Source organism: Halohasta sp. A2 (genome assembly GCF_056175805.1).
Genome location: NZ_JAQFWV010000024.1, coordinates 1 through 44,195, shown reverse-complemented (window position 1 = coordinate 44,195; position 44,195 = coordinate 1). Strand labels below are relative to the sequence as shown.

Genomic DNA, 44,195 nt, shown 5'->3' with positions numbered 1-44,195 from the left:
ATAAATTAGAGTCTTTTACAGTCTCAAATTTATTCTGTTATTTCTTCGGTAGTGACTCTGTTTTGTGATCGAATATTGAGAAAAACGACGACGAGCTATGTGAAATCACACTTCACTTGGATGGTGCCGCTCGTGAAAAGAGCTATATTAACTGAAACTGATTTCCAACCAAGAATATGTTCTCTGGGTTAACTTACGATGAAGATATTAGGAAGGTAGATCCTGAGCGCAACTACCGTCGCGGCCGATTCAAAAAGGGCTGGAACGACGCTGTTGACGGGAAAGAGTATGACGAGGAGACTCTTCAAAAACTCACATGGGAGAATCTCGGTTGGAGAGTCGGTATGTTGGTCGGTGAAGCTAATGAACACCGTCAGGAAGAAGTATATTCTCAACTCGTCAAAGTTCAACTCGGAGAGTAAGTTTGAGCTCTGGTGAAGTGAGTTATCGGTAACCGAGTTGGTGAAAAACGGTCGTGAACATTAAGATACGATACCTACTCAACCCGGCCGATAAGTATCGCTATCGATTGGCTTGCCAGAATGTTAACCTACAAACTACATACCGGGTTTTGTTGGTTAACAGCATGTCAGAAAATCACGCCGACGAAGAGATCATGTCGTCCTAATCAAATATCGACTAATCATCAGAATCATCAATAGCGTCCTTCCATGCGTCAACTCCACCAGCCAAATCCTCAAGATCCCGCTCAAGCCGCTCAATGTGTCTGGTGAGTTCTTCAGCAGATAGGGTCTGTAGTCGACGGAAGGCTGGGTCGACTTCGGGTGTGAGACCGCCTTCACCAGAGGTACCGTGGTGACGTTCTCGACGGACCAGTTCTTCTCGGGCTGCACGGAGTTCCGCGGTCAAGTTTTTGAGTTCACTCATTGGTAGGATTGACCCAGCATGTGTATCCCATCTGATGTCGACAAGGATCATACTGGGCCAATTGCACGCACAAAAATAGTGGCGTGGAGCGAGCCTATAGAATCGTTTCCTATCTGAATTATACTGTAGATCATATTAAAAATTTCGTTGATGCTGTAGGTCATATCTAAAGAAATAGTAGTTAATCTAAAAGAGAAAATGGGCTAGACAAGTAACACTGTTCAAAATATACTCAATTAGTATAAGTTAAAAAAGTATATATTAATTGAGCCGGTACAGAAGCCATGAGCAGTAAGGAGTCGATCAATCTAAGAGTTGAGTCAGGGCTTCGAGACAGAGTTTCGAAACTCGCAGAATCTGTAGAAGGAGATAGCCGTCCATCTGACATGAGCAAAACTGCTCAAAAATTAATTCACGTTGGCTTAGGACTCCGAAAATCGGGTATCGAACCTGAACTTGAAGGACCTTTAGGAATAATTCCTCGACCCTTTGCAACCATTGAGTTCGGGGGTGAAAAACTAACTTTCGGAACTCAACTCTCTGAAGATACACTTAGAGAACTAACTCAAGAATTCAGTGAAAAAAAACACACCTCAGCCCGTGAAGCTCTCCGACTTGGAGTCATTGCGCTAGAATTGAACGAATTAGATGTAACAGGTCCTCTTGGTGGACCACGCCCATTCGCAAATGTAACGTTGGAGGATCATTTTGATGACGAGCGTGGTCAGATAGCCCTTAGAGAACTCCAGAGTAGCGTGTGAATATTTGAATTAGTGGACCAAAATAGGTTCATTTTAATCTATCTCAATACTGTAAATCCCTGCTAATAGACAAAGATAGCGTCATGTGACAATCGAAATTAAGAATTTCTATGTAATCCAGTATATACTGTTACGACATATACCAAAGTTTTATTATTGGGGTATGCGTTAATTGATATGACTACGTTGGAGAAAGTAGTCAGCGAAAATAATTCGGTAACCGTCAAAAATAACTAAACATGACTAAAGGAGAAATCACACTAACGGTTTCGTATGATGAAGAAGCACTACAAGATGCAATTGAAATTGAATGGACTGGGACAAAAGGTGACAAGTCTACTGGAGAGGTTCATGCCCAGCATGAACAAATCTTAGATAATGTACTGATCGGTGTAGAATCCACTGACGCAACCGTTCATCCCGTTATCATGTCTGCGGTAGTAGATGCGGTTTCTGGTTCAATTAGCGGAACCAGCGACTAGTTATACTCTTCTACCCCTCGTCTGATGCTTTATCCCTCCAATTCAGATGACTTCAGACATTATTAACTTTATAAATGAGTGTAAAAATCCAATGACAGCTAATTCGCAGCAGATTTTCTGCCTACATAGAGACAGAATGGTAGAGAACAGGATCGCTACCGCTGTAATCGAGTTATACGATATTCCGATCAAATCCAGATATGCAAGACTGCGAACGCGACTTGGTCAGTGACGGAGCACTCCAAAATATAGCCGGCGATTTGATACACAATATTTATTCATCATCGGCTTTATCAGCAGTCGATTATTGCTATGATTTATGGCATCAATTGAACTTACACCGAGTCAGAAGGCGATACTTACTGCTCTCACAAATCTTCACCGCCAAACCGAAGACGCCGTTAAAGGCGAACAAATCGCCGAGGAGGTCGATCGAAATCCCGGAACCATCCGTAACCAGATGCAGAGCCTGAAGGCCCTCCAGTTGGTCGAGGGTGTCCCTGGCCCGAAGGGCGGGTATAAACCGACCGCCAACGCCTACGAGGCTTTGGATGTCGACCAGATGGACGAAGCCGCTGCAGTGCCGCTGTTACACAACGACAAAACAGTCAAGAATGCCAACGTTGAGAGCATCGACCTTTCGAGCGTTCACCACCCGGAACTCTGCCGCGCCGAAATCTGCCTGCAGGGATCTGTGCGAGACTTCCACGAAGGTGACGAGGTCATTGTCGGCCCGACACCACTGTCAAAACTCCGTATCACTGGTACGCTTGATGCCAAAGATGACACCAATAACATTCTTATCTTGCAGATCGACGATATGCTCGCGCCCGCCGAAGATCCAGCTCATTAGTTCTAAAGGCAGACTATAGCACTACTTCTGGGGTTTAATCGCGTTCACACCGTCTCAAATACAAATTACGGTAACGTTACAGTAAGCGTACGCAGTCATGCGGTTTACTCACTTTCTTGCTCGTCTAAGCGGTGGTGCAGAAGTCGTGCGAGCTCAGCGTTGGTCAGCTTCTCTTGTCCAATTGCGAGATCCGCCGCGTAATCGATTGCACGTGCCATTGAATCCACTTCGTGTTCGATCATCACTGTGGATAGCTTCGTTGCTGTCTCGGTACTGATCGTCACTGTTGTGTAGCCATCTGGTGGCATATTCGACAGACAGCGTGTGGTTACTGTAAGCTTACCGTAATTACACCAAGGAACGGTTGTTAGCAGAATAAACCCCAGAAGTAGTGATAGAGGACTTTGCGACACGATCAATAGATTGGCAACGCCCGTCGAAACATTGACCCTACAGAGGGCGTGTCATGGAAAGCACCCCCACTCCGTGTATCCAAGTCTTGTTAAGGCTCTCGTGCAAGAGATCGCGACGTTTCGGCCCTGACGAGCGCATCTTCCTGCTCCTCTGTGATCTGGATATCCGCGCTCTCATCAGTCATCGCTCATCACTCCCTCTATGTCTTTGTCGTCGCGAACACGGAGTGGAACGTACGCAGCGTCGTCGTTGTTAACCTCGTTGACGAACTCCGTCTTGCGGGGTTGTCGAACGTCGCAACCCGGCGATAATCACAGTACTGGCAGTTCGCCCCGCGAGCCGACAGCAGCGTCGTATGGAACCGCCCGTTGGTAATCGCCTCGTCAATTTGGCCAAGCCACCCAAGGACGATCTCATTCAGGAAGCGGCGGAAATCAGCCTGTGAATCGAATGCAAATTATCCACACCACGTACCGCGTGTTTTTGTCTAACGACGAGCTGGAAAATCTTTTGACTGTGATGGTTACAACCGGGCAGAATCACTTGTTGAGTATTTCAACAAAACCAGCCTGTATGAGGAAATACTCGATGGACAATATCCTATATCGGTAGCTAAAACTAGACTTTGTTCGGTGAAAAGATCAAATCCTAAATTATATTTGTCGTAGTATCAGAGAGTTGGATGTGGTTGAAATATAATGTGTGCAAGTCAATCCAACTCTGAAACTGCCAACCCAGAATCAGCGGTTGAGGTGGCCCGACATCAACTCAAACGGGCAACTCAGTACGTTGATGTAGAGGAGGGTGTCGTTGAACGGCTACAGTATCCCAAAAAGGTGCTCAGAACGTCGATTCCACTTAAACGCGACGATGGTACCGTGGACGTGTTTCAGGGATACCGAGCACAGCATGATAATGTCCGTGGACCATATAAGGGGGGAATCCGCTATCACACAGACGTTTCCGAAGCCGAGTGTGTCGGACTGGCAATGTGGATGACTTGGAAGTGTGCCGTGATGGATATTCCCTTCGGCGGAGCGAAGGGGGGTGTCGTCGTCGATCCAAAAACACTGAGTGAAGACGAAAAGGAGCGTCTCACGCGCCGGTTCGCGGAAGAGATCCGCGATTTTGTCGGCTCAACTAAAGATATCCCCGCCCCAGACATGGGAACTGATGCTCAGACGATGGCGTGGTTCATGGATGCATACAGTATGCAGGAGGGGGAGGCAAAACCGGGTATTGTCACCGGCAAACCGCCGCTCGTCGGTGGTTCCTATGGACGTTCGGAAGCACCCGGGCGAAGTGTGGCAATCATTACGCGCGAAGCGGTGAGTCACTACGGGATGGATATGGAGAATCTGTCAGTCGCTATCCAGGGGTTTGGCAGCGTCGGCGCAAACGTAGGCCGCTTACTCGATGACTGGGGTGCGGACATCGTAGCGATTTCTGATGAAACGGGAGGCATATACGACGAAACCGGTCTGAATGTCCATGAGATACCCTCCTACGAGGAGAACCCCGAAGGAGTTTCCGAAGCCGAGGCTCCAGTATGTCTATCGAATGCAGAGATTCTCGAACTCGATGTCGACGTTCTGATCCCGGCTGCCGTGGGAAATGTGTTAACGGCGTCCAACGCCGACAAGGTATCTGCAGACCTCATCGTCGAAGGTGCAAACGGTCCGACGACAACGGTAGCGGACGAAATCTTTGCGGAACGCAACATTCCAGTTATCCCGGATATCATCGCTAACGCGGGTGGCGTAACTGTGAGCTACTTCGAGTGGCTCCAGGATATCAACCGTCGGGAATGGTCGATCGAGAAAGTCCGGGAAGAACTCGAGACGAAAATGCTCTCAGCCTGGGATCAAGTCCGTGCGGAGTACGAGACCCGTGATGTTACGTGGCGTGATGCTACCTACATTGTTGGGCTTACTCGCGTTGCGCAATCAAAGGATACTCGGGGATTATGGCCCTGAATTTCTATAACGGTCGCGCCTAGCGGGTGGAATGCGGTGTTTTTCACACATGGTGCCTGCAATCAGAAACTTGCGATGGCGGTTTTTTGCTCCACACGAGCCACACCTCATACCTCTGGAGAAGAAGCCTCGATTAGCTACAGCAGCAGATCATCTACCAAATATACACTTAGTTAGACATCGGAAACAGCGTCGACCAGCGTCTCAATCTCGAAATCGCTGATCGGATGGGGTTCGCGTTTGACGGTGGTAATAACAAATTTTGAGCTTGTTCGACTAACCTCGTCGATTGCCTCGTAATCGCTGACCAGACTCTCAACCATATCTCGACTGTCTAGGTGGGCAATCACGACGAAATCAGTGTCACCCATAGTGAAATACACCTGATTTATACCTTCGATATTTGCTAGCTTTTCACCGACTGTCTCATGATATCCCTCACCGAACTCAGCGTAGATATCACTGATGAGTGTAATTGAGAGCCCGATTTCTGATAGATCCATCTCGCCGAGGTCGTTTTTAATTACACCCTTCTCACGTAGTTGTTCCAGTCGGTAATGCACCGTCGATTTTGGTATGTCGGTATACTCGCAAATCTTTTCGGGGCTATTGATGCCTTCGCTGGCCATCGTGTGCAAAATGCGAATATCTTTTTCGTCCATATGTGGCTCTTTTGGGAAACTAATCAAACTATATCTTCGTGTGTACTAAACCTTGTCTGATTATTGGACATGGGTGGTCAGCGTGAATTGCCTCGGGATCAAGTCCCTAGCTATTCGTCTTGGCCGCTAATAAAATGATTCCACGTCCGTTAGCGCGTGGAGGAGGTCGACCGTTGTCGGTGTGTTTCGTCGAGTTATAGAACTACACTGTTCTCTTGAGGCAGCCAGATAACTCGGTCCCAGATCTGCGTCCTTGCAACGCTGCTCGATATAACCCGACAATCTTGCTGGATTTGGTTCTACTAATGGATTATTTATCGGACTGTATTCTAATTATGGGTAGTTTTATAAAATAGCATCCATAAGAAGCGGTTGGAACTATGTCTGAGAAACACGCGCCGCAATACTCCAATGCAGAGGTCGAGTCACAATACGAGCGGTACCTAATGCCGATCTGGAAGGACCTGCATGTCCCGATCAAGGAGGCCCAGGGATGTACAGTTGAGGATTTCGATGGTAACGAGTATCTGGATATGTTCTCAGGGATCGCCGTCCAGAACGCAGGACATGGCAACGAAGCGATCGTTGAGGCTGCAAAAGAACAACTGGATACGTTCACACACGGGTGTACGTACCTCCATCCGCACGAACCGGCTGCCCGACTCGCCAAGAAACTGGCGGAAGTGACGCCCGGAGATCTCAAGAAGACGTTCTTTGCCAACTCGGGAACGGAGGCTGTTGAGGGGGCGGTCAAACTGGCGCGAAAATATACAGGATCGACCGAAGTTCTGGCACTCGAGATGTCTTTTCACGGCCGGACGCAGGGTTCGCTGGCTCTGACCGGGAACAAAGGGTACAAATCTGGAATGTCCTCCCCGAAAGGGGAAGTTGCTCATGCTTCACCGCCGTACGCCTACCGCTGCCAGATGTGCGACGGAGGGCCGTGTTCGAATGCATGTGCAGACGACATTGAAAACATCATCAAAACACACACCTCGGGAGACCTCGCAGCAGTTGTCGTCGAACCGATCATGGGGGAAGGTGGAATTATCGTGCCACCCCAAGACTGGCTCGCTCGCGTCCAAGAGATCACTCATGATTACGGAGGACTTCTCATCGTCGACGAAGTGCAGACTGGCTACGGGCGAACCGGCGAGATGTGGGCTAGCGACCACTTCGATGTTGTCCCAGATATCATGCCACAGGCCAAAGGGATCGCGAACGGTCTCCCGCTCGGTGCGTTCACCGCACGAGAGGATGTCGCAAACGCTTTTGAGTCCGGAGATCACCTCTCAACGTTCGGTGGGAATCCGGTCGCCTGTGCCGCCGCGTTGGAAACGATTGAACAGTTGGAAGATGGCCTGATCCAGAACACCCGGAGACAGGGGTCATGGCTCAACGAGCGCCTCACCGAACTGGAGGCGGAGTACGACGTTGTCGGGGAGACCCGTGGCCTCGGACTGATGCACGGCGTCGAGTTAGTTGATACGACCGATACCGGCCCGAAGGATGTCGCAGCGGCACCAGATCCAAAACTGGCTAAACAGATCGGCCAGACGCTTCGCGAGCAAGGGATCATCATGGGTGTCGGTGGCTTCTACAAGAACGTAATACGATTCCAGCCGCCACTGACGATCAAGCGCGATCAACTCCAGCGTGCGGTCGAAGGGCTCGAAACCGCGATTCAGGGGATGACAGCATGATTGGCTCATCCGACGAGTTCATCCAACGTACACGCACAGTTCGTCAGCAGGCTGGAATATCGGATATGGGGACCGATCTCAAGACGGCCCGGACGCTGACCGCCGTGGAGACACTGCATCGCAAGGACCCTAGTAGCGCAGTGGATCTGATGGAGAATGCACCGGCATTCGACGACAGTGAATCGACCCAGCAGGTGGCTGCCTACTTGCCGATGATCCTACTGGAACAGCAGTTCACAAAGTAATGTTCAAGAGCATCAATCCAGCAACCGGCGAATGTATTGCAAACTACGAGGAAGACGACGACGTGGCCGTTGAGGCAGCGCTTTCGAACGGGGTCGAGACTTTTGAGACATGGCGAGAGCGGTCGATCGAGTCTCGTCAAGAACTGGCTGCCAGCCTAGCCGAAACGTTGCGGGACAACGTCGACCAGTACGCACAGGTGATGACCCAGGAGATGGGCAAACCAATCTCTCAGGCTACTGGTGAGGTCGAAAAGTGCGCACGGGTCTGTGAGTACTACGCCGAGCGTGCGGCCGAACACCTCCAAGACGAACGGATTGGCACCGAACCGGGTGCCGAAACCTACGTCGCCTACGAACCACTTGGCACCGTTCTCGCGGTGATGCCCTGGAACTACCCGTTCTGGCAGGTGTTTCGCTTTGCCGTCCCGGCGTTGACCGCCGGCAACGTTGCCCTGCTGAAACACTCGCCGACAACGTTCGGCTGCGCCGAAGCGATCATCTCGGCTTTTCGAGATGCAGGGTATCCAGAGGGTGTTATCCGATCGCTCCACATCGAGGCCGAGCGCGTCGAGAGCATCATCGAGGACAATCGCGTACGGGCAGTCACGCTGACCGGAAGCACCCGCGCTGGACGAGCGGTCGCCGAGGTCGCCGGACGGAACATCAAACCGACCGTCCTCGAACTGGGCGGAAGCGATCCCTACATCGTACTTGATGACGCTAATCTCGACGAAGCCGTCGAGACAGCTGTTACCGCTCGCACGCAAAACTCCGGACAGACCTGTATTGCAGCCAAGCGGATGTTTATCCATACCGATGTGTACGAGGAGTTCACTGAGCGGTTTATTGAACATATGGAGTCGCTGACAGTCGGTGATCCGACCGACCCCGAGACCGATGTGGGACCGCAGGCACGCGAAGATCTGTTGGAGGGCCTCCACGAACAGGTCACCGCGAGCGTCGACGCCGGGGCGACCGTCCAGTGTGGCGGTGAACCGCTCGATCGGGTGGGTAACTTTTACCCACCAACGGTTCTCACGGACGCACCCGTTGACTGTCCCGCACGGGCCCAAGAGCTGTTTGGCCCCGTCGCAACCGTCGTCGAAGTCGACGACGAAACCGAGGCGATAGAACAGGCCAACGACACACCATATGGACTGAGCGCGTCGGTCTGGTCAAGCGACCGCGAGCGCGGTCGACGTGTAGCCGAAGAGATCAAAGCTGGTGCGACGTTCGTCAATAAAATGTCGGCATCCGATCCTCGGCTTCCCTTTGGTGGTATTAAAGAATCGGGATACGGCACAGAACTCTCACAGCACGGTATCAGAGAGTTCACTAACGCAAAGACCTACTGGATCCAATAACAAATCATTTATTTGCTGACAATATGACTTGGAAATGCGAGCGAGCCGTCGCAGAGGCGACTGACGCAGCAGTGCTCACAGCGTCGATTAGTGGGAAAGCTTACCAAACCGACGAGGCGTTTAAAAAAGGAACGCTGAAGACGTCGACGATATCAATGGGGTGCTGAGTATTTTTTACTGGTTTCAACAGAGGACGGACCAATGAATATCCGTCGACTCTTGCCACTCGTATTCATGTGGCAACTCGCGGCGAGCATTTGTTATTATACTGTCTTCGCTGCAACACCGTTCTTCCGCGACGATTTCGGGCTCTCGGGAGCCCAAGTCGGGTTGATTCTCGCAGCACTGTCGCTCGGTTATGCGACTTTTTTGCTCCCACTCGGCGCGATGACTGACCGGTTCGGCGAGCGCCGGATGCTCACCTTCGGACTGATTGGACTTTCGATTGGCTCAGTGATTGTCGCTGGGGCGTGGTCCTTCTCCGCTTCACTTGTCGGAACATTTCTGCTGGGATCGCTGTACGGCACCGCGATGCCCGGGACGAACAAGGCTATTTTCGACAACGTTCCTGTCGGTCGACAGAATCTTGCAGTCGGCATCAAACAGGTTGGCGTGACCGCCGGCAGCGGTGTGAGCGCGCTGCTAGTGACCGGGATTGCAGGGGTACTGTTCTGGGAGGCCGGGTTCTATACCGCTGCAGTAATTGGCGTCGTCGTCACAGCCATCTTCTGGATTACCTACCGCGGCACGCCGGTTGATGACAACGCCGAGTACCCCGAGTTCCGGACTCTCCTGCAGAACACCCCTTACATGTCGCTAGCGGTGGTCGGGATCTGTCTCGGTGCGGGACTATTCACAACGACCGGCTACACAATCATCTACATCAACGAGTCGGTGGGCGCGACCGTCGCCTTCGGCGGGCTGGTACTCGCGGCGATTCAGGTCTCGGGAAGTGTTGGCCGTGTTTTCACCGGCTGGCTGAGTGATGTGCTGCCGGGCGAGCCACGACGGCGAATCGGGACGATCCTGCTAATTCAGGCTGCCGCCAGTGCCGTGCTGTTCGTTGCGGTCGCCCTCGTCGACAGTCGGCTGCTTGTGGCTGTGCTGTTCGTCGTTCTCGGTTTTTTTGCCCTCGGCTTTGCCGGAATTTATTTTTCCTGCATAGCAACACTGGTTCCAGTTGAGGAGATGGGAAGTGCGACTGCAGGCGGACAGCTCGCACTCGTCATTGGTTCGCTCGTCGTCCAGCCGCTGTTCGGCTATTTGTCCGACGTCATTGGGTATGAGGCCAGCTGGTTCATGCTTGCGGGGCTCTCGATTTTCGCAACCCCGTTTATTATCCGGGTGATCCGTCAGGAGCCGCCAATGTGATACAGCATCGGTCTGGAACTGCTGTACGCACACGATTTTGATTACGTAATACCAATTTCACGTGAAGTGAGGCAATCCAAGAAGAACCTCATATATTTAGTTCAAAGTTCTTGATGAAATAGCATCGTCATCGGTTCGAACCATAGAATCTGTTAATCCGCTGGTCTACGACCCCGCAGTGATACAATCCGTTCGATATTGGAGTATTATTTATAATCCTATTATGATCCTACTCAGTAGTTGAACTAGTATTTAATTACAACCATTCAATTTGAACTACGTCCAAGAAAAACAATTTTTAGAACCAGCGTTTTTACAATGGGAAAATTTTTTCTCAAACCAATTGAGCAGATAGCTGGGTTTAATTAGCAAAAATATGCTGTTCCTCTTGGCAAATGTGCAGTAACTTCGAAATTTATAAATGGGATTGTATCCGACTAATACCTGACACAGCGTTACAAAATAATCCATGTCAGAGAAAACACAAAGCGGACTGACGAAAGAGCTTAAAAGTAAAGATATGCTAATCCTCGCGTTTGGGGCAATGATCGGATGGGGATGGATCATCCTCGCTGGCGACTGGATTAATGAAGCGGGCCCACTGGGAGCAATCGTTGCGTTTCTTGGTGGGGCTGTCCTTGTCGGTCTCGTCGCGATCATTTACAGCGAACTCGCCGCTGCGATGCCGTTAGTCGGGGGTGAACACGTCTACAGCCTACGAGCTCTTGGACCGATCGGCTCATTTGTTTGTACTTGGGCGATCGTCTTCGGGTACGTTACTGTCGCCGCATTTGAAGCGGTCGCACTCCCATCCGCAATGGCGTTTATTATTCCCGGGTTCAATTCGTTCCCGCTCTGGGAGATAGCTGGCGAACCGGTGTATACCACGTGGATCCTCGTCGGCGTGCTCGGCACGTTCGGCATCACGTACATGAACTACAGGGGGATTCGGATTGCCGCGCAGTTCCAAGTCATCATGACCGCCATCATTACACTTGCCGGCATTGTCCTGATTGCTGGGGCAGTTACTAACGGACAAACGTCGCCCGATAGTTCGTTCGTTGGTGGGGCCGCTGGAATCTTCACCGTCGCGTTGATGACACCATTCATGTTTGTCGGCTTCGACGTCATTCCACAATCGGCCGAAGAGGCTGATATACCGGCGCGGAGGCTTGGGCTACTGATCGTTTTTGCCGTTGGGTTGGCCACCCTGTTCTACATAGCTGTCATCTGGGGCTCGAGTCGCGCGCTTTCCGGCAGTGCCCTCGTTGACAGTTCACTCCCTGCAGCGGCTGGGATGGCCGAACTGTACAATAGTCCAATCGCAGGTCAGCTCATGGCGCTTGCGGGTGTTGCGGGGATCTTAACGAGTTGGAACGCATTCATTATCGGCGGTAGCCGAGCTCTCTTTGCGCTCTCAACTTCAGGGATGCTCCCGGAATCGCTCTCAAAAGTCCACCCGGAATATAATACTCCAAGCAACGCGATTCTGTTGATCGGCGGTCTGTCCGCAGTCGCCCCGTTCTTCGGCGAACAGGCGCTCACGTGGGTCGTCAATGCAGGCGGACTCGGGATCGTCATCGCTTGGTTCCTTGTGGTGATTTCATTTCTGGTTCTGCGCTACCGTGAACCCGACATGAACCGGCCATACGAGGTCCCTATGGGTTCTGTCGTCGGCATCTTTGGGCTCGCGGCAACAGCGATTTTCATCATGCTCTACTTACCGGGTGGTCAATCGGCTTTGTCGTGGCCCTACGAGTGGCTTATTGTCCTCAGTTGGTGCGTTCTTGGATTCACACTCTACGTGTTTTCCGGCGACAGATCGGTCGAAACGTCCGACGAAGTGGTAGACAGAGTCGAATCGCTGGACGATTAACGGCTATGGCCGATCCGTAGCCTCATCGACTGTGTCGGCGCCATTGAGGGCAGTTATTCGCGTTCTATAGTGGTCGTTCTCAAGTTCTGTGCGACGGGACTCCGCGCTGTGTGGATAGTGCTTGGTATTCATCAAGTTGTCCCGGCAACAGTTGTTCCAGGCTTAGAGAGTAGTTGTTGCACAGCTCCGCGACCATGAGCGCCGTAAATTCGTTCGACAAAGGTCCACCCAGTCACCCCCTTCAGCGGGGTCAAACGCGTCGGCCCAGTCTGGTACGCCCCTCGGACGGGAGGATTTCTTCTCGCCCCCAACCCTGCTCTCGAAGGGTAATGGCCCTTCGGACGTGGTTCCTCCGGGTCGACATCGTCGTCGTCAGTCATACTCGGATGAGATGGTCGTAAACTTGCTCGGTCGTCTGGATACTCCGGTGCCGCAGTCGGTTCCGAACGTCGTACAGCGTGTTACCCTCTTCAGCGTTCATCATCCGGTAGGCGACACTGTGGCGGAGTGCGTGGGGCGTCACGTCGCCTGGCTCACCGCGAGTACCTTCGACCAGGTACGGATCGACACCGGCCTCCTCAGCAATCTTCGAGATCGCATTGCGAACTCCCTGGGTAGTAATCCGGTCGCTCGACCGCGACGGAAACAGCGCCGGCGAATCTTTCCACCTGCTGTTCAGATACGATGACAGCAGCCGCGACACGTCAGCCGACAGCTCCAATGTCGCTGGCGCAGGTTCGTTGTCGTTCGGGTAGTCTTTCTGGATCTCGGTTGGCACATACAGCGCACTGTTGCCCTCTCTGAGCATATCCACGTCGACGGCCACCAGTTCGCCAACCCGAAGCCCGGTATCGTACATGAGGGCGATGATCGCCTCATTGCGCTGCTGCAGATAGTCGGCACCAGTCGAGTAACACGCCGACCGGAGATCGTCGACTTGGTCGGGAGTGAGCCACACTTTTGCGCGAACTTTGGAATCTAGATTCTGAGCCATGTGATCGAACTCTCTTTATATACTAACAGGCGATCCCACCCACTTAACTTTGGAGTCTGTAAAGGAAGTCCAAAGTTTACTTGAACCATGGGTGATCCAGTGAACCAACACAAAGCCTGCTGACATTGCTATCGGGCAGCGTGTAAGATATGGAGAATAAAAACAGCACAAAAGCTACTTTATTTCATAGAAATTGTTCTGAAGATTCGACGTTCCGAATCTGTAGAGTTGTCACACGAGAATATGTACGGTGCGATCAGGAGTCGAGTTTAATGATCGAATTGGAGAAGCCTCATTAAATACTACTTCGTTGATAAGTACGGCGTCGGTCTGACAGTCCCATTCCTTAAGTTGTATATATATTATTACCCTCTATTAATAGATAAAACGTATTGGAAATGAACAAATTTCATGTTTGTCGTATTTTACTTAGAAAATATTAATATTCTACATCTAAATGGTGGTATTGCATGGCAATCGATAAGCCAAATGCGGAAGAAGTAGTAAAATCAAATAAACAGAATTCAAACGTAGGTTTGGATGATCAGCGTTTGAAATCACGAAGAACGCTTATGAAAATAGCAGGTGCAAGTGGTGTTGCACTTGCAGGCGGTGGATTGTTTGGAGCTACAGCAAGTGCAAGCGAGGACGAGGAATTGACAGAAATCCTTCTTGTTGGATCTGGTGGTACCGTTGCAAATCCAGATACGGAGGGATACTTGTCACCAGACGAGTTAGTTGAAGAACGTCCTGAATTAGAAGACGTTGCTAACATTTCTGTGGAGGGAGTCTCACAGCTTGGAAGCAGTCAGTTGACTTCTGAAGTCTTGTTTGGAATCCATGATGCAATCATGGAAGCTTCAGAGAGTTCTTCGCCACCAGACGGCGTAGTTGTAACTGTTGGATCAAATACTGTAGAGGAACTTTTGTATTTCCTTAATCTTTCGTTAGATACAGAGATCCCGGTAATAGGCACTGCTGCTCAGCGTGGTGTTGACGACCTAGGAACAGATAGTGATAAAAACCTATTTGATGCCGTCCGAGTTGCAGGTCATCCAGATGCTGAAGGACGTGGGACATTGCTGGTTGTGAATGACGAAATCTATCATTCACGGGATGTTAGAAAAATTGTTAGTAGCCGACCAGATGGATGGTCATCACCAAATACAGGCCCTGTCGGTCTTCTTGACGGTGAAATCGAATTTTATCAAGATACTGAAAGGGAATCCTACCCAGATACCGAATTTGATCTTTCAGACAAAAGCGCAGAAGACTTCCCGCTATCATACATTGATATCACCTACTCGGCGATAGAAATCGATGGTAGAATGGTTGATGCAGCCGTTGAAGCAGGAACTCAAGGGTTCGTTGATGCAACACTACCAACAGGCACATCATCTAGGCCAGATGGTCGACGTGGACTACAAGAAGCACTACTTGACGCAGCCGATGACGGAATACCAGTTGTATTATCTCAAAGAGGGACCGAGGGAGTGATTACTGGCGATGAAGATTTCATTGGTGCCGATACCCTCAGCCCACAAAAAGCTAGACTGTTGTTAGCATTTGGTATGATGGAAGGGTGCGAGAGTGTCAAAGAGTTGCAAGAGATCTTCGATACATACTAATTCATACATTTTAGGAAAGTCAACCCACGACCGCGGAGTAGTGTGAGATATTTCACGAATGCGAGCTTAACCACACATGTTAGGCGACAGCCGGAACTGCGAGTTCCGAGTTGTTTTTATATTTATCCACCCTAGTTGTCAATATTATGACTGTATATTATACAATAGTAAGCTGTAGAATTTGATTTTATAAGGACTTTAACCTAATTATAGATGAATTCGCACGGTTTGTCTAGCCAATTTTTGGCTGATCTTGTATAAAAATGTTCACATTCCATCATACATCATACACGAGACATTCTGATAAAATTTAGACGGATTAGTTGGTCACGCCCCGTGATCGAGCCATGCTAATTGCTGAGTCAAACTTTGGACTCTATACGAAGACTCCCAAGTTCAGTGAGTTACAGTCTGTAGAAGGAAAACAGGCATAGAATACACTCACGAGTTGATTAACTGAGCCAATTGCTATACTTATAATTATGAGTCTCGCAAGCTTGCCCACGATCCAGCGGGAATTCTGGGAAGGCGTTTTGGCTAACGTGATCGGTAATCTTTTCTGTCTGTTTTGACTGATCTACACTGATCAATCAACAGGATTCTGATCACCTGTCTAAAAATAAACGTGAAATTAGGTTTGGCTCTGATAGAGGAGAACGAGGATGGCAAGTCCGATGAAGAAATCCGGTATAAACACGAACGCGCCGATATTTGGGCGTGGGCGGAAGCCTAAGACGTTGTGTACCAATGGATTCGACGTACCCGCGTACAGAAGCAGCGTAAGGCTTAGCACAAGCAGGCTTGCTGTGTACTTGTTCGGAAGATCGCGATAGAGCTGCACGTAGATGACTGCGAGTGCCACCAGCAACACGAGGTTCAGGGTTGTAAAGAAGACCTCCATCCGAATGAGCAGTTCAACCTGTGAGGACAACGACTTCAACGGAGGACCATGAGATGGGATTGATATGAAGAATGCGATCCAGAGTGCGATACCGCTCGCGATGGTCGCACTCGCTACTGTCGTTCCAAGGGGGCTCTCAATCCAGTTACGAATCATCATCCACTCCGGCCTGTTTCGCCACGTCTTCCATGATATCGAGGTTGTTCATCATTCGGTCTGAGAGGAAGTACATCTGCCCATAATTGTCACCCTCCGTGGTCACGATATTGCTCTCTTCGAGGATTTCGAGGTGGTGCTGCACTGTTTTGTAGTTCAGGTCCAAGTCATTCGACAATTGATTGGTGTTTCGTGGCTGGTCGTTGAGTGCTCGGAGGATACGAAGCCGATTGCGGCCTCCACGAGACCCACCAATGAGCCACCAGAGCAACTGCCGCATCTATCGAATATTCATTTGGTCGGTGCAAATACATTCTGTCTCGGTCCGAGCGATGCTACTTTCCCGAATTAGTCTCCAATCCACGTGATAATTCGGTCTGCGATTTTGCCGTTATTGTCGTCCTGCATCATGAGATGTGTATTTCCAGATATCCCTTCGTCCGGAAGGCTAAGCAGGGTCGATACAGAATTCGTCTCTCCTGCGAGGTCTGCAGTTGTCTGAGTCGCTTCCTTGCGACCAGTCTGTCCACGTTCGTCGACATAATCGCCATAGACACCCATAAACGGTGCATCACCACCCATCTCCGCCACAGTTTGCGGGTCAGTCGGCGCGCCGACCGGCTCGACTGCGACGATCCGTTCGACGAGGTCAGGCACAGTCTGTGCGACCGCGAATCCAGACTCACCACCTGCTGAATGGACTAGCAACACTGACGAACCAACACGATTGAGAAGTTTCTCTAGGGCGGTAGTCTCCTGAGATGATGCGAATTGACTCCCGCCGCCTCCGGGGGTCGACCCAGTCTGGCTTCCAGCTGTTGTCCCATTGGAATCCGTAGATGTGGAGTTCTGGTCGCCGATACTTCCGCCCGCCTGACCACCACTTTGACTACTGTCACCACCGCCACCGGTGCTGACGTATGCGGGGAATGATGCAACAAGTTGGTCTACTGATTCGACCGGGTATCGAACATCCTCGTACGGGTCATCGACTTCAGGTCCGAAACCCCATGTTGGCCATGCACGGTCAATAGACCATCGAGAGAGTGTCCCAGAGTCTGAGTTCTGGAGTGCACCAGTATCTAACCCACCTGAATCAACGTTTCGAGGAGGATTAAATGCATACACTGGATGGCCAGCTTCGGCAAAGTACTCCATCCAGCCGCGTCGACCGTCAGGTGTCGTCCGGTAAATGTACGGTGACAACCCAAGGCCGGGCACCATTACGACGGGTGACTTGTCGGTAGCCGTGTCGGGCCGTGTATATACGACTTCAGCACGTCCATCGATGACCGTACTACTGCTTGTATCTGCGTTGCCCACGTAGAAATTTCCGAACGTCGGAGAGTCGTCATTCTGTTGTTCGGATTGCGGAGAGTCTTCAGGAGATGTCTGTGTATCTGTGTTCGATCCGCTGTTGTCAGCTACGCTATTACACCCTGCAATAGTCGCGGCAAATGCGACTCCGGTTGCACGAAGAAACGCTTTCCGAGAGATGCCCGATGACATACAGATCGTACTGGCCAGTGAGTTAACTTAGTCGATTGCCGAAATCGGCCACAGGTTAGGCACAAATTCATTCCAGTTTACGAAAACTCTGTTAAGAACATCGGCTCCAGATCTGACTAAGTGCTCTACTTAGAGGCTGTATGCAGCAAGACGGCTTCGGTCATTTCGCGTCAAATCAGATGAATCCCCTGATCGTTGAACGTGCGTCTCAACTGCGGGATATCAACCGTAGCTAGAGTTCACTGTCCGGGACGACGACGACCTTTCCGAAGCCCTCGCGGTCTTCGATGATTTCGTGGGCGCGTTCAATCTCGCTCATCGGGAGTACCTCACGGATGTAGGGTTCGAACTCACCTTTCCAGACGAGTTCGAGTACATCGTCGACTTCGCCGGGGTCTCCCATCGTTGAGCCATAGATTTCCAGTTGGTTCCAGAAGATGCGGTTGAGATCCGTCTCGGGGTCGCGACCCGTTGTGGCCCCACACGTGACTACTCTGCCGCCCTTCACGAGGCTGTCAAGCGAGTCTTGCCAAGTTGCCTCGCCGATGTGATCGATCACCACGTCGACGCCGCGCTCGTCGGTCGCATCGGCGATTGCGTCGGCGAAGTTCGTCTCGTCGTAATTGATCGTATGGTCAGCGCCGAGTTCGGAGGCGTACTCCAGTTTCTCCTCGGTACTGGCAGTCGCGTACACCTCCGCACCGATATAGTCGGCAATTTGGACGGCGGCGTGACCGACCCCACCGCTCGCACCGAGAACGAGGATGGATTCGCCCGGCTTGAGTTCCGCACGGGTAACAAGCATCCGCCATGCCGTCTGGAAGACCAGCGGTGCCGCAGCCGCCGTTTCCCAACCAATACCTTCTGGGACAGGCACGAGATTCTCTGAGTGTACCGCCGTCCACTCACTGTGGACACCACGGACGTGCTCACCGATAATTTGAAAATCAGTACAGAGCGTCGGGTCTCCGCCACGACAGAACTCGCAGTGTCCGCAGGACAGTCCTGCAGAGATTGCGACCCTGTCTCCTGGTTCGAACCGTTCGACGTCTTCGCCCACCTCTTCAACGACGCCAGCAGCGTCACTGCCAGGGATGTGTGGCATCTCTAGGTCGAGATGGTTGAGTGCACCAAGTCCCATCCGTGTGAAAACGTCGAGGTGGTTCAGCGCACCAGCCTTCACATCAACCAGTACCTCACTGCGGTCTATCTCGGGATCTTCGAAGTCATCGTATTCAAGAACGTCTCTCCGGCCGTGCTTTGAGAACTGAACGGCTTTCACACCAGAGCCAAAACAACCCCTAGCAAAAAGCGCTGGTAAATCGATGTTCGGGTTCCCTCGACGGTCCTTGATGCCATCGAGTCCGAATATCCGCGTCGAGGTTACTCCTCTCGCTCGGAGGCTGTCCGCGATGCTCTCCGTGACTGGCTGAATCCCTCGCCCGAGTTATCAGAAGAGATCTTGGCTGATCTCCAAGAGAGTCGCAAGCAGCGTGAGGCCGGTGAGACGGTGTCGGCCGCTGAAGCCCGAGAACGCCTCGGGCTCGATGACAGTGACGAATGACGAGCGTCGAATACACCGAACAGGCTCTCGAACACCTCACAGATCTTGAAGACCACGTCGCCGATCTCTCTACGAGTATATTGGTCCCGAGGCAATTCACCGCTTGGCAGCACATGGAACTGCATCATGGACGCTGACATTTGAACTCCCTAAGCACGAAATAACCGTCACAAGTGGTGGAGGAATCTTTGTTGACGGGACCCAAGAAGGACTCTGGACGTGACTTCTACAACAGATGTCGACCACGGATAGCTGAACCCGGACGTACTAGGCTGACGTTCTCCAGATGTCACCAACGGAGGTTGTGACTAGTTAGAGCGATACTGAGCAATGCTTCACAGGCGTTCGCAGTCGTGCATACCGATAACCGAGAGTTCCACCCTGTGCGAGGGGTGTGTCCCCACATCGAGATCGATGAATGGTTCGACTCTGTGGGAGGGGTGTGTATTCTGGGTATTTTTGATTCTAGGTTTTTGAGAATATTTAGAGAGAATATCCAGTTGCCAGACAAAATAACGAAGATCGTGGCAGAAAGTCCAGGGAAACTTGGCGGTGGGGGAGATAAAATCCAATTTAGATGTGATGTGATCGGTCCAGACGACGAAACACCAGACCGCAACGACCTTCCATCACGGACACTCGTTGATCGATGGGTTGAGCGCTACATACGGCGTAGGGAGCAGGAGAAACAAGCAGCTGTTTTTCGTACTGGAGGCTTGATTCTTCTACTGGGTTTCTCTCTCCAGATTGTTGCCGTTCTTATCTAAAAAGGGAATATTCAACTATCTAAATCAGTTCGTGGTCTATTCCTACTTCCGCGGTTTAGCAGATCGGCGTTCTGGGCTTGTTTTCGCCTGTTACAGAGAGAAGGTCTCTCCGTGGCGTCAGTGGCGTTTCAACAAAGGTAGGTTCCCACACTGGCTTTACGATGAAGTGAGTCCACTCGGTAACATCTCCCTGGTTTGTCGATGGAAACCGGGAGACTCCACCGCTCTCTAAAGAAACCGTGCTACTCGTTCAGGCTGAACCGCGGAAGTAGAACTATTTAACTACCATCTTCAAAACAATAGATAATGCCGTCAGGATTGCGCCGTATTGAGCTTGTAGAAGGTGAAGAAGGCGATCCTGACACTAATATACAAAGAGTTGACCATGTGGTAGGTATAGATGAATCAGGTAATTCTTCTGAAGGACCATTCGTCATGGTTGCTGTTCAATGTCCTCGGAGCTATGGTGAAGATCTTGCAGAGGCGTTAATCGAACAAGGATTAGATCCATGGAAAAGTAAGTCCAGTTCATCACCGCATGGTGTTTCTGGTTCTGTACTGTCTGAACGTGTCCGGAATCTCATCGAGCGGATGCGACAGATACCCACCACATGGCATGCTGTCGCAGGGTGGGGATCGTTCAATAAAGCACAGAGGGCAATGATCGCATGTATTACAGCTACGAAAGCGATGACAGGAGGATCTGAAGGATCAATGCCAGAGTATGATGGGCCCGCAGGTTTGATCCACGATGGCGGTAATAAGCTCTACGGGAACGCACAAATTTCCATCCGGCGTGCTGTCACCCGACAGTTCAGCGGATTCGGAGATCGTGTAACGCCTGTATATTTATCATTTCTAACTGATGGTGATAAGACCTACCCAGAAATCACAGCCGCGGATTATATAGCAGGATACATTCGTAGCGAGATCACTGATCAGGGGATTGAAAACGTGGATATACCTGCTCAGCGGATTGACAACTCGTGGCGGGCTTCAAATCAAGATCCTCCTGCAACGCTGTATCACATACGGACACGAAATCGGCGTCGACAGCAAATGAAAGAGGAACGGGCTGCTGCATGGATCGAAGGCCGCCGCCCGCCAGTAAATGATGGCTGGAATGAATCACCTCTGGAATCACTGGCTGGGCGACTTCAGTCTGATATTGTCAAAGATTACATTCTTAATGAACTGTGAAACGGAAAACCGGCGGACTTCAACACACGTGCGCTGTGACCGCACATGCTTACCAGGCTAGTCCCCGCCACAAAGGCAAGGGCCAAGCCTGCGTCCTCACTAAGTCGTAGGAGCGCGTCTTCACAAAAGTATTGCTGAGAGCACCGTACACGTATATAACTTCAAGGCGAAGGTGATTAACATAACCGCAAAACTGTTTAACGCGTAGGCGAACGTGTTGTCATGGGCGAGCGAAGCGAGCAATACCATTTCACCGAAGATACGGACATTCTGATTAAGGGCGATAATATAACTGAGGATGAAGTTAGGTGGCTGGAAATTAATGGAGTACTACACATAAGATCCAAAAAAATAAGCACTAATGAAATAAATACGGCAGTACTTGATGCGAATGAATTAGCTGACATCGCATTTAAATCAGATATTCTTGAAGATGTGGCAAGTTCTGTTGAGATTGATATTATAGAGACATTTCGTAAGAGCGACGACAACGTTTTGACAACTGCTCAGATTACAGAAAAAACAGGAAGACCAAAATCCAGTGTCAGTCGGGCTCTCTCTCGGTTGACGGAAAAGAGGAAAATCGATCGCGTTCAAGCTGGTGTGTATCGATACTGATTTTCAAGTCTTACTCGTATATGGCCTATTTGATAGAGAATAGTCTCATACCTACCGGGCGTTCCTGCTGGAGAGTTCGGGCGATAAACCACCTTATCGACTATGTCGACCAGTCGATCTGGTTCACGATCTCGCTAGGTGGTATGCCCTGTTGCTCAGCGTGGGCGACCGCCAGATCCCATGCCCGGTCAGCGATATAATCGTCGACACCTTCGAACTCGTAGCTGAAGGTGGAAAGAGCGACAGCGATCAGTAGGTCGTCCTGGGGCGTTGTCTGCATACGGGGTGTCGTTGAGTTTTAGAAAAAAATTATAGCTCCAGCACCCGGAGGTCAAGGGTACTAATCGTACAACGTCAAGGTCCCCCCACCCGTGGGCTTTATCTTGTGCGCCGGTCTGCACACAGTTAGGGACTCTGACTGGATCGCGCGCACTTGTCCTGCACGCTTCTTCCGGTTTCAGGTTTCCCTCGAGAGTCATCCATGTCAACCTCTCATCCACACCCAGACAAAGATCCTGGGACCGACGATAATAGCACCGTGTACAAACGGTCCGGAACCATCGCTGCACTTGCATCTTCAGCTGGTGTAGTGACAGGCTTGATTCTTTTCGCACCACCAGTGTACGTCGCAGTTTATACTGCGGTTTTCGCCCTACTGGTAGTTGGTGTCAAACTCTGACCTATAGGATAGAGACACATCTCAGAGGTGATTGAGTAGCGCATCCATATTCAATTTTGGATGCGCGCACTTGTCCTGCACTTACGTATCTATATCCACACCACATAAAGCCTACGTAAATGAAAACGTTAACATGCGATTTCGGGGGTTAGAGCGCCTGCATCGCCTGTTTTTTGGAGTCCATATCTGCTAACACCTAGGTCGACAAGAGATTATTAGGCTGTATTTGTTGGACGCACCCCTCCCCGCAAAGACAGGAAGACGTGCTGGACAGGGGGGTGACAATGGATGATGTGAATTAGCTGGACTTGTGGGACGCACCCCTCCCTACGAAGACAGAAAGACATGTGAGACGTGCTGGACAGGGGGGTGGGGTATGATAAGTTGGCCGTGCTTGCTGGACGCACCCCCCTCCCCCCTCTCTCCTCGTTAGCAACCCGGTCGAAGCTCAGTTGCGATCCACGACAGTGTGTAGGTTTCCATCCGTTCCAAGAGCTCGACGGAACCATTCATTGGATAAGAGTTCAGGAAAACCGCCGTACTCTTGATGAAGTGTCCCACGATCCAACTCAGGAAAATTGGTGTGTGAGAGAGGAAAATCGCTAACTCGGTTTATTGATACTATATTCTTCAGACAGGCAGGTTAGAAAAGTGATTGTGAAAAGTATAAAAACCAGTAATTATAAGATAAATAACAATGGCTAACGGTCGTTCTGGATCGTCTTTCATTTCTGACCAGCGTGGTGTATCCGCCGTACTTGGGTTTATTTTGATATTTGGAATTATTATCCTCGGGCTTGCCTCATATCAAGTACAGATCGTCCCTCAGCAGAACGCCGCTACTGAATTTGAGCATTTTGGGGATGTTCGTGATGAAATGGTGGGGATCAGAAATTCAATCTCAACTGCCGGACAAGCAGATGTCTCACAGTTTTCCGATCTCACATTAGGAACAAATTATCAGACACGAACGTTCTCTATCAATCCACCCCCGCCGAGTGGAACAATCCAGACTAGCGATGCTCACAATATTACAATCTCAAATGATACGCATTCCACAAATGTCTCTACTCGATTTCTTGAGTATCAACCAGGGTATTTTGAAATAGACATTGGATCGATATGGTATGAGCATTCACTCTTATATCTCGACGAACGAGATCGAGGTAACGGTGTGAGCATTACTGAGGATCAAAATATCCTCAACGACAGTACTGTAACAGTCACAGCCCTGCAAAACCAGTTTGAAAGGAGTGACACCAAACGGATTGCACTTGAGCTGTATCCACAAGAAGATCTCACCGAAGGTACTGGGACGTTCCCAACCGGTTCGAATCTCACAGTTACGGTTCCAACTCGATTAGATGGAGAGACCTACTGGAATGATGAGCTCGCTGGAGAAGACGGATACGTAGGTGTAGATAATAACGCGAGTGCTGAAGGTATCCATGAACTCAATTTGACTGTAGACTCAGATGATTTCGAAATAAACACAGTCGGAATCCGGTCAAAACCCGATGAAGATCCAGCAAAGAATGTCGACCCGATTACTGGTAGCACCCTTGATGACTCAGATCCAGATCCAGACCCTGATCCGGGCGTTCAGTGTCAGCCTGGAGATCAGCAGATCAATCAAAGAGTGGACGGTGATGTTGCTGCCGGTGGCTCTGTACAAGTTAATAGAAAGGTGACTGGAGATGTTACTGCTGGAGGCAATGTAGTAGTGAACTCAGGAGGCTCAGTAGACGGAGATGTTCGGGCGGGCGGTCAGGTGACTGTAAACAATGGTGCGGAAGTAACTGGAGATGTCCGTGCTGGTGGATCAGTGACAGTACGGAATGGCGGTAAGATAGACGGGTCTACTGAACAAAACATCAACAATTACGCTCCTTGCGGTAGCTAAGATTTATCTTTATACGAATGTACCGAGTTAGACAAAAGTTCCACCCTGCATGAGGGTGCCCTCAAGAGTTTATTACCCTATTGCACGCTCGAAATTAGTTCGACCGACGGCATGGGCTTGACTGGATTAGACTCCTCACCGGTGGACTGTGCGTTCTTATGACGGATTATCTGATAGGAGGTGCTGAATTGGCGGGTATCTCGACTCGATATATCATGTGATATTCACAAAACAGAGCCGCCTGAGAGCGACGCCTCTCAGGCGGCGGCAGTCATTTTTTGGACAGACCTTCTAGTGGTCAGATGAGCCGACTTGGTGAGCGTATCAGCTCTGGTTTGTTCTGCCGTTTTGCAGTGAGAGACGCTGCTACCAATGCTACCGCCGAAAGAACCACGTGAGTTTCGACGTTGCCTTCCTTGCGTGCGCGGACGCTATCAAGACCAGTAAACGACTTCAGTCGAGAGAATACTCGCTCGACACCTGCTCGCAGGTGTCGATGCATCCGTTCCTTGATCGCTTGGAAGATGTAGCTTTCCTCGACGCTACCCACCTCTACACCGTATTCGGAGAGTTGTTCCTGTGGGAGCTGCTCTAATGCGTCGTAAGGACTGTCGATCTCGTCACCGTGTTCTTCGAACAGTTCTTTGATTTCCTCCTTGATCGTCGCTAACGGCGACGATCTGCGAGGATTGATCGCTCCCAACAACGGACAATCAAGAGAGTCCTGGCAGTAGTCACGGTTTCCTTGGCTGTCGAATCCAGCATCAGCTAAGACTGCTTGAAGCTCATCAGTGTCATAGCGTTCCTCGAACTCATCGACGAGCGGCTCAAATCCGCTACAGTCGTGTGTGCTGCCGGTCTCCATCGTGATGGCGACCGGCAGCTCCGCCGCTGCATCCACGACGATATAGACCTTGTACCCGTAGAATTTTCCTTCGTGCTGACCCCAGCTAGCACCCTCTACGTCTCCGTTTTCGATCTCTTTGCGAGTATTTGCCCAAGCAGCAATGTGAGTTCCATCGATCACAACGAACTCGCCGCCATGCTCGTGATCGGTAAGCAACTCGCTGCACATAGATTGGAGACAGTCACGTAGCTCGTTCGGAGAGAGTTCGTCGAAGGCACGCCAGAGGGATGTCCCGTCGGGGACATCCTCTGGCTCAACGTAATCTAATGCCTCACGGAATGAGTGGTTTCGGCGAATACGGCGTTCGAGGGCGTCAAACGAGTCGCCCTCGAACTGCCGTAGAACAAGTGCAGCGGCACGTTCAGGCGTAATAGACTGAATCTGCGAAACAGCAACCGAGAGAAACGTAGCGATGAGTTCGTCACGGTAGAGATAGCCATCAGCATCGTCGTCGTTAGGTGTGAGATCGGTTGGCTGATCAGTTTGACGCTGAGACAGTTGGTCGTCCCGCCGGGACGGCCAACTGTGGGTGTAGACGGTAGTGTTGTTCCAGTCAGTCGCGTGTATCTCGTCATTTTCGGCTAGCTTTCGGATTGGACGGTAGCACTGCCTGTTGAGGAGATCACGTGCTTCAGGGGGTGTAAGTCCAGATGGACGACGGAACGCGAGGTGTTTGAGAGTGGCTTTGGTAGTTCGTTTCCGGTGGAAGACGGCGGTGCCGTCATCCACCTCCGGTCGCCAGAAGCCGTCGTGAGTAGAGCGGTGACCAACGATATGCTTGCTAGCGATGTATTTGCCGTTGTGGTTCAGCGAGGTGTAGAACGCATCTGTAGAGGAGATTTGGGTGATATACCACGCTGGCACCCCGGTGCCAGCGCGGAGTGCCTCTTTCGAAGCGACTTCTCCATGAGTTTGGAGGAACGCACGAACAGCACTCTTATGAGCTTCAACCGTTTGTTCGGTGGTGTCGGATCGGGTATTGGACATACCATTGATCCGACCCCCTATCTAGAAAAACTGACTAATTCTATCGCTAGTGACCACTGTTCGATAGGTCTGAGTTAATCTCGTAGTCGTGCAACAGGCTATTTATGATTAAATCTCCACCCTACAAGCAGAGTGTAGTCCCGACAGACTATGAGTGATTATCCACCACCACACACCACTACTTCCGCTGAATTATTTGTAGATACCCATTACCATGGTAAAAACAAACCACTGCTTCCGTTGTTTCCGTTGTTGCCATTTCTTTATATACTGGACACACCACTACTTCCGCTGTTACGAAGGTAAATCTCACACTCGATTAACTCAGGAAAACTGGTGTGTGATTGTCGAGCCTTCTTGCAGTTTTAACTCCGGAAAACCGCTGTGTGATCATCGAGTTTTCACTCTGAATGAAGAGGGTGTACCTAGACATCCTCAGTCTGACGACATCAATGAAACTTCTCGGAGGTTCGATTGGGAAGTGTCGACTTCCAATCGACCTAAACGGACCATCCCCGTTGCTGGTGAGGAAGCTTCGGTGGGACCGGTTTTCAACTCGCTCTCATCAGCATATGCACCCCACAGGAATGCCCACCATCGCGATAATCGAGTATGGGCTGCAAACAACATCCGTATGTCGTCATCAGGGCTGATCGGGCACAACCCACTCATATACACTTCTTCGAGTTCGGGAAGCTCGTAATGAGTAATATAGTGACAAATTACTCGACTCCCGATATCACGAGGGAACTCTGTTGTGATGATCGCGGTATCTGGCTCCGGCTCTCCAAATGGCTCTTCGCGATGACTCTGGGGGCTCCACCATGGCTCTAAGTGGGCTTCCCACCGCCGCCGACCCCCTGATTCGGTCGGCTCGATGATATCCCACGCCGCCAGCTCGTTGATATACCGGTCGTAACTGCTCCCAGAGATCCCAGCAGTATCAATGATGTCGGAGCGTCCCATTGGCTCGTCTGCATCGAGCAGCGTTTTCAGCAGTTTCGTCGCTGTCGGTGGCAGCTCTGGGAGTAACCGCTCTGCTGGCAGTTTCGACAGCCCGTAGGCGATATCTCGAATGCTGATGAAATCGAAACTCTGAGTCGACCGAGCGATGTGCAACATTGCTTCGGCGACGTCGGATGGACAGGCCCGGTGTGGACGATCAGCAGTCCCCAGAACCCGGAGGAATAACCGAGTCAAACGCTCCAGATCATGGTTTCGCTCGTGGATATCACCTCGATGCGATACCTCATATCCTTTTGAGGTCGCAAACTCCTCGACGAGATCACGGGTTGCGGTATAGGTATTCGAGATCTGGACGGGGATCTCCATCACCGGTGCAGCCTCAGTTCCGTCGGCAACGGCTTCCCGAATCTTACTTGCCTCTCGTTCGATTGCCTGTTCAATTTCTCCTTTGAGATCAGTCATCGTTGGTCCCGAAAACACCCATGAGGCGGTCAGATGCATTGCTGGGTCGTCGCCGTCGACATCGTACGGTAGTCGCATTTTCAGTTTCTGCTCGCGATCTTCCAGGAGCATTCGATACCCCGAGTGTATCCCGTAGACGGATTGTTTCGGCACTGTATACCGGGTGAAATCCAAGAAGTCATCCAGACGTTTGTCATCCCGAATTAACATCCCTGTATCCGGCATTCGGAGGTTGATCGTCACGTCGACGCCGATGGCGTAGTACAACTGGGTTGCTGAAGCGATCAGTCCCTGGAGGTCCTTGAACAACTCCGTTCGAGCTTCGACATCATCGCTGTTGGCGAGTTCACCGACCTTCTGCAAGCAGAGACTTCGAACCGTCCCAATTCGATCTCTCCACCCGTCGTAGTGTTCTTCGTCCTCACCAAACCAGCCGATCTGGTGGCCCCAACGAATGATGTTACCCGTCGTTTCATCGAGTTCGTCGACGACTGCATCATCAATCTCCTCGAACTCCGAGCCAAGTGCAGATGGAGTGAGTATCTTACTTAGCGCTTTATCGCTCAGTAAGGTTCCCGCAATACGTCCCAGTGTTGGGAGCGGTCCACCCCACTGACCAATTACGAACAGCTCGTCTTCGAAGCAGCTGAGGTATGTGACTCGCCCGTCATCGAACGATGAGAGACGGTCGTCTACAAGGTTTACCCCCCGGTTTCGACGCCCAGCAGCGTATCGTTGGTGCATTGTCCACGCCTCGAGGCGGTCTGATGGGCCGTTTAGCCACTGGATGTAGCTGTCGCCATCGGCTGGAGAGCCGGTTGTGGCCATCCACTCCTCGGCGGTTGCTGTCGAAGATGTCCCCTTCCCCCCTTCCGTGTTTTGCTGCGCTCGATACACTGTACCTGCATCGAACTGAGGGGTCGGCGTAAGAGCTGTCTCCAACGTCGACTGGACAGGGTGTATCATCCGGTAATCAGCGGTGAGGAACTCCTCGACAGCAAGCTGTCCAAGCGACGTGAGAGCCGCACTGTTGTACTGTCCAGAGCGATCAATGGAGACAAGTCCTAACTCTTCAAGGTCAAGCACGTAGCGACCGATAGTGCCTGGTGTGACACCGATCTCGTTGTCCTGCTTGAGATCACGGTAGTCACGTGAGCCGTTGACTGGCAGGTTCCCGAGCAGTCGGAGCCGTCCTGAGTTCTCTGGGAGTTCCTGTATAGCTTCCCACGCGTGTCGACGAGACGCTTCCGCTGACAGATCAGCTCCAACTATAGTCGGCTGTGTGGACCTATATAGCCTCTCAGTAAGATTGAGATGTGCATCAAACCACTTCGGATACCGCTTACGGAGATGCTTCTCTAAGGCAGGCGAGATAACGAGTCGAACATCAAACGCCGAGCCAAGCACTGCAATCGCAGCGAGAGCTCGCACGCCCGTCGACCGATCACTGAGATCAGTCCAAGACTGACCATCGAGCATGAGCGTGATCGGCAGGGGTGTCTCGTCGAGTTCGCTGTGAAGTGCAACAGGACCCTTCGCCAATGCTTCAAGACCACCGTTCAATGGGCCTTTACCAGTCCCAATCTTCGTCAGTGTAGGCTCTAGGTCTTTTTGTCGCCGTTGGTGGTAAGTCGATAGATCGTCGGTTGGCGTGTCGTGGTATTTGATAGCCTGTTCAAACAGCGATTGGAGGTATTCGACAGCTTCTGCCTCATCATCGCTCCAGGTATCGGTCGTCGACACCCATTCTTGATGCGTGACCCCAAGGGTTTTGGCTTGGAGGTCACCCACTAATGAGCTGTATCGCCCGTGCGAGAGGATTTGTGGATCTAACTGGGCAATATATTCCCGAAGAGATTGAACACTATTCGGCAAAAGTTTGTCGAGCAGTTCTGGAATCCAGTCGGTGATTCGCGGTGAAGCATCACTAACGGTGATACCAGCTGTCGAAAGCGATCCATCAGGTGCAACTTGTCGAATATCGGGGTGTCGATCTTGCTTATTGTCGGTTGTGTGCATGGAGCCCGCCGTTTGGCGAAGCGGACTGTGTGGAGATCGACCTACAACCAGTCAGGGCCGAAAGGGATTTGAACCCAAATGCCGACTGTACTGATAGGAGCATACCGTCACACGCTCCTCGTAGGATCATATCCACTGATCCGCTTCAGGAATACTACGAAACGAAATCCGGGGCTAAGTTTAGGACCTTTGGACCCGGATTTTCGTTTGGAATTATACTGGTGAGTCATGACTATCGTGTGGTGATTGGATTAACGTCGTTCGATGTCGTGATTTTTAACATATCAGTTGAATCTGCACTACGTTTCCCCCACTATTCTGCAATGAGAGACACAGCAGTGGCTCACTGAAGGCAAACCTTTATCACCATCCGAAAAGAAGCAGGAGGTGTCCAAGCATCCTGCTTTCTCGGTTTATTGTTTCCTTAGCTGTTGGCTTAGCTTGTGAGATGGAGCAACTTAAACTATTGCCTAATGGTTTCGATCACCACTAGCATTACCGATTCTGCGAGCTGTCGAAAGGGAGTCGAGGTTAGAAATTATATTGTAAAAGGCTGTGAAGACTTTGATCCGGCGATCCACCGATTTCCAGAAGCTATGACGGGGAACCAATGATAAAAGAGTCTAATTCGGTATTCGAGGAAACTGAAACAGACTTCGACAAGAGACCGTTGCTCCCACATATCACGGCATGACTGACAGAGATCGACCCTCCACTACAAAAATATCGAGTCAATTTTTTCTTTTTCTAGGAAATCAAACACGTAAAGGTTTTTTATATTGCTCGTAATATTCTATCAACCAATCACAGATTTGTTGGTGAATATTATATTATCACTCACGAAAATGCATCTGATACGTAACATTGGATGAAGCAATAAAATAGGTACTTAATTATAACAGTACTGAATCTGTCATATTTGGCCGTGGGAACCCACAAAAAATATTGTCAGATATTGTATTATTCGGGTGAAAGTATTCCATATTCAACCGGCAAGTGTGGAGATATTTGATTTAGAAATAGATTACAATCTCCCAAAACATGAAACAAACCCTGTACTGCTAGATCTCGATTACACATATCTCTATACTTGTAACCCAAACATTGAACTGTTCCACATTAGTAAATCGCTCATGGGAACTCGTACCGCGATTCCACTTCACCGAGACCGGCAAGCGGCCCTCATTGACCATCTTGATCCCCGCGAAAATAACATCAACCAACATAAAGGAATGGCAACTCACCTGTATCTCGGAACAGGTATAAGAAATGACACTGGAGGACACACCCACAAAAGCTGGTTCGTATATGAAGACGACGAACTCTATCTTCAGGTGCCAGCTGAAGACGACTGCCGCAAAAAGGATGAAGGAGTATGTGGTCGGTGCAATCCCGATGAGGACAAACCATTCTACCCAAAAACGCCAACAGGAGGTGGGAGAATGCTACATATCGGTAACTACTACTATGACCATTCCACCCAGCAGCGTCGATACTTTGGATTGCGAGATCGAGTCGAATCGTATTTCGCTATCAGCCCCCCGGACAGCGACAAACCTGCTATGGGATTCGATATGATACAGGCGAATGGCAACAATGGGGTCTCAATTGGAACGGTCAATAAATGGATCAGAGAGGTTTGTGCCTCTGCTGGGATTTCTAAACAAAGAAGAGAAATACGGCTCAGAAAAGAATTAGAGCCAACTAAAAGAGAGAACGAGGCTGGAGAGACTGTTATAGAGAAGACAGTAGGAGAAAAAATAGCAGATCATGGGACAGACGATCAAGGAAGACCCATACCAGACATATTTTGCCACGATTTGAGGGCAACTTTTTGTACCCAGTTATGCAGGGCAGATGATCCTAATTACACGAAAATAAAAAGTAAAACCGGCCACAAAAACGAGGAAACACTATACAGATATGTCGGGTTTGCGAGTAGCGAACTTGATCCTAAAAAAGACAGAGATATGTTCTAACAAATGTCGAAAATTCTTGATGAAGAACTATTGGAAGATCTAAAACGGGTCTCTGAGAAAATTGGTAAATCCCCTACACAAAAAGAGTACAAGACTTACGGGCGTTACAGTTACCAAACATATTATAAAAGATTTGGTGGCTGGAATGACGCAAAGGATGCTGCCGGGCTGTCGAAGAACAACCTCCGTCAAGTAACTGATGAAGAACTGTTGGAAGACTTGAAACGTGTCGCTGAGAAAATTAGTAAATCTCCTACCCAAAAAGAGTACGAGATTTACGGGCGTTACAGCCACTCCACATATGATAGAAGATTTGATGGATGGAATGATGCAAAGGATGCTACCGGGCTGTCGAAGAACAGCCTCCACGGAATAACTGATGAAGAACTGTTGGAAGACCTGAAACGTGTTGCAGAGGAAGAGGTCAAGAAATCACCTACAAGAAAGGAATACCGTCTTTACGGTAGATTCGATCCTGTTACAATCGAGAAACGCTTTGGCGGATGGAATAGCGCAAAAGATAGTGTCGGGCTGCCAAGCAATAAGAACTTTGATGCAACTGATGAGGATCTACTGGAAGACCTGAGACGTGTCGCAGAGAAAATCAGTAAGTCTCCTACAGCCACGGAATACAACAGTGAGGGACATTACCACTGTAATACAGTTGAATCAAGATTTGAGGGATGGAATAACGCAAAGGATGCTGCCGGGTTGTCAAGAAACACAGACTTTGATTACTCCAATGAAGACTTGTTGAAAGACATTCGAAAAGAGGCAGTAGATGGCGAGGTCACCAATCTCATCGAATTTATTTCTAGGTTGGATAAAGGAGCCTACATTAACAGATTTGATCAATACTGGGAACCTGTCGTAAGGGCGGGAGTGAAGCCTACAACACATATACCATTTTCTGAGGAAGAGTACAACAGGTATATTCAGACAGCGATCAACGCTGACCACCCCTCAGTATCTCTGTACGGCTTGCTTCGGGCGTTTACAGGGATGCCAAAAAACGTACTCTACGAGTTCAGTATAGACTGGATATCACGGCTTGACAGTGAGTTACAGCCTCCATTAATCAGAGTCCCGTCTGAGTACATATCTGCTGATGATGACTGGGAGCTAATTCTTCCAAGACACTACACGACAAGCTCAGGTAATAAAAAATCGACTCAACTGAAGCCCTTGCTACAGTGGCTGAATAAGATGGGCACGCTACAGATTAGCCCAGATAAAGGTAATAAGTTCTCACCAAGGATTATCATCAACAGAGCAGGTCTAGACACAACATCGCGTAATCTGCGAGGAACTGTTGCTACCCATCTTGCTAGAAAAGGGCTGAGCCGATTTGAGATTGATATGCAAGTCGGAGCGTCGAAAACCAATTGGAAGAGATCAATAGAAGACTACTTTTTGTATTTATACCAATTTGAGGACTACTGTCACCCAGACTATGAGCCGTCAGGAACGTATCTTGATCCAGAGACGGGCGAAGTGAAAGATAGAATATGAGTCGCATTAGGATATCTATTTAAATGTAGTACCACAGACAGCACAGAGCAGATCGTCATTGATTCATCTAATTTAGTCTCTTACATCAACCACTCAACAACCATGCAACGTGTCGGTGACGGTGATATAGGTGATAATAAGAATAGAATTCTCAGACACACAGACGATAATAGATAGCCCACCACCGATAGAGACTCATATTGAGGATTGAGGTGGGATAATGTCGATGTGAACGAACCGTGGTGAGCAGTATAATTTTGAAACTACTAACAAAGCAATGTATCGTATGTCACTATACTAATTTTGTACGGCGAAAGAGCGTCTGACGTAGCTTTTTGAACCTTCTCGGTAATGTGTAACAGAGAGAAATGACATCACAGACAGAACAGACGTCACAATCATCACAGATGTCAAGGGTGTGCTTTTTCAATCAAAAGGGAGGAACCGGCAAAACGACTGTTGCGATCAACGTCGCAGGAGCTCTCTCACAGCTTGGCCGAGATGTACTCTTTGTCGACGTTGACCCTCAAGGGAATGCAACTGAGGGGCTCGCGCTTCTTGATGAGTACGATGCCCACCCACCAACGCTGTTTGATGCGATTACTGATGCCAACCAGCGAGACGTGGTGAACGACCTCATCATTGAACACGAGGAGTTCGACGTGCTTCCGAGCAACGTCGACTTGCTCAACATCGAGTACGAGCTCACGATTGCCGACCTGATGGCCCGTATGAGTCAAAAAGAGGCCCAAGACACGCTACAGGATTTCGCTATCAACGTTACACCAGAGGGACTTACAGAACCACACGCGAAGGATCAACTCTCACGGACGCTAGACGCCGTTGAACACGACTACGATTACGTCCTGATCGATGCACCTCCATTCTTCGGGGAAGTCTCTGACAACGCGCTCTACGCCGCTCGAAACGTTCTGATACCTTCGCTCACCGAGTCAACATCCCAGCGGGCGATTGAACTTCTATTCGATCAATTTGATGGCCTCGAAGACGAGACCGGCATCACCATCCGAGATGTAGGAGCAATCGCCAACCGTGTTGAGTCGACGAAAGAGGCAGACAAAATGAAAGATTGGTTGGCAGCGGCGTTTCCCGACGTGCCAATCTGGAATATCCGAAAGCGAGTAGCTCTCCAGCGAGCCTACTCAGCTGGTCTAAGTATCTTTGAGCACGACGAACAGTGTGACATGGCTCCCGTCTTCACAGAGATCGCGGAAGGACTGGATAAGCACTTCGGCAAACCACCGGTGAGTATCAATGAGTGACGACGAACCAGACGCCGACGAAGACGAGGAGATGGATCGCGCCGCTCGCGTTCGTAATCGACGGAGCCGCCGAGATCGGCGGTCAAATACGGCGGAATCTAGCGATAGTGACGAGTTAACTAGTACATCACAGACAGCACAGACGCCACAGACACAAAGTACAGAACAGAAATCACAGACGCCACAGAGTGAACAGACATCAAGGACATCAGAGCCTGATCAGATGACTCAAGCAGACACCACATCAACGCCAGTCGAACCGCCAAATCAGCAACCGATCAAAGACCGAACCCACGAAACGTTCTATCTTCGTGATGATCTTCGTCGTGAGTTGCGTCAGATCAGCGGACAATCGAATCTCAATTTCGAATTTGAATATGGCATCGAGCTCGAAAAGAATCGCCACTTGCGGCCTCTACTACTATATCTGGGAGCCAAGCAGATAGAAACGATGGACGCCACAGACATCAAGGATGTCCTTGATAGCACAGATATCCTTGATTCAATAGAGATTGACGAGTAGCTCTAAGATTCTGTGATCGAAATATCCCAGCCTTTGTGATCCTCATCAGTCAGTACGTTTGGATTGTTTATAGCCCACATTATCGATAGTTCAGCTATCCCTCATCAATCAACCAGAGTAACGTATTTCCGACCTTCTGAGAGGTTACAGCACCCTCATTTTCTAAATATTGAAGCCGTTTGTAGGCGGTATCGTGAGCACACCCAACAAGATCTGCGATCTCGCCGGTCCCAAGCATCTGATCAGAGTCTTTGATCGCATTTAGAAAGGCCTCTCTTGGATATTCACCTGTATACCGGCCCGTTTCTTCATCTCTCTCTCCCATTGACTCACAACAGTGTTCCCATTCGGAATAGTCCTGACGGTGCAAACCAAATCCATTATGAGTTATCCGAAAGGTTTTACCATAACGATAACTCATAATGGGATAGGGACCTAGTCTCAAGGGATGTAGAACAAACGCCCCGCGGTGTAGTAGCACCGGAGGCAGGGTCTCTGCTGGTAGAACCCCATGAGAAAAATAAATCCAAAAATAAAAGATGGTATCGATACTCTGCAGTGCAGAAGTCAAATACCACGACAAGTTACCGAGGAGAATCGTAAGCGAACATTAGCTACACAAAAAATCACTGCCCTTGGTAGAAGTTTAGCAGCCAACGAGAGTGATTACTGATGTCGGGAGCAGTCGATACAGGCGATAGAACTGAGTCTGATGAACAAACATCCGACAATCGTAAAGAAATCCCACCTGCACAACGAAAGAGAGCACTCGAACGAGACAACTACACCTGCCAACTCTGTAGTGCCAAAGGTGCCAAATCTGGCGGAACAATCCCACTACAAGTCCATCACAAAGCGTACGATCCGGACGATTACGATGTCCACGACCTGGAAAACTTGATCACTCTCTGTTTACACTGTCACAACTGGTTCCATAACAGACCCAGTCCTGATACACCTTCAGTCGATATTAGAGATGCAGCCGCAGACAAACTCATTCCAGTCGACTTCGAGATCATCCAAATACTCAGTCAAGATGGTCCACTACCCACTAGAGAAATTTCCGAACGTATCACTCCAGACCAGTCACAGCTCGCAATTAAAGAACGATTATGGCGGATCATGGGGATCGACAACGAGGTCGACGATCAGCCCCAACTGCTTGACCAAGATGCCAAAACAAGGAACTGGGGTCTGCCCTACCAGATCGACACCTCAGAAAGACGCATCCCCGAGCAAGTTCAAGAGATCGTCCAGCGGACAGTTGATGCACTCGTCAAATCAGCTCTTGAACGAGGATGTGATCGAACGACAGTCACAGAGGTGTTCGATCTCCATTACAGAACAACGTACAGAGTTCAGTATCGAGGGCAGGCATACGATTTCCCAATCACAATGTACACTGGACAAGGTCGTCCGCAAAAAGATGGTGATGAGATTGAACAAGAGGATCCAGCCGAAAGCGATAGAAGAGCAGAACAGTACCTCGATGAAATCATCAATAAGCAAGCAGAGAATGCATCATCAGTTACTACCCCAAATGATGGTGACAAAAATGACGAAACACCAGACAGTATAGACGAGACGCCAATAGGCCTAGAAAAGTCAGATACATCTGAAGATGGGATTGTAGAGGGTGTTGAGATGGGACCAGAGGATCAACCTCATCCAAATAGAAACAACCAGGGCAACTTGCTCACCACCGAAGAGTACCCAGAAAGTGTCCATCCACTCATTCACTTGCTCAACAATATAAAAAGAGATAAACGAGAAGGAGAAAACCATAGCTAATCTTTAACCAATTCTATAGGGATCCACACCTCTAAAAGTTGATTTTTTATATTTATAAGATGGGCGATAGCAATTTCGATTTCCTCGGTTAACATTTACCAATAGTTGAATATCGGTCTCAGAATAGTGTTCGCGCTGAGTATGTGCACCGTGTTCCGTAAGAAACGACTCAACACGGTTAATAGACGAGCTGGCTTGCTACCAGTCGATATGGACGATCAGCGTAGGACGCTCAGAACTACTGGAATCAATCACGAGAGAAATCGTTTTGAACTCATCAAACGGTCTGTTTGATAGAAATTCATCGTCTAATTAAGTAGCGAGATTATCAAGAGAATCGACTGAATCCGTTGTCATAGACGGATAATCGAGAGAACGTGATTAAAAAGTGAGCTACTTAGATCTAATGTAGCTTCTATAGACGCCAGTCTACTGAGTTTCCGATCAATTTAACGCATAACGCGATTACCACTGCTCCTGCGAAAAATATCAAGCCGCAGCCCCGCCATAGAAAGCTTCTGCCTGCGCAACAATTGGATCTACTAGTTCCTCATGCTTGTATAGGCTCAGACCATTACTTCGTAGGACAGCCTTCACTTCTGTCTTGATTTCTGCCCGGATCTTATCACGGTTTGTCCAGTCTAGCTCCACCTTACTTTTCAAATTTTGCTTCAATTCCTGAGCAATTGTTTTCAATTTCTCTTCATCAATCTCAGTATTCGTGTTCGAGGAAATAGCATCAAAGAAAGCCAGTTCCTCGTCACTAAGGTCAAGCTCATCTTGCCGATCATCTGTTTCCTGGATTTCATCAGCATAACCCCGAAGCTCGTCAATCACCTGTTGAGTCGATAGAAAGCCCTCATTGTAGCTCTCAATTGTCTCCTCTAATTCCTTCTCAAAGGACTCATACTTCGCCAAATTACCCTTCTTCCTAGTAGAAATCTCATTTTCCAGCAACTGACGTAGCATCTTCACCTGTAAATTCTCAAACTCGATTTCCTCCACATCCTGAAGGAACTCATCACTCAAAACCGGCTTCTCCTTTTCCCACTTATCGAAGCCAGTGACTTCGACCAAATCTTCAATCCCTACACCTTCAGCCACTAACTCCTTCATCGCAGAATCCAAATTCTCAATTTCATCAGGATTACCCGAATTGTCAATACTATTGATCGCACCGAGTACCGCCTCAAAGAACGCTAAGTCAGCACGAATCTCACTAGCAGCAGGATTCGGTGAAACCAATGCATGAGCCTTCTTCAGGCCTTTCATCGACTCCCGAAAGTCCTCTTCCCGTTTCTCAGTGATCAAAACCTCATTCTGCGCCTTATACAACAGGCGCTGCCGATCCATCTGACCCAGCTGAGGCCAATCACTGTAATCAACCTCAGAGAAAAAGTTGGCCACCTCCTGATGCTTGTCTCTCATCACATTCACAGCCTCTTCAATATCCAGCATAGCATCATCCCGGATCTCAGAAGTATACTTGTCCAAGGCTTCCTTCAGACGCTCACTAATACCAATATAATCGACAACCAGGCCTCCAGGCTTGTCCTTGTATACCCGGTTGACTCTGCCGATCGCCTGTAGCAAGTTATGATTCTTCATAGGCTTGTCAACATACAAAGTGTGAAGATGCGGAGCGTCAAATCCAGTTAACCATTTGTCGCAGACAACAGCGATCTCGAACGGGTCATCTGGATCCTTGAACCGGCGTTTCAGCTTCTCATTCGAAATCGGGTCATGGATAAAGTCTTCCTGGCCAGAAATCACTACCCGGGTCTCCGGTGCCCCTGGTACTTCTCGGATCTTATCAGCGAGATTCACAGCGGCCTGACGGCTAATCGCAACCACCATCGCCTTACCCTCCAGCTCCCGGTTACTGTAGTGCTCAACAATATCCTTCGCGATCATCTCCGTCCGTTCATCACTATTCTCAATAACACGGCGAAGCTGCGTCCACTTCTGCTTCATCTCCTGCTTCAGATCATCCGATTTTGACTCCATCAACTCGTTAAACCGATCCTCAATCTCAGGATCATTAACCTGGAGCTTTGCTAACCGGCTCTCATAGTAGATTGGGACGGTCGAGCCGTCCTTTTCAGACTCCTTGATAGTATACTGGCTGACGTAACCTCCAAAGGTATTGATCGTCGACCGATCCTCTTTCTGAATCGGAGTAGCAGTAAATCCGAGGTGAGAAGCGTTCGGCAAGCCCTGCCGAACGTTCGTCGCTAACGTACTATACTGCGTTCTATGTGCTTCGTCTGCAACCACGATCACATTATCCCGATCGTTGACCTCCGGATACTCTACTTCCTCATCCGTGGTCTGGAACTTCTGGATCGTCGCAAAAATAATCCCACCTGCTTCCCGATCTAATCGGTCACGCAGCTGAACGCGGTTATCGCTGTCCGCCCACTCTGCATCCAAACCATGTTTCCTGAACTCTCGGTACAACTGATCATCAAGATCGTTCCGATCAGTCAAGAAGACGAGAGTCGGATTCTTCATCGAGCTCTCCTGCTTGATTTTCTTCGCATAGAAAACCATAGACAGAGACTTACCCGAACCCTGAGTGTGCCACACCAAACCAATACGATTTTTATCCAGGTCCGGCACAACACTTCTGCTACTCTCAACAGCACTGTTAACCGCGTAAAACTGGTGATACGCAGCTAGCTTCTTACTCAGCTTTCCGTCATCATCAGAATATACAACAAAATTCTTGATTAAATCCAAGACTCGCTTCTTATCAAAAGCACCTCTAATCAAAACCTCGGCAGGCGGTAACTCACCCGTTGCATCTTTTTCCTCGTCAATATATCTCCAAGGAGAGTACCACTCCCAACCCGCAGAAAGACAGCCAAGACGGGCATTGTTCATATCTAAAATCCCGATCAGCTCATTATAATGGAACAGGTCCGGTATATCGTTCACGTACCGATCCGTGACCTGCTTATACGCATTACCCATCGAGGCCTGAGGATTCGTTGGATCCTTCATCTCCAAGACCCCGACCGGAAGACCGTTCACAAACACGACCACGTCCGGTCTTCTCTGTGGACCTTCTCCTATCTGAACCACGAACTGATTTGAGACTAAGAAATCGTTCTTCTCTGGCTCTTCAAAATTGAAGACGTCGACAAAGTCTCCGCGAGGCTCACCGTTAACGTCGTACTCAACCTTGACACCGTTAACCAGGTTCTCATGGAAATTCTTGTTATTCTTCAATAATTGAAGGGAGTTGTAACCGAGCAACTGCGAAATCGCATCCTCAATCGCCTCATCAGGAATAGAAGGATTCAATTCACGGAGCTTACGCTCAAGACGCCCACGCAGCACAACATCTGACAATGACTCCCGCTCCGGATTCTCACCATTAGGCCCTAACTCAGTACCGGGTTTATACACGTATCCGATATCCTGGAAAGTCTGTAAGGCTGGCTTCTCTGACAACTCCATCTCATTCATAGACATAACAAATCATACCCCACTATCGAGTTTTAACTCATCCAATTTAATATCATCAACCCTTATTTCGCCCGACATCAACATAGGAAGAAGCGTATCACGTAATTCTCTTAAACGACAGTTTTCAAGCTCTCTAGCGTATATGTCCTCATAGATATCCTCTACTTTACCCTCGAAGTTTTCAATATCTTCTTTCGGAGGGACCGCAACCTGGATTCCATTAAATGAAGTTTGGCTTATTTCATCGTAGGTGCTACCACTAGCTCGATTCTCAATTTCAGGCCGGTTATTTTCAACAAGACAAGAAAGATAATACGGTTTTACCCTGCTATTTGGCTGAATACAAATGAACCCCTGGTTAGTACCCATTGGCTCCCGGTTAACAACTACTTCCCCAACGGTTGCTCTACTCGTAAGAAGCACTGATTTCTCCGGCATTATCGCCGTAGAACTATTATTCAATCCTTCATCACTAACTTTCCTTTCAGTATCGAATACGATTCTTGAATCAAGCGAAGTAACATCTTTAGGCGTCAACCACAGATTATCACCACCCCAGTACTCATCATTATCTGTACTCGGAGTTCCACCACCCCTAGTACGACAAATATTCTTCATTTCAAGCAGCTCAAAATTTTCTGGTATTTCGCCTAACTCTGATTGCTTAAGATCTTCATAAGGTTGAAAATCAACGAACCATGAGTTGAATAATGTTCGAGTGATCTCCTCTAAATCCTCAACAATTCGAGTATTAATCTCTATCTTTTCATCTAATGTTCGAAGTATTGACGCAATTTTTACTTGTTTATGAATTGGTGGTAATTCAATCTCTAAATCATTAAACGACCGTTGAGATATCTCTGGGTAAGTGGAACCAGAGGCGTGATTCATAATTACGCTCTTTTGGTTTTTTAACCAGTAAAATAAATAGTAATTATTTAATTGGTTTTCATCTAATATTTTTATTCCAATAAATCCCTGATTCGTAGCCATTGGTTCTGTATTTATTATGGGGACACCAACAGTAGCACGGCTCGTCATCAGGACCGATCCTGGTGGTAAAGTTTTTGCAGACGTATTCGACAACCCCGTATCTGTTAGTTTACGATCAGTATTTGATACATGTATATTCTTTTCGTCAGATACTTCTGAGGGTGTTAACCACAAGTTGTCTCCTCCCCAATACTCATCAATATCTGTTTTGGGTGTACCGCCCCCTATTGTATCTATAAGCTCTCCAAGTCTGTGAGTATCGGTCTGCTCATTTTTTGACTCACCTTCTAATACGTCCAATCTCTGTTGATCTGTGGTCAAAATCCTAGTACCTCCAAATTCTTCTCGATTTGTCTCTGTAATTCATTAGATTTCTGGAAATTTTCTCTGAGATCAGCAGATAAACGCTCCATTTTGACCTCAAAAGGCTCGTCATCGCTTTCTTGTTCTTTTATACCGACGTATCTGCCGGGCGTGATGATATAACGATTGTCTGCGATATCTTTAATGGTGGATATTTTACATAACCCCGTTTCGTCTTTGTATTCGTCTGCACCTTCTTTTCCCCAGTAGGCTCTGACCTTCTCAACAATTTTAGTTATATTCTCTTCAGTAAGGGTGTTTTGCGTCCGGTTGATACTCTCGTACTCCTCTCTGGCGTCCACAAACAGTGTTTCACCGCCTCTATCACGATACTTGTCTGAATTTTTCCCCTTACTCAAAATGAAAATACAGGCTGGGATACCTGTTGTGAAGAAGAGCTCCTTGGGAAGCGCGATAACAGCGTCAAGCAGATCGTCTTCAATGATGTTCTGCCTGATCTCACCTTCTTTGCCCTGAACGGACATCGCTCCGTTCGCCATCACTGTCGCAGCCATCCCATTATCATCAAGGTGACTGATCATATGCTGGATGAAGGCGTAATTCGCATTGTTGGAAGGTGCTACCCCATACTTGAAGCGAGGATCGTCATCTGCGATTGAATCCTTCCCCCACTCGCTCATATTGAACGGAGGATTTGTGATGATGAAATCTGCTTCAAGACCTTTGTGCTGGTCGTTAAGGATGCTGTCTCCCTGTTTAATGTTTCCGTCTAGCCCCCGGAGGTACAGGTTCATCTTGGAGATCTGTAAAGTGCTCTCCTTGATCTCCTGACCGTAAATAGAGATCTTGTCTGTATCGCCACCGTGGTTCTCGATAAATTTCTGGCTCTGGACAAACATTCCGCCTGAACCGCTGAAGGGGTCAAAGATACGGCCTTCGTAAGGTTCCAAGATTTCGACCATCAGCTCGACCACGCTTTTAGGGGTGTAGAATTCTCCTCCTTTCTGTCCGCCTTCCATCGCAAACTGCTTGATGAAGTATTCGTAGATACGGCCGAAGACATCCTCATCTCCATCCCCGTTACCAGCCTCCATTTCTAGATCAGCGAAGAGGTTGATCAAGCCTTCTAGTGCGTCAGAAGAGTTGTCGGAGAGAGATGACCGGGAATAGCCTTTCGGGAGAATTCCTTTGAGCCGCGGATTTTCGTCTTCGATAGCGCGCATCGCGTCGTCGATCTTCTTGCCAATTTGAGGGTCTGTAGCGTTGTCAACAAAGTACTGCCAGCGAGCTTCTTCAGGGAGGTAAAATACGTTTTCGCGTTTGTACTCGTCCTTGTCTGTTAGTATGTATTGTCGTTCTCTTTTGTCATCAGTATAGTAACGAGAGTCTTGGTCACGGGTTTTCTCTTTGAGTTCTTCTCTACGGGCCTCGAAGGAGTCAGACATACTCTTCAAGAACAGTAGGCCAAGCGCGAAGTCTTTGTATTCCGAAGGGTCGACAGGCCCTCTCAGTTTTTCAGCAGTTTCCCACAACTTCTTCTCAAGCTCACCATTAGAATTTCCCGTAATTGCCATACTGTGTTCTGTCGAGTAAAATAAGTTAAGAGTTCCGCCCCAGTCACCCGATCACTCTAACTGACGAAGTTGATCTTGGAGATAATCCGCCGCCTCTTCAGCCGTTTCTCTACTCATTGTACCGGTGATTATTGACTTGCCGCTGGAAAATACAAGCACCACTGCTTCGAGACTTGGGGGCCGATAAATTACCCCTGGGAATTTTTCGGGTTCATATTCCACATTCTCTAATCCCAAATGAATTGCTAGGGCTTCTAATTGGATAGAGGTGTCAAAGTCTTCGAGAAAGACTGCGTTATTTTGATGAAAACCTGTATCACTGAACTCTACGCCAATGCTCTTCAAGGCCTTTAGGAAGCGACGATTAGCCTCAACAAGAGATTCTTTACTGTCTGTACCCCGGATTTGGTATCCCCCAGTACGGTAGAGATTGAAAGCAGGTCCGTTTGGCTCTAACCGTATTGTGACCATTGAGTCATTAGAATAATTGGACTCTATATTAAAATTGGATTGTAGAGATTGAATGACGGGGCCTAAGTCAATTTCACGACCGAGATCTCCGCTTCCCATCGTGCTTACTATTTCCATATTGTCGGACTTCTTATTGAGATCATGATCACAACCTATTTTACTTCTGTGAACTGGCTGCGAGCTACCAAAGATATATTGAAACTAATTGTTATTTTTACGGTCTGATATAAATGATGTAGATTAGTTATTTATCGAAATGGTAATCGAGTTATACGGTAGGCCGCTCGTGCGTACTTCCAAGTGAAGTGTGATTCTGAGTCAGTCGTTCGTGAATGAAAGCTGAGAAGTTATGCTCAAACTGTCGCAGTGCTGGTCAGCAGCACTGCTATCTCTCAGTTTTTTGGGAGAAAGGTGCG

38 protein-coding genes and 1 pseudogene are annotated in these 44,195 nt (G+C 49.1%); 22 read left to right on the top strand and 17 right to left on the bottom strand.

Annotated features, from left to right (window positions below; translation table 11 throughout):
• Window positions 1–176 precede the first annotated feature (176 nt).
• Window positions 177–422: a hypothetical protein gene (locus O2S87_RS09250; RefSeq protein WP_475408506.1), complete on the top strand. Its 246-nt coding sequence runs from the start codon at window positions 177–179 to the stop codon at window positions 420–422.
• Window positions 423–639: 217 nt separating this feature from the next.
• Here the strand turns inward: O2S87_RS09250 and O2S87_RS09245 are convergent, their stop codons facing one another.
• Window positions 640–888, bottom strand: a complete 249-nt coding sequence (locus O2S87_RS09245) for a hypothetical protein (protein WP_475408505.1) — start codon at window positions 886–888, stop codon at window positions 640–642.
• Between the two features lie 284 nt (window positions 889–1,172).
• Between O2S87_RS09245 and O2S87_RS09240 the strand changes: the two genes are divergently transcribed.
• From O2S87_RS09240 to O2S87_RS09230, 3 genes are all read left to right on the top strand, one after another.
• Window positions 1,173–1,649, top strand: coding sequence for a hypothetical protein (locus tag O2S87_RS09240; RefSeq protein ID WP_475408504.1), 477 nt, complete (start codon window positions 1,173–1,175; stop codon window positions 1,647–1,649).
• Between the two features lie 239 nt (window positions 1,650–1,888).
• Entirely contained in the window at window positions 1,889–2,131 is a 243-nt protein-coding gene (locus O2S87_RS09235; RefSeq protein WP_475408503.1) for a hypothetical protein, read from the top strand.
• A 319-nt stretch (window positions 2,132–2,450) separates the two neighbouring features.
• Window positions 2,451–2,984: an Rrf2 family transcriptional regulator gene (locus O2S87_RS09230; protein ID WP_475408502.1), complete on the top strand. Its 534-nt coding sequence runs from the start codon at window positions 2,451–2,453 to the stop codon at window positions 2,982–2,984.
• Between the two features lie 104 nt (window positions 2,985–3,088).
• Here O2S87_RS09230 and O2S87_RS09225 read toward each other — a convergent pair whose 3' ends face one another.
• Complete coding sequence (locus tag O2S87_RS09225) at window positions 3,089–3,292, bottom strand: hypothetical protein (RefSeq protein WP_475408501.1); 204 nt, start codon at window positions 3,290–3,292, stop codon at window positions 3,089–3,091.
• A 282-nt stretch (window positions 3,293–3,574) separates the two neighbouring features.
• Window positions 3,575–3,849: pseudogene (locus O2S87_RS09220) on the bottom strand (hypothetical protein); the annotation flags it as partial.
• Between the two features lie 247 nt (window positions 3,850–4,096).
• Here O2S87_RS09220 and gdhB point away from each other — a divergent pair.
• Window positions 4,097–5,374, top strand: coding sequence for a glutamate dehydrogenase GdhB (gene gdhB / locus O2S87_RS09215; RefSeq protein ID WP_475408500.1), 1,278 nt, complete (start codon window positions 4,097–4,099; stop codon window positions 5,372–5,374).
• Between the two features lie 173 nt (window positions 5,375–5,547).
• Here the strand turns inward: gdhB and O2S87_RS09210 are convergent, their stop codons facing one another.
• Window positions 5,548–6,036 carry an Lrp/AsnC family transcriptional regulator gene (locus O2S87_RS09210; RefSeq protein ID WP_475408499.1) on the bottom strand — a complete coding sequence of 163 codons (489 nt, stop codon included), beginning with the start codon at window positions 6,034–6,036 and terminating at the stop codon, window positions 5,548–5,550.
• Window positions 6,037–6,416: 380 nt separating this feature from the next.
• Between O2S87_RS09210 and O2S87_RS09205 the strand changes: the two genes are divergently transcribed.
• The 5 genes from O2S87_RS09205 (at window position 6,417) to O2S87_RS09185 (ending at window position 12,595) form a co-directional block, all read left to right on the top strand.
• A complete protein-coding gene (locus O2S87_RS09205; protein WP_475408498.1) occupies window positions 6,417–7,739 on the top strand; it encodes an aspartate aminotransferase family protein in 1,323 nt (440 codons plus the stop codon).
• Entirely contained in the window at window positions 7,736–7,984 is a 249-nt protein-coding gene (locus tag O2S87_RS09200; protein WP_475408497.1) for a hypothetical protein, read from the top strand. The genes O2S87_RS09205 and O2S87_RS09200 overlap by 4 nt, the downstream gene beginning before the upstream one ends.
• Window positions 7,984–9,348, top strand: a complete 1,365-nt coding sequence (locus tag O2S87_RS09195) for an NAD-dependent succinate-semialdehyde dehydrogenase (protein ID WP_475408496.1) — start codon at window positions 7,984–7,986, stop codon at window positions 9,346–9,348. The genes O2S87_RS09200 and O2S87_RS09195 overlap by 1 nt, the downstream gene beginning before the upstream one ends.
• Window positions 9,349–9,549: 201 nt before the next feature.
• Window positions 9,550–10,719, top strand: coding sequence for an MFS transporter (locus O2S87_RS09190; RefSeq protein WP_475408495.1), 1,170 nt, complete (start codon window positions 9,550–9,552; stop codon window positions 10,717–10,719).
• Between the two features lie 469 nt (window positions 10,720–11,188).
• A complete protein-coding gene (locus O2S87_RS09185) occupies window positions 11,189–12,595 on the top strand; it encodes an APC family permease (RefSeq protein ID WP_475408494.1) in 1,407 nt (468 codons plus the stop codon).
• A gap of 376 nt (window positions 12,596–12,971) precedes the next feature.
• Here the strand turns inward: O2S87_RS09185 and O2S87_RS09180 are convergent, their stop codons facing one another.
• Window positions 12,972–13,589, bottom strand: a complete 618-nt coding sequence (locus O2S87_RS09180; protein WP_475408493.1) for a tyrosine-type recombinase/integrase — start codon at window positions 13,587–13,589, stop codon at window positions 12,972–12,974.
• A gap of 470 nt (window positions 13,590–14,059) precedes the next feature.
• On the opposite strand from O2S87_RS09180, the gene O2S87_RS09175 reads away from it, so the two are divergent.
• Window positions 14,060–15,217, top strand: coding sequence for an asparaginase domain-containing protein (locus tag O2S87_RS09175; RefSeq protein ID WP_475408492.1), 1,158 nt, complete (start codon window positions 14,060–14,062; stop codon window positions 15,215–15,217).
• A gap of 631 nt (window positions 15,218–15,848) precedes the next feature.
• Here the strand turns inward: O2S87_RS09175 and O2S87_RS09170 are convergent.
• The 4 genes from O2S87_RS09170 to O2S87_RS09155 form a co-directional block, all read right to left on the bottom strand.
• Entirely contained in the window at window positions 15,849–16,157 is a 309-nt protein-coding gene (locus O2S87_RS09170) for a DUF8036 family membrane protein (RefSeq protein WP_475408491.1), read from the bottom strand.
• Window positions 16,158–16,263: 106 nt separating this feature from the next.
• Window positions 16,264–16,554, bottom strand: a complete 291-nt coding sequence (locus O2S87_RS09165) for an ArsR/SmtB family transcription factor (RefSeq protein ID WP_475408490.1) — start codon at window positions 16,552–16,554, stop codon at window positions 16,264–16,266.
• Window positions 16,555–16,622: 68 nt separating this feature from the next.
• Window positions 16,623–17,498, bottom strand: coding sequence for an alpha/beta hydrolase family protein (locus tag O2S87_RS09160; RefSeq protein ID WP_475408489.1), 876 nt, complete (start codon window positions 17,496–17,498; stop codon window positions 16,623–16,625).
• Between the two features lie 517 nt (window positions 17,499–18,015).
• Window positions 18,016–19,065: a zinc-binding dehydrogenase gene (locus O2S87_RS09155; protein WP_475408488.1), complete on the bottom strand. Its 1,050-nt coding sequence runs from the start codon at window positions 19,063–19,065 to the stop codon at window positions 18,016–18,018.
• A 39-nt stretch (window positions 19,066–19,104) separates the two neighbouring features.
• Between O2S87_RS09155 and O2S87_RS09150 the strand changes: the two genes are divergently transcribed.
• The 5 genes from O2S87_RS09150 (at window position 19,105) to O2S87_RS09130 (ending at window position 21,932) form a co-directional block, all read left to right on the top strand.
• Window positions 19,105–19,347 (top strand): ribbon-helix-helix domain-containing protein, encoded by a 243-nt coding sequence (locus O2S87_RS09150; protein WP_475408507.1) that lies wholly within the window; start codon window positions 19,105–19,107, stop codon window positions 19,345–19,347.
• Between the two features lie 103 nt (window positions 19,348–19,450).
• Window positions 19,451–19,570 (top strand): hypothetical protein, encoded by a 120-nt coding sequence (locus O2S87_RS09145; RefSeq protein WP_475408487.1) that lies wholly within the window; start codon window positions 19,451–19,453, stop codon window positions 19,568–19,570.
• Window positions 19,571–19,739: 169 nt separating this feature from the next.
• Window positions 19,740–20,114, top strand: coding sequence for a hypothetical protein (locus O2S87_RS09140; RefSeq protein ID WP_475408486.1), 375 nt, complete (start codon window positions 19,740–19,742; stop codon window positions 20,112–20,114).
• A gap of 306 nt (window positions 20,115–20,420) precedes the next feature.
• Window positions 20,421–21,314, top strand: a complete 894-nt coding sequence (locus O2S87_RS09135) for a hypothetical protein (RefSeq protein ID WP_475408485.1) — start codon at window positions 20,421–20,423, stop codon at window positions 21,312–21,314.
• A 222-nt stretch (window positions 21,315–21,536) separates the two neighbouring features.
• Window positions 21,537–21,932, top strand: coding sequence for a helix-turn-helix domain-containing protein (locus tag O2S87_RS09130; RefSeq protein ID WP_475408484.1), 396 nt, complete (start codon window positions 21,537–21,539; stop codon window positions 21,930–21,932).
• A gap of 100 nt (window positions 21,933–22,032) precedes the next feature.
• Here the strand turns inward: O2S87_RS09130 and O2S87_RS09125 are convergent, their stop codons facing one another.
• Window positions 22,033–22,212: a hypothetical protein gene (locus O2S87_RS09125; protein WP_475408483.1), complete on the bottom strand. Its 180-nt coding sequence runs from the start codon at window positions 22,210–22,212 to the stop codon at window positions 22,033–22,035.
• Window positions 22,213–23,308: 1,096 nt separating this feature from the next.
• Between O2S87_RS09125 and O2S87_RS09120 the strand changes: the two genes are divergently transcribed.
• Window positions 23,309–24,514, top strand: coding sequence for a bactofilin family protein (locus tag O2S87_RS09120; RefSeq protein WP_475408482.1), 1,206 nt, complete (start codon window positions 23,309–23,311; stop codon window positions 24,512–24,514).
• Between the two features lie 298 nt (window positions 24,515–24,812).
• Here O2S87_RS09120 and O2S87_RS09115 read toward each other — a convergent pair whose 3' ends face one another.
• Together O2S87_RS09115 and O2S87_RS09110 are read right to left on the bottom strand one after the other, a co-directional pair.
• On the bottom strand, window positions 24,813–26,408 hold the full coding sequence (locus O2S87_RS09115) for a transposase (protein ID WP_475408481.1): 1,596 nt from the start codon (window positions 26,406–26,408) through the stop codon (window positions 24,813–24,815).
• A gap of 435 nt (window positions 26,409–26,843) precedes the next feature.
• Entirely contained in the window at window positions 26,844–29,627 is a 2,784-nt protein-coding gene (locus tag O2S87_RS09110) for a plasmid replication protein RepH (RefSeq protein ID WP_475408480.1), read from the bottom strand.
• A 1,361-nt stretch (window positions 29,628–30,988) separates the two neighbouring features.
• On the opposite strand from O2S87_RS09110, the gene O2S87_RS09105 reads away from it, so the two are divergent.
• From O2S87_RS09105 to O2S87_RS09090, 4 genes are all read left to right on the top strand, one after another.
• On the top strand, window positions 30,989–31,834 hold the full coding sequence (locus tag O2S87_RS09105; RefSeq protein WP_475408479.1) for a hypothetical protein: 846 nt from the start codon (window positions 30,989–30,991) through the stop codon (window positions 31,832–31,834).
• Window positions 31,835–31,837: 3 nt separating this feature from the next.
• Window positions 31,838–33,346 carry a homing endonuclease associated repeat-containing protein gene (locus tag O2S87_RS09100; RefSeq protein WP_475408478.1) on the top strand — a complete coding sequence of 503 codons (1,509 nt, stop codon included), beginning with the start codon at window positions 31,838–31,840 and terminating at the stop codon, window positions 33,344–33,346.
• A 407-nt stretch (window positions 33,347–33,753) separates the two neighbouring features.
• Complete coding sequence (locus O2S87_RS09095) at window positions 33,754–34,629, top strand: ParA family protein (RefSeq protein WP_475408477.1); 876 nt, start codon at window positions 33,754–33,756, stop codon at window positions 34,627–34,629.
• On the top strand, window positions 34,622–35,152 hold the full coding sequence (locus O2S87_RS09090; protein ID WP_475408476.1) for a DUF8160 family protein: 531 nt from the start codon (window positions 34,622–34,624) through the stop codon (window positions 35,150–35,152). Before O2S87_RS09095 ends, O2S87_RS09090 begins: the two co-directional genes overlap by 8 nt.
• A gap of 94 nt (window positions 35,153–35,246) precedes the next feature.
• Here O2S87_RS09090 and O2S87_RS09085 read toward each other — a convergent pair whose 3' ends face one another.
• Window positions 35,247–35,477 carry a transcriptional regulator gene (locus tag O2S87_RS09085; RefSeq protein ID WP_475408475.1) on the bottom strand — a complete coding sequence of 77 codons (231 nt, stop codon included), beginning with the start codon at window positions 35,475–35,477 and terminating at the stop codon, window positions 35,247–35,249.
• Window positions 35,478–35,824: 347 nt separating this feature from the next.
• On the opposite strand from O2S87_RS09085, the gene O2S87_RS09080 reads away from it, so the two are divergent.
• The gene (locus tag O2S87_RS09080; protein WP_475408474.1) at window positions 35,825–36,943 is read left to right on the top strand and encodes an HNH endonuclease; all 1,119 of its coding nucleotides are present in this window, start codon (window positions 35,825–35,827) and stop codon (window positions 36,941–36,943) included.
• A gap of 489 nt (window positions 36,944–37,432) precedes the next feature.
• Here O2S87_RS09080 and O2S87_RS09075 read toward each other — a convergent pair whose 3' ends face one another.
• Genes O2S87_RS09075 through O2S87_RS09060 form a run of 4 tightly spaced genes read right to left on the bottom strand, consistent with a single transcriptional unit; the run spans window position 37,433 to window position 43,896 of the window.
• A complete protein-coding gene (locus O2S87_RS09075) occupies window positions 37,433–40,417 on the bottom strand; it encodes a type I restriction endonuclease subunit R (RefSeq protein ID WP_475408473.1) in 2,985 nt (994 codons plus the stop codon).
• Between the two features lie 12 nt (window positions 40,418–40,429).
• Window positions 40,430–41,731: a restriction endonuclease subunit S gene (locus O2S87_RS09070; RefSeq protein ID WP_475408472.1), complete on the bottom strand. Its 1,302-nt coding sequence runs from the start codon at window positions 41,729–41,731 to the stop codon at window positions 40,430–40,432.
• Entirely contained in the window at window positions 41,728–43,308 is a 1,581-nt protein-coding gene (locus tag O2S87_RS09065) for a type I restriction-modification system subunit M (protein WP_475408471.1), read from the bottom strand. Before O2S87_RS09065 ends, O2S87_RS09070 begins: the two co-directional genes overlap by 4 nt.
• A 51-nt stretch (window positions 43,309–43,359) precedes the next feature.
• Window positions 43,360–43,896: a transcription factor gene (locus tag O2S87_RS09060; RefSeq protein ID WP_475408470.1), complete on the bottom strand. Its 537-nt coding sequence runs from the start codon at window positions 43,894–43,896 to the stop codon at window positions 43,360–43,362.
• Window positions 43,897–44,195 lie beyond the last annotated feature (299 nt).

Coding starts and splice junctions, on each gene's coding strand:
- O2S87_RS09225 (WP_475408501.1), bottom strand. CDS start 3,292: ATGCCACCAGATGGCTACACAACAGTGACGATCAGTACCGAGACAGCA.
- O2S87_RS09130 (WP_475408484.1), top strand. CDS start 21,537: ATGGGCGAGCGAAGCGAGCAATACCATTTCACCGAAGATACGGACATT.
- O2S87_RS09205 (WP_475408498.1), top strand. CDS start 6,417: ATGTCTGAGAAACACGCGCCGCAATACTCCAATGCAGAGGTCGAGTCA.
- O2S87_RS09125 (WP_475408483.1), bottom strand. CDS start 22,212: ATGCAGACAACGCCCCAGGACGACCTACTGATCGCTGTCGCTCTTTCC.
- O2S87_RS09115 (WP_475408481.1), bottom strand. CDS start 26,408: ATGTCCAATACCCGATCCGACACCACCGAACAAACGGTTGAAGCTCAT.
- O2S87_RS09245 (WP_475408505.1), bottom strand. CDS start 888: ATGAGTGAACTCAAAAACTTGACCGCGGAACTCCGTGCAGCCCGAGAA.
- O2S87_RS09200 (WP_475408497.1), top strand. CDS start 7,736: ATGATTGGCTCATCCGACGAGTTCATCCAACGTACACGCACAGTTCGT.
- gdhB (WP_475408500.1), top strand. CDS start 4,097: ATGTGTGCAAGTCAATCCAACTCTGAAACTGCCAACCCAGAATCAGCG.
- O2S87_RS09230 (WP_475408502.1), top strand. CDS start 2,451: ATGGCATCAATTGAACTTACACCGAGTCAGAAGGCGATACTTACTGCT.
- O2S87_RS09185 (WP_475408494.1), top strand. CDS start 11,189: ATGTCAGAGAAAACACAAAGCGGACTGACGAAAGAGCTTAAAAGTAAA.
- O2S87_RS09250 (WP_475408506.1), top strand. CDS start 177: ATGTTCTCTGGGTTAACTTACGATGAAGATATTAGGAAGGTAGATCCT.
- O2S87_RS09085 (WP_475408475.1), bottom strand. CDS start 35,477: ATGGGAGAGAGAGATGAAGAAACGGGCCGGTATACAGGTGAATATCCA.
- O2S87_RS09135 (WP_475408485.1), top strand. CDS start 20,421: ATGCCGTCAGGATTGCGCCGTATTGAGCTTGTAGAAGGTGAAGAAGGC.
- O2S87_RS09235 (WP_475408503.1), top strand. CDS start 1,889: ATGACTAAAGGAGAAATCACACTAACGGTTTCGTATGATGAAGAAGCA.
- O2S87_RS09240 (WP_475408504.1), top strand. CDS start 1,173: ATGAGCAGTAAGGAGTCGATCAATCTAAGAGTTGAGTCAGGGCTTCGA.
- O2S87_RS09060 (WP_475408470.1), bottom strand. CDS start 43,896: ATGGAAATAGTAAGCACGATGGGAAGCGGAGATCTCGGTCGTGAAATT.
- O2S87_RS09100 (WP_475408478.1), top strand. CDS start 31,838: ATGTCGAAAATTCTTGATGAAGAACTATTGGAAGATCTAAAACGGGTC.
- O2S87_RS09080 (WP_475408474.1), top strand. CDS start 35,825: ATGTCGGGAGCAGTCGATACAGGCGATAGAACTGAGTCTGATGAACAA.
- O2S87_RS09120 (WP_475408482.1), top strand. CDS start 23,309: ATGGCTAACGGTCGTTCTGGATCGTCTTTCATTTCTGACCAGCGTGGT.
- O2S87_RS09075 (WP_475408473.1), bottom strand. CDS start 40,417: ATGAATGAGATGGAGTTGTCAGAGAAGCCAGCCTTACAGACTTTCCAG.
- O2S87_RS09190 (WP_475408495.1), top strand. CDS start 9,550: ATGAATATCCGTCGACTCTTGCCACTCGTATTCATGTGGCAACTCGCG.
- O2S87_RS09090 (WP_475408476.1), top strand. CDS start 34,622: ATGAGTGACGACGAACCAGACGCCGACGAAGACGAGGAGATGGATCGC.
- O2S87_RS09180 (WP_475408493.1), bottom strand. CDS start 13,589: ATGGCTCAGAATCTAGATTCCAAAGTTCGCGCAAAAGTGTGGCTCACT.
- O2S87_RS09095 (WP_475408477.1), top strand. CDS start 33,754: ATGTCAAGGGTGTGCTTTTTCAATCAAAAGGGAGGAACCGGCAAAACG.
- O2S87_RS09210 (WP_475408499.1), bottom strand. CDS start 6,036: ATGGACGAAAAAGATATTCGCATTTTGCACACGATGGCCAGCGAAGGC.
- O2S87_RS09065 (WP_475408471.1), bottom strand. CDS start 43,308: ATGGCAATTACGGGAAATTCTAATGGTGAGCTTGAGAAGAAGTTGTGG.
- O2S87_RS09165 (WP_475408490.1), bottom strand. CDS start 16,554: ATGCGGCAGTTGCTCTGGTGGCTCATTGGTGGGTCTCGTGGAGGCCGC.
- O2S87_RS09160 (WP_475408489.1), bottom strand. CDS start 17,498: ATGGTGCCCGGCCTTGGGTTGTCACCGTACATTTACCGGACGACACCT.
- O2S87_RS09175 (WP_475408492.1), top strand. CDS start 14,060: ATGGCAATCGATAAGCCAAATGCGGAAGAAGTAGTAAAATCAAATAAA.
- O2S87_RS09195 (WP_475408496.1), top strand. CDS start 7,984: ATGTTCAAGAGCATCAATCCAGCAACCGGCGAATGTATTGCAAACTAC.
- O2S87_RS09105 (WP_475408479.1), top strand. CDS start 30,989: ATGGGAACTCGTACCGCGATTCCACTTCACCGAGACCGGCAAGCGGCC.